General features: G+C 56.3%; 51 protein-coding genes and 1 pseudogene (1 of these 52 running past the window's edge). 26 read left to right on the top strand and 26 right to left on the bottom strand.

Annotated features, from left to right (window positions below):
• The 4 genes from aroE to ACR0FG_RS14040 form a co-directional block, all read right to left on the bottom strand.
• Nucleotides 1-12, bottom strand: partial view of a shikimate dehydrogenase gene (aroE, locus tag ACR0FG_RS14025; protein WP_480893608.1) — the beginning only. Its footprint begins 852 nt before the window's first position; 12 of the gene's 864 nt are visible here — the first part of the coding sequence; its start codon is at nucleotides 10-12; its stop codon lies off the left edge, out of view.
• Nucleotides 13-39: 27 nt separating this feature from the next.
• On the bottom strand, nucleotides 40-1,092 hold the full coding sequence (locus ACR0FG_RS14030; RefSeq protein WP_480893609.1) for an ABC transporter permease: 1,053 nt from the start codon (nucleotides 1,090-1,092) through the stop codon (nucleotides 40-42).
• Nucleotides 1,089-2,660, bottom strand: a complete 1,572-nt coding sequence (locus ACR0FG_RS14035; RefSeq protein WP_480893610.1) for a sugar ABC transporter ATP-binding protein — start codon at nucleotides 2,658-2,660, stop codon at nucleotides 1,089-1,091. Before ACR0FG_RS14035 ends, ACR0FG_RS14030 begins: the two co-directional genes overlap by 4 nt.
• A gap of 62 nt (nucleotides 2,661-2,722) precedes the next feature.
• Nucleotides 2,723-3,676, bottom strand: coding sequence for a substrate-binding domain-containing protein (locus ACR0FG_RS14040; RefSeq protein WP_480893611.1), 954 nt, complete (start codon nucleotides 3,674-3,676; stop codon nucleotides 2,723-2,725).
• A 152-nt stretch (nucleotides 3,677-3,828) separates the two neighbouring features.
• Here ACR0FG_RS14040 and ACR0FG_RS14045 point away from each other — a divergent pair, with 152 nt between their 5' ends.
• The 9 genes from ACR0FG_RS14045 to ACR0FG_RS14085 all read left to right on the top strand — a co-directional run bounded on the left by ACR0FG_RS14045 (nucleotide 3,829) and on the right by ACR0FG_RS14085 (nucleotide 11,686).
• The gene (locus ACR0FG_RS14045) at nucleotides 3,829-4,806 is read left to right on the top strand and encodes a GntR family transcriptional regulator (protein WP_480893612.1); all 978 of its coding nucleotides are present in this window, start codon (nucleotides 3,829-3,831) and stop codon (nucleotides 4,804-4,806) included.
• Between the two features lie 262 nt (nucleotides 4,807-5,068).
• Nucleotides 5,069-6,106: an L-glyceraldehyde 3-phosphate reductase gene (gene mgrA / locus ACR0FG_RS14050; RefSeq protein WP_480893613.1), complete on the top strand. Its 1,038-nt coding sequence runs from the start codon at nucleotides 5,069-5,071 to the stop codon at nucleotides 6,104-6,106.
• A 24-nt stretch (nucleotides 6,107-6,130) separates the two neighbouring features.
• Nucleotides 6,131-7,030, top strand: a complete 900-nt coding sequence (locus tag ACR0FG_RS14055; RefSeq protein WP_480893614.1) for an NAD(P)-dependent oxidoreductase — start codon at nucleotides 6,131-6,133, stop codon at nucleotides 7,028-7,030.
• 499 nt (nucleotides 7,031-7,529) lie between these two features.
• Nucleotides 7,530-7,847, top strand: coding sequence for a hypothetical protein (locus ACR0FG_RS14060; RefSeq protein ID WP_480893615.1), 318 nt, complete (start codon nucleotides 7,530-7,532; stop codon nucleotides 7,845-7,847).
• Between the two features lie 83 nt (nucleotides 7,848-7,930).
• A complete protein-coding gene (locus ACR0FG_RS14065; protein WP_480893616.1) occupies nucleotides 7,931-8,449 on the top strand; it encodes a DUF4178 domain-containing protein in 519 nt (172 codons plus the stop codon).
• A complete protein-coding gene (locus ACR0FG_RS14070; protein ID WP_480893617.1) occupies nucleotides 8,446-9,747 on the top strand; it encodes a DUF4178 domain-containing protein in 1,302 nt (433 codons plus the stop codon). The genes ACR0FG_RS14065 and ACR0FG_RS14070 overlap by 4 nt, the downstream gene beginning before the upstream one ends.
• Before the next feature lies 1 nt (nucleotide 9,748).
• On the top strand, nucleotides 9,749-9,913 hold the full coding sequence (locus ACR0FG_RS14075) for a hypothetical protein (RefSeq protein ID WP_480893618.1): 165 nt from the start codon (nucleotides 9,749-9,751) through the stop codon (nucleotides 9,911-9,913).
• Nucleotides 9,914-9,923: 10 nt separating this feature from the next.
• Nucleotides 9,924-10,148, top strand: a complete 225-nt coding sequence (locus ACR0FG_RS14080; RefSeq protein ID WP_480893619.1) for a DUF350 domain-containing protein — start codon at nucleotides 9,924-9,926, stop codon at nucleotides 10,146-10,148.
• Nucleotides 10,145-11,686, top strand: coding sequence for a polyamine aminopropyltransferase (locus ACR0FG_RS14085; protein WP_480893620.1), 1,542 nt, complete (start codon nucleotides 10,145-10,147; stop codon nucleotides 11,684-11,686). Before ACR0FG_RS14080 ends, ACR0FG_RS14085 begins: the two co-directional genes overlap by 4 nt.
• On the opposite strand, the gene speD is transcribed toward ACR0FG_RS14085, so the two are convergent.
• A complete protein-coding gene (gene speD, locus ACR0FG_RS14090) occupies nucleotides 11,633-12,031 on the bottom strand; it encodes an adenosylmethionine decarboxylase (RefSeq protein ID WP_480893621.1) in 399 nt (132 codons plus the stop codon). The genes ACR0FG_RS14085 and speD overlap by 54 nt on opposite strands.
• 108 nt (nucleotides 12,032-12,139) lie before the next feature.
• Between speD and ACR0FG_RS14095 the strand changes: the two genes are divergently transcribed.
• On the top strand, nucleotides 12,140-12,778 hold the full coding sequence (locus ACR0FG_RS14095) for a DsbA family protein (RefSeq protein ID WP_480893622.1): 639 nt from the start codon (nucleotides 12,140-12,142) through the stop codon (nucleotides 12,776-12,778).
• A 49-nt stretch (nucleotides 12,779-12,827) separates the two neighbouring features.
• Here the strand turns inward: ACR0FG_RS14095 and ACR0FG_RS14100 are convergent, their stop codons facing one another.
• Together ACR0FG_RS14100 and ACR0FG_RS14105 are read right to left on the bottom strand one after the other, a co-directional pair.
• Complete coding sequence (locus ACR0FG_RS14100) at nucleotides 12,828-13,190, bottom strand: antibiotic biosynthesis monooxygenase family protein (RefSeq protein ID WP_480893623.1); 363 nt, start codon at nucleotides 13,188-13,190, stop codon at nucleotides 12,828-12,830.
• Complete coding sequence (locus ACR0FG_RS14105; RefSeq protein ID WP_480893624.1) at nucleotides 13,187-13,510, bottom strand: NIPSNAP family protein; 324 nt, start codon at nucleotides 13,508-13,510, stop codon at nucleotides 13,187-13,189. Before ACR0FG_RS14105 ends, ACR0FG_RS14100 begins: the two co-directional genes overlap by 4 nt.
• Before the next feature lie 73 nt (nucleotides 13,511-13,583).
• Here ACR0FG_RS14105 and ACR0FG_RS14110 point away from each other — a divergent pair, with 73 nt between their 5' ends.
• The 3 genes from ACR0FG_RS14110 (at nucleotide 13,584) to ACR0FG_RS14120 (ending at nucleotide 16,586) form a co-directional block, all read left to right on the top strand.
• Nucleotides 13,584-14,264, top strand: coding sequence for an ArsR/SmtB family transcription factor (locus ACR0FG_RS14110; protein WP_480893625.1), 681 nt, complete (start codon nucleotides 13,584-13,586; stop codon nucleotides 14,262-14,264).
• A 126-nt stretch (nucleotides 14,265-14,390) separates the two neighbouring features.
• Nucleotides 14,391-15,749 (top strand): MFS transporter, encoded by a 1,359-nt coding sequence (locus ACR0FG_RS14115; protein ID WP_480893626.1) that lies wholly within the window; start codon nucleotides 14,391-14,393, stop codon nucleotides 15,747-15,749.
• Between the two features lie 114 nt (nucleotides 15,750-15,863).
• A complete protein-coding gene (locus tag ACR0FG_RS14120; RefSeq protein WP_480893627.1) occupies nucleotides 15,864-16,586 on the top strand; it encodes a response regulator in 723 nt (240 codons plus the stop codon).
• A gap of 43 nt (nucleotides 16,587-16,629) precedes the next feature.
• Here the strand turns inward: ACR0FG_RS14120 and ACR0FG_RS14125 are convergent, their stop codons facing one another.
• The gene (locus ACR0FG_RS14125; protein WP_480893628.1) at nucleotides 16,630-17,988 is read right to left on the bottom strand and encodes a sensor histidine kinase; all 1,359 of its coding nucleotides are present in this window, start codon (nucleotides 17,986-17,988) and stop codon (nucleotides 16,630-16,632) included.
• A gap of 298 nt (nucleotides 17,989-18,286) precedes the next feature.
• Here ACR0FG_RS14125 and ACR0FG_RS14130 point away from each other — a divergent pair, with 298 nt between their 5' ends.
• The 6 genes from ACR0FG_RS14130 to ACR0FG_RS14155 all read left to right on the top strand — a co-directional run bounded on the left by ACR0FG_RS14130 (nucleotide 18,287) and on the right by ACR0FG_RS14155 (nucleotide 29,213).
• A complete protein-coding gene (locus tag ACR0FG_RS14130; protein WP_480893629.1) occupies nucleotides 18,287-20,065 on the top strand; it encodes a type I secretion system permease/ATPase in 1,779 nt (592 codons plus the stop codon).
• A gap of 39 nt (nucleotides 20,066-20,104) precedes the next feature.
• Nucleotides 20,105-21,436 (top strand): HlyD family type I secretion periplasmic adaptor subunit, encoded by a 1,332-nt coding sequence (locus ACR0FG_RS14135; RefSeq protein WP_480893630.1) that lies wholly within the window; start codon nucleotides 20,105-20,107, stop codon nucleotides 21,434-21,436.
• Between the two features lie 335 nt (nucleotides 21,437-21,771).
• Complete coding sequence (locus ACR0FG_RS14140) at nucleotides 21,772-22,389, top strand: hypothetical protein (RefSeq protein WP_480893631.1); 618 nt, start codon at nucleotides 21,772-21,774, stop codon at nucleotides 22,387-22,389.
• A 309-nt stretch (nucleotides 22,390-22,698) separates the two neighbouring features.
• A complete protein-coding gene (locus tag ACR0FG_RS14145; protein WP_480893632.1) occupies nucleotides 22,699-25,590 on the top strand; it encodes a calcium-binding protein in 2,892 nt (963 codons plus the stop codon).
• 352 nt (nucleotides 25,591-25,942) lie between these two features.
• Nucleotides 25,943-28,543 carry a hypothetical protein gene (locus tag ACR0FG_RS14150; RefSeq protein ID WP_480893633.1) on the top strand — a complete coding sequence of 867 codons (2,601 nt, stop codon included), beginning with the start codon at nucleotides 25,943-25,945 and terminating at the stop codon, nucleotides 28,541-28,543.
• Between the two features lie 301 nt (nucleotides 28,544-28,844).
• Nucleotides 28,845-29,213 (top strand): response regulator, encoded by a 369-nt coding sequence (locus ACR0FG_RS14155; RefSeq protein WP_480893634.1) that lies wholly within the window; start codon nucleotides 28,845-28,847, stop codon nucleotides 29,211-29,213.
• 11 nt (nucleotides 29,214-29,224) lie between these two features.
• On the opposite strand, the gene ACR0FG_RS14160 is transcribed toward ACR0FG_RS14155, so the two are convergent.
• From ACR0FG_RS14160 to ACR0FG_RS14205, 10 genes are all read right to left on the bottom strand, one after another.
• Nucleotides 29,225-30,838 carry an adenylate/guanylate cyclase domain-containing protein gene (locus ACR0FG_RS14160; RefSeq protein WP_480893635.1) on the bottom strand — a complete coding sequence of 538 codons (1,614 nt, stop codon included), beginning with the start codon at nucleotides 30,836-30,838 and terminating at the stop codon, nucleotides 29,225-29,227.
• 3 nt (nucleotides 30,839-30,841) lie between these two features.
• Nucleotides 30,842-33,325 (bottom strand): response regulator, encoded by a 2,484-nt coding sequence (locus ACR0FG_RS14165; RefSeq protein ID WP_480893636.1) that lies wholly within the window; start codon nucleotides 33,323-33,325, stop codon nucleotides 30,842-30,844.
• A gap of 403 nt (nucleotides 33,326-33,728) precedes the next feature.
• A complete protein-coding gene (locus tag ACR0FG_RS14170) occupies nucleotides 33,729-35,234 on the bottom strand; it encodes a M81 family metallopeptidase (RefSeq protein WP_480893637.1) in 1,506 nt (501 codons plus the stop codon).
• Nucleotides 35,235-35,429: 195 nt separating this feature from the next.
• Nucleotides 35,430-36,425, bottom strand: coding sequence for an ABC transporter ATP-binding protein (locus ACR0FG_RS14175; protein WP_480893638.1), 996 nt, complete (start codon nucleotides 36,423-36,425; stop codon nucleotides 35,430-35,432).
• Nucleotides 36,422-37,417: an ABC transporter ATP-binding protein gene (locus ACR0FG_RS14180; protein ID WP_480893639.1), complete on the bottom strand. Its 996-nt coding sequence runs from the start codon at nucleotides 37,415-37,417 to the stop codon at nucleotides 36,422-36,424. The genes ACR0FG_RS14175 and ACR0FG_RS14180 overlap by 4 nt, the downstream gene beginning before the upstream one ends.
• The gene (locus tag ACR0FG_RS14185) at nucleotides 37,414-38,541 is read right to left on the bottom strand and encodes an ABC transporter permease (protein WP_480893640.1); all 1,128 of its coding nucleotides are present in this window, start codon (nucleotides 38,539-38,541) and stop codon (nucleotides 37,414-37,416) included. Before ACR0FG_RS14185 ends, ACR0FG_RS14180 begins: the two co-directional genes overlap by 4 nt.
• Before the next feature lie 4 nt (nucleotides 38,542-38,545).
• Nucleotides 38,546-39,550 (bottom strand): ABC transporter permease, encoded by a 1,005-nt coding sequence (locus ACR0FG_RS14190; protein WP_170715086.1) that lies wholly within the window; start codon nucleotides 39,548-39,550, stop codon nucleotides 38,546-38,548.
• A gap of 67 nt (nucleotides 39,551-39,617) precedes the next feature.
• Nucleotides 39,618-41,657, bottom strand: a complete 2,040-nt coding sequence (locus tag ACR0FG_RS14195; protein ID WP_480893641.1) for an ABC transporter substrate-binding protein — start codon at nucleotides 41,655-41,657, stop codon at nucleotides 39,618-39,620.
• Between the two features lie 389 nt (nucleotides 41,658-42,046).
• On the bottom strand, nucleotides 42,047-43,576 hold the full coding sequence (locus tag ACR0FG_RS14200) for an alkaline phosphatase family protein (RefSeq protein ID WP_480893642.1): 1,530 nt from the start codon (nucleotides 43,574-43,576) through the stop codon (nucleotides 42,047-42,049).
• A gap of 199 nt (nucleotides 43,577-43,775) precedes the next feature.
• The gene (locus ACR0FG_RS14205; RefSeq protein WP_480893643.1) at nucleotides 43,776-44,459 is read right to left on the bottom strand and encodes an IS6 family transposase; all 684 of its coding nucleotides are present in this window, start codon (nucleotides 44,457-44,459) and stop codon (nucleotides 43,776-43,778) included.
• A gap of 205 nt (nucleotides 44,460-44,664) precedes the next feature.
• Here ACR0FG_RS14205 and cuyA point away from each other — a divergent pair, with 205 nt between their 5' ends.
• From cuyA to ACR0FG_RS14235, 6 genes are all read left to right on the top strand, one after another.
• Nucleotides 44,665-45,687, top strand: coding sequence for a D-cysteate sulfo-lyase (cuyA, locus tag ACR0FG_RS14210; RefSeq protein WP_480893644.1), 1,023 nt, complete (start codon nucleotides 44,665-44,667; stop codon nucleotides 45,685-45,687).
• A 1-nt stretch (nucleotide 45,688) separates the two neighbouring features.
• A complete protein-coding gene (locus tag ACR0FG_RS14215) occupies nucleotides 45,689-46,897 on the top strand; it encodes a DegT/DnrJ/EryC1/StrS family aminotransferase (protein ID WP_480893645.1) in 1,209 nt (402 codons plus the stop codon).
• On the top strand, nucleotides 46,894-47,616 hold the full coding sequence (gene cuyB / locus ACR0FG_RS14220; protein ID WP_480893646.1) for a cysteate racemase: 723 nt from the start codon (nucleotides 46,894-46,896) through the stop codon (nucleotides 47,614-47,616). Before ACR0FG_RS14215 ends, cuyB begins: the two co-directional genes overlap by 4 nt.
• Nucleotides 47,617-47,701: 85 nt before the next feature.
• On the top strand, nucleotides 47,702-49,000 hold the full coding sequence (gene hisD / locus ACR0FG_RS14225) for a histidinol dehydrogenase (protein ID WP_480893647.1): 1,299 nt from the start codon (nucleotides 47,702-47,704) through the stop codon (nucleotides 48,998-49,000).
• A gap of 79 nt (nucleotides 49,001-49,079) precedes the next feature.
• On the top strand, nucleotides 49,080-50,009 hold the full coding sequence (locus ACR0FG_RS14230; RefSeq protein WP_480893648.1) for a YeiH family protein: 930 nt from the start codon (nucleotides 49,080-49,082) through the stop codon (nucleotides 50,007-50,009).
• A gap of 10 nt (nucleotides 50,010-50,019) precedes the next feature.
• A complete protein-coding gene (locus ACR0FG_RS14235; protein ID WP_480893649.1) occupies nucleotides 50,020-50,376 on the top strand; it encodes a RidA family protein in 357 nt (118 codons plus the stop codon).
• 58 nt (nucleotides 50,377-50,434) lie between these two features.
• On the opposite strand, the gene ACR0FG_RS14240 is transcribed toward ACR0FG_RS14235, so the two are convergent.
• From ACR0FG_RS14240 to ACR0FG_RS14255, 4 genes are all read right to left on the bottom strand, one after another.
• The gene (locus tag ACR0FG_RS14240; protein ID WP_480893650.1) at nucleotides 50,435-50,923 is read right to left on the bottom strand and encodes a universal stress protein; all 489 of its coding nucleotides are present in this window, start codon (nucleotides 50,921-50,923) and stop codon (nucleotides 50,435-50,437) included.
• A 19-nt stretch (nucleotides 50,924-50,942) separates the two neighbouring features.
• The gene (locus ACR0FG_RS14245; protein ID WP_480893651.1) at nucleotides 50,943-52,283 is read right to left on the bottom strand and encodes a TRAP transporter large permease; all 1,341 of its coding nucleotides are present in this window, start codon (nucleotides 52,281-52,283) and stop codon (nucleotides 50,943-50,945) included.
• A complete protein-coding gene (locus ACR0FG_RS14250; RefSeq protein ID WP_480893652.1) occupies nucleotides 52,283-52,846 on the bottom strand; it encodes a TRAP transporter small permease in 564 nt (187 codons plus the stop codon). The genes ACR0FG_RS14245 and ACR0FG_RS14250 overlap by 1 nt, the downstream gene beginning before the upstream one ends.
• Nucleotides 52,847-52,911: 65 nt before the next feature.
• Nucleotides 52,912-53,931: a TRAP transporter substrate-binding protein gene (locus ACR0FG_RS14255; RefSeq protein ID WP_480893653.1), complete on the bottom strand. Its 1,020-nt coding sequence runs from the start codon at nucleotides 53,929-53,931 to the stop codon at nucleotides 52,912-52,914.
• Between the two features lie 204 nt (nucleotides 53,932-54,135).
• Between ACR0FG_RS14255 and ACR0FG_RS14260 the strand changes: the two genes are divergently transcribed.
• Nucleotides 54,136-55,047 (top strand): LysR family transcriptional regulator, encoded by a 912-nt coding sequence (locus ACR0FG_RS14260; RefSeq protein WP_480893654.1) that lies wholly within the window; start codon nucleotides 54,136-54,138, stop codon nucleotides 55,045-55,047.
• A 126-nt stretch (nucleotides 55,048-55,173) separates the two neighbouring features.
• Here the strand turns inward: ACR0FG_RS14260 and ACR0FG_RS14265 are convergent.
• The 4 genes and pseudogenes from ACR0FG_RS14265 to ACR0FG_RS14280 form a co-directional block, all read right to left on the bottom strand.
• Nucleotides 55,174-55,461: pseudogene (locus tag ACR0FG_RS14265) on the bottom strand (transposase); the annotation flags it as partial.
• Between the two features lie 1,048 nt (nucleotides 55,462-56,509).
• Entirely contained in the window at nucleotides 56,510-56,902 is a 393-nt protein-coding gene (locus ACR0FG_RS14270; RefSeq protein ID WP_480893673.1) for a hypothetical protein, read from the bottom strand.
• Between the two features lie 146 nt (nucleotides 56,903-57,048).
• On the bottom strand, nucleotides 57,049-57,384 hold the full coding sequence (locus ACR0FG_RS14275) for an RNA ligase (RefSeq protein WP_480893655.1): 336 nt from the start codon (nucleotides 57,382-57,384) through the stop codon (nucleotides 57,049-57,051).
• The gene (locus ACR0FG_RS14280) at nucleotides 57,372-57,530 is read right to left on the bottom strand and encodes a hypothetical protein (protein WP_480893656.1); all 159 of its coding nucleotides are present in this window, start codon (nucleotides 57,528-57,530) and stop codon (nucleotides 57,372-57,374) included. The genes ACR0FG_RS14275 and ACR0FG_RS14280 overlap by 13 nt, the downstream gene beginning before the upstream one ends.
• Nucleotides 57,531-57,671 lie beyond the last annotated feature (141 nt).

Here is a 57,671-nt window from a genome sequence, read left to right on the forward strand (position 1 = left end):
CTTGTATTTCATGTCAGCCTCCGATCCGGGCAGAGCAGATCAAGTGCTGCGGCTGCGGGATTTGATGTAAGTGTCAAAGGCCACTGCCGCGACGATAATGATGCCAATCACGATCTGCTGCCAGAACGGCTTTACGTTCAGCATGACCAGACCGTTCAGCAGCACCCCGATCAGCAAAGCCCCCGCAGCGGTGCCCAGAACCGAGCCAATGCCGCCGAACAGGCTGGTGCCGCCGATGACTACGGATGCGATCACACGCAGCTCGAACCCGACCCCGGCCACCGCCTCGGCCGAGTTCAACCGCGCCGACAGGACAAAGCCCGCCAGACCTGCGCAGAAGCCGGTGATCGTATAGACGCTGGCAACGACAAAGCCGACATTGATCCCCGACAGGCGCGCAGCCTCGGGGTTGGCTCCAACGGCATAGATGCTGCGTCCATAGCGGGTGTAGTTCAGCACATACCACGCCAGCGCAGTGCCCATGACGAACAGGAAGACCGGAACCGGAATGCCGGCGATATCGCCCCTGCCCCACCAGCGATAGCCCGCGTCAAAGCCGCTTATCGGGCCGCCATCGCCGACCAGCAGGGTGATGCCGCGAAACAGCGACATGCCGCCCAGCGTCACCACAAAGGGCGGCACCTTGAACACCGTTGTGGTCACGCCCTGCAAGGCTCCGGCAAGCGTACCGACCGTAATCGAGGCCGCCAGCGCCCAGAACCACCAGACGGTTTCCTTGTCACCGCCACCCAGCGAGAAGGATTCAGTCTGCCCTCCGGTCACAATCGCCGCCCCCACAATGCCCGCCGCCGCAAGGGTCGAGCCCACAGACAGGTCGATCCCGGCGGTCAGGATCACGAAGGTCATTCCGATAGCCAGCAGACCAAAGATCGACACCTCGGTGAGGATATTGAAGATGTTGCGGGTCGACAGAAACCGTTCGTTATACGAGGTGAAGACTACCACCAGCAGGACCAAAAATATCAACGGGGCCAGTTTGGCCATCATTCCGGCCCAGTCAAAGCTTTGGCTTGCGGAGCTGTCCTTACCTTGGGATCCTGCGCTGACCGGGCTTTTTCCATCACTGCTCATATCTGTTCCTCTGCAAGGCCACGTGCGGGGCTTGCCTGTATCTGGGCGGGTGTCATGCTTTGCATCAAAACTTCCTCGGACGCGGTTTGCCGTGTAAATTCGCCGGTGATCCGGCCTTCGGACATGGTCAGGATACGGTCCGATACGGTCAGAATTTCGGGCAGTTCAGATGAAATCACGATGATCGCTGTGCCCTGATCAGCAAGGCCGAACAGGATGTCATGGACCTGCGCCTTGGATCGAACATCGATCCCGCGCGTCGGTTCATCGACGATCAGAATTTTCGGCGCTTTCGCCAGCCAGCGTGCAATCAGCGCCTTTTGCTGATTACCGCCCGACAGTTTGCCAATGGCCTGCCGCGCACCGGCCACCTTGATATCCAGCTTGTCACGGCTGTCTTCGAACAGGCGGGCCTCGGCCCCCAGATCCAATATACCAAACCGACCAGATAAGTGTTCCAAAGAGGCCATCGAAATGTTCTGGTTGACGGCCAAATCCAGAAAGCACCCCTGTTTTTTGCGATCTTCCGTCACCAGACCGATTCCCGCATTGATCGCCTGCCTGGGCGAGGTGATCTGCGCGGGCCTGCCTTCGACCAAAATCTCTCCGCTCAACCTGTCATCGGCTCCGAAGATCATGCGCACGGTTTCCGTCCGCCCTGCCCCGACCAGACCGGCAATGCCCAAAACCTCTCCGAAACGGGCTTTGAAAGACACGTTGTGGACGGTTGTGGCATTCGGATCGCGCAGGTTGGGAACACTGCAAAAATCGCGGACCTCCAGCGCGACTTCACCCGTTTGGGCGGTGTCCCGCCGGGCAAAGATATGGGAAAACTCACGCCCGACCATCGCATGTATCAAGCCATCTTCGTCAGTATTCACAACCGCGCCCGACCCCACCATGCAACCATCGCGCAGCACCGAATAGCGGTCGCAGACGCGGAACACCTCTTGCAGGCGATGGGTGACATAGACAACGCTGAGACCCTGCCGTTTTAATTCGTGCACAATCTCAAGCAGGCGGTCTACCTCGGACCCGCTGAGCGCGGCGGTGGGTTCGTCCATGATGATCAGCTTGGAATCAATCGACAGCGCCCGAGCGATTTCGACCATTTGCTGTTCAGCGACGCTCAGGCTGCTGACCAGCCGGGCGGGCGAGATGTCCAGTCCGATCCGGTCCAGCGCCTCACGAGCTTCGCGATGCATCTGCTTGTGACGGATCCCCAGAATGCCGCGCGGTTCGCGGCCCAGAAAAATGTTCTCGGCCACGGAAAGCGGCGGGATCAGACTGAATTCCTGATAAATTGTGACAACGCCCGCCTCGCGCGCCTCAAGCGGCGTGCCGACATTCAGCGGCGTTCCGTTCAGGGACATCGTGCCCCGATCTGCAGGCTGCGCACCGCTGAGGATTTTCAGAAGCGTTGATTTTCCCGCCCCGTTCTCACCAAGCAGGGCGTGGACTTCCGCCTGTCCGACCTCAAAATCGACCGTGTCCAGAGCGACCACGCCGGGGAAGGTCTTGGTCAACCCCGCGACCTTCAGAAGTGGCTGTGAATCGGTAGTTTGCACGGTGCGGCCCCTGGATGGCGGTCAGGACGATGCGGGCGAAACGCCCGCATCCCGGCGCGATCTTACTTGATTTCACCGAACCGTTCCGCCTCTTCAAGATTGTCGGCGCTGATCATGCGCGGGATGATCAGGTTCACAACCTCTTCGGGCCGTTCGCCACTGGTGACAAAGGCGTTCACGATCTGCACCGCAGTGCGCGATTGCAGGCCCGGGAACTGATCGACTGCGCCTGCCAGACCACCTTCGCGCACGGCCAACAGCGCCTCGGGGCCCGCGTCAAAGGCGATGATCTTGACCTGATCCTCTGCCCCCAAAGACCGCAATGCCTCAAGCGCGCCCAGACCCATTTCATCATTGGCGGCGACGATCACATCGGGCATCTCGGAGAGGCCGGTCAGGATGGCATTGGTCACGCTCAACCCTTGCTCGCGGCTCCAGTTTGCGGTCTGCTCGGCAACTATCTCGTACTTGTCGCTCAGCGGATCGAGCACATTGTGCAGGCCCTGATTGCGGTCAATGGCAGGGCTCGCACCAGGCTGGCCCTGAAGATTCACCACCCGTGCGCCGTCCGGGAATTGTTCGACCACCCATTGCCCCTGTGCCTCGCCCCCGGCGACGTTATCGGCGCCGACATGCGCCAGCAAGCCATCCACACCATCGACACGGCGGTCGATCGTCACGACCGGGATCCCTTCGTTCACCGCATCCTCGATCGCACCGGCAAGTGCGTTCACATCATTTGGGCTAATGATGATTCCATCTACCCCTTGCACGATCGCGTTTTCGACATCGGCCACCTGTTTAGGAGATTCATTGCGGCCATCGGCTTCGATGACCGAAATGTTTCCGATCTTCTGCGCTTCGTCGTTGATGCTGCTTTGCATGTGGACAAAGAACGGAAATTGCAGCGACGGCATCGAAGACATGATCGTCATGTCTTCGGCGAATGCAGGACTGGCAATTCCAATGCTCAGTGCGGCAGCGGCTATCATTCGCTTCATATCGGTGTATTTCATCTTTTACCTCCTGGGTCTGCCTCGGCTCTGACAACCGATGTGCAATGCTTTTTTGACTTTTGCACACAAAAGTAGTTTCTTCAAGTTTGACGTGAAGTGTGATTGAACAACGGGGCTCGATACGGCAACTGGTCGGAAAAGGAGGCAGCGGAGTGACCGACGGACGCACCTATCCAATGTATGCGCAAATCAGCGATCGGCTTGACGATGCAATCCGCACCGGACTTGTGCCGGGCAGCACTGTATTGACGGAATCCATCATTGCCGATCACTTCGAGGTCAGCCGTCAAACAGCGCGAAATGCGCTGCAAGCGTTGCAGGCAACCGGTCAAATCCATGCCCGCGAGGGCAAGCGCGGCTTCACCGTTGCGACACAGAAACCGGCGCTGCCCCGATCTCCCGACCAGGTTGGCAACCCGCTGGCCGATATTGAAAAACTGGCCCCCACGATCAAATGGATCGAACGGTATGACGCCATCAAATTCGAGTTGCTGGCACTTGCCAGTGCTGGCGAATGCCGCATCGTGCCGTCAAAGCTGGCCGAATGCCACGACATCAGCCGAACCGTATTGCGGGACATTCAGGTGCGGCTGATCGAGGATAACATCATGCGGCTGGACGGGCAGAAATGGGTGCTGAACCGCTTTGACGCGCGTGCCGTCGCAGAACAGTTTCAGGTCCGCATACTGCTTGAGCCACACGCCCTGCACGAAGGCTTTGACCGGATCGATCTGGGGTTTGTCAAAGACTGCCTTAATCGCCTTGAGGCAGCACGCCAGCGGAGCGCCTTGCTAAATTCTCAACGGCTGGAACAGCTTGAAGTCGACCTTCATGACCGCTTGCTGTCGCGTTGTGAAAACGAGTTCTTGATGACCATCCTGCGCCGCAGCCGGCTGGTGCATGTCTTCAACAGCCTTTACTTTCCCCGCTACAGTTCTCGGCACCTGTTCGCGGACGAACACGCCGAAGTTTTCGGCGCAGTGCTTGCGGGAGATCGGCAAGGTGCCTGCTTGGCACTGGTGCGGCATCTGGAAAACTCCTCGCAAAAAACACAGGAACGCCTGCAACGTTTCAAAGAGAAAAACGCGGATCTCGACTACCCCTATGTGCGGCTTAGCAGAGAGAGGTAGGCCCGGTGAACCGACTACATGATTTCAACGATCGGCGAGGGAACGCAGCTGTGAACACTCAACCCCCACACCCCGGATTCCCGAGGCTGACCCGAGGCACCATTGACAGGGCGCCGATTGCTGTTCAACACCTCGTTATCTAACCAGCAACAAACGTTTATATGACCCTTCTGCGCGCTATAAATCACCGACAACGTAGGTAGGTCCCATCCTTCGCGATGTCATGAATACCTTGTCAATTCATCTTAAAGGACAGCTCACTATGGCTAGAAGCTCCTATGCGCCCTACGCGGGCCGATATGAAGACATGATCTATTCCTATTGCGGGACCAGCGGGCTGAAGCTGCCCGCAATCTCATTGGGGCTCTGGCATAACTTCGGCGCGGACAGGCCCCATAGCCTCAAGCAAGACCTGTGCCGGACAGCCTTTGACCTTGGAATTACGCATTTTGATCTGGCCAATAATTATGGCCCCCCTCCGGGCAGTGCCGAAGAGGCCTTTGGGAAAATCCTGAAAACAGATTTTGCGGGGTATCGGGATGAGCTGATTATCTCATCCAAGGCGGGTTATGACATGTGGCCGGGACCCTACGGAGAATGGGGTAGTCGCAAATATCTGATTGCGTCATGTGATCAAAGTCTGAAACGGATGGGCGTGGACTATGTCGACATCTTCTATTCGCATCGGTTTGACCCCAATACGCCGCTGGAAGAAACCATGGGCGCGCTGGATCAGATCGTGCGGTCCGGCAAGGCGCTTTATGTCGGGATTTCGTCCTACAATTCGCGACGCACGCGTGAGGCGGCTACCATCCTCAAGGAGCTGGGGACACCCTGTATCATTCATCAGCCCAGCTACAACATGATCAACCGCTGGATTGAGACGGACGGGCTGAAAGATACGCTGAAAGAGCTTGGCATCGGCTCCATTGCATTCACCCCGCTGGCACAGGGAATGTTAACCCGGAAGTATCTGAACGGCATCCCTCAGGATAGTCGGGCGGCAGATGACAAGTCGCTGAATCCGGGCTTGCTGACCGACAAAACCATCAAAAACCTGCGCAGTCTGGATGCCATCGCGCAACGCCGAGGGCAAACTTTGGCCCAGATGGCGTTAGCGTGGGTGCTGCGCGACGGCGGAATCACCACGGCACTGATCGGAGCTTCCAGGTCAGAACAGATCATCGAGTGCGTGGGGGCCCTAAAGAACACTGAGTTTACTCCCGACGAATTGGCTGAGATCGACCTCTATTCCGCCAATGGAGACGTCAATCTGTGGTCGCAATCCTCTAACGCGTGATCCGATTTGAACAAGGAACTGAGCATGACCAAACCTGTTATCGGTTTTATCGGTGTCGGCCTGATGGGGCACGGCATGGCAAAGAATATCGTACAGAAGAGTTATCCGCTGGTTGTGATGGGTCACCGCAACCGTGCGCCGGTCGATGATTTGCTGCAGCGTGGTGCGACCGAAGCCAACACAGCCAGGGACCTGGCTGCCAAGTGCGACATCATCCACCTTTGCGTCTCGGGTAGTCCTCAGGTGGAACAGATTGTGCGCGGCCCCCAGGGGATTCTGGCCTCGGGCAAGAAGGGCGTGATCGTTATTGATTGCTCGACTTCTGATCCGGTCTCAACCCTGCAACTGGCTGCCGAACTGCGTGCGGCGGGTATGGATCTGGCCGACGCACCGCTGGCAAAAACTCCGGTCGAGGCCGAGGCGGGCACACTGGACACAATGGTCGGTGCAACGCCAGAGACCTTCGAAAAGATCAAACCGGTTCTGGATTGCTGGTCCGAACTGGCCGTACATCTGGGCGAGGTCGGTTTGGGGCACAAGATGAAGCTGATCAACAACTTCATCTCACTGGGATATGCGGCGCTCTATTCCGAGGCGCTGGCGATTGCCGAAAAAACGGGCCTGACTGTCGATCAGGTAGATTCCATCATCCGCCCCGGTCGTCTGTCCAACGGGTTCTACGAGACCTTCATGAAATGGACGCTGGAGAGGGACGAAAATGCTCACAGGTTCAGCATAACGAATGCCCACAAGGACATGCGATATCTGACCAACCTTGCCAACAGTGTCGGGGCCCTCAACCCGGTGCAGGCGGATGTGCGAAACGCATTCGCAGCGATGGATGCTGCAGGCCAAGGAGAGCGTTACCTGCCAATGCTGGCGGATTTCATCGCGCAAATGAACGGGCTGGACAGAGGCGGATAGCCCCCGCATCTGTATTACTATCAGGGGTTTGCGCCCGACAGTTTTTACTGAAATTTGAGGAGCGCTTCGTCGATTATCACGAGCTTTCGAGCGAATGTTTTACTGATGACATTGTGTGGCTTTTCCAACCGGGTTGGCACACAGGGCATTCAGGCGGTGATCGCCGAATTGCTGCGACAGGGCGGCGTCTTCGCCCGCCCGGTATGATTTCTATTTCAGCTTTCGGCCTCAGCGCTCTTGGCCATGTCTCTCATCCATCTCTGCGATCAATTTGCGAAAATATCATGCGAAAAACAAAATCCGCACGCCGTTCCCGCCGCTATTCGAAACTGACGAATAGAGAGAGAGCTTTGCGACTATTACTTTACCTGTCTGTTTCTTGCGGACCACTTCAATTGGGGGAGGATCGCACCTCCCGCGTCATGAAATTTTCAATTCTAAAGTCGAAACGGCGAGCGTTGAGAGATCTAATTAGATGGGTATTGATAGCTGAATAATCTTGGCTGGCTCGACATCTGAAATCGCAACCTTCAATCTGGGCCGATCCAAGGCCTGCCTCCTCGGTCCCGATGTTATTGCGCAGATCGGCAAGCTTAAATTTGCCATCGCCCGGTTACCGGAGGATTTTGCCGCGCCCGAGCCCGTCATCCGGGTGTTGATCGCGAAATCGGCCCATCGGGCGATCTCTCCAAGTCCAAGGGTGATGGATTTGCCGGGCGGCATAAATCAACAATCTATCCAGGTCGACAGTTGCCGACATCAATCCTGTCTTGCACTTTTCGACCCGTTGGGCGACTTGAGGATATGGAAGATTTGAACTGTCCGAATTGCGGGGCAAACTGCCCAATATTAATGAAGCATATTAAAGTAGCGACCTGCCCCTCCTGCGGGACAACGTTGATGCTGCGGGGCGCGCAGATTACCTCGGCGGGCGAACAGGGTGAGATGCATGATGCGCCGCTTTTGTTCGGCTTGGGGGATCGTGTCGATTTGGGAAGGACATCCACAACCATTCTGGGTCATGCGCGCTACTCCTATGGGCGCGGATTCTGGGATGAGTTCTGCGGCATCGATGCGATGGGTGAAACCTGCTGGATTTCCGTTGACGAGGGCGACGTCGTGCGGCAGATGCGTTTGCGGGGCGACGCGGCACCAAGGTTCACACCTCCGTTCAAACCCGGCGAAACACTGCAATTCGATGCGTCCGAATTTACCGTCACCGAGGTTGAAATGGCGGAATGCATCGCTCTGCGCGGTCAGTTCGATGAGATCCTTCAGGTCGGCGAAACCCATACCTTCGTCAATGCCTCTGCCGGGGATGAGGCGTTGCTGTCCGGTGAATTCTGGGGCGAAAACGTGCTGTGGTTCTTTGGCCGCTGGTACGACCCGTTCACCGTGAAGGTCGAGCGCCAGTCATGACCCGGAATTCCGACCTGCTAGCAATCAATTGTACCAGCTGCGGGGCCGGGCTTGATGTCTTGGGCGGCGGCAGGGTGGTTGTGCAAATCTGCCCCTATTGCGGAGCAGAGCTTGACGCGCAGGACAATTACCGCACGCTGCGCCGGTTCAAGGATCAAACGCGCCCGTATACGCCTTTTTCGCTCGGGATGCGCGGCACCCTGTTTGGGGCCGAGTTCACCATCATTGGCCTGATCGAGCATACCGAACGTTGGGGCGGACGGCTTTACACCTGGATCGATCATCAGCTCTATTCTGCGACCCATGGCTATGCCTGGCTGACCCTTGAGTCCGGGCATCTGACGTTTTCCCGTCGCTATCGCGGACCGGGCTGGATATCCGAGCGATGGGTCGAGAAAGCGGAACACCCCCCATCCGTCACCACCAATGACGGCAGATATCAGTATTATGAGACAACCACCAGCTCGATCACTTATGTCGAGGGCGAGTTCACCTGGCATCCGGAGCGAGGTGCGCAAACCACAACGGTTTCGGCCATGTCCGATACAGCAATGCTTGGATTTTCGACCACCGGATCCGAGCGTGAGACCTATCGCTCAGTCTATGTCCCGAAAGAACAGGCCGAGGCCGCCTTTGGCATTTCGCTGGACCTGAAACCTTACCGCGTGCATCCGCTGCAGCCATTTGTGGCCGGTCCCAATTTCAACTTCCTGCTGAATGCATCGCTGGTATTTGCGCTGATTTGTTTGCTGATGGCATTTGGGCTGAGCCAGCGCTCCGGCCAGGCTGTCCTGCAAAAACAGACCTTCAGACCGGACGAGCTACCGGTTGAAATCATCATTCCGCTGACCGCCGACAGTCAGCTCACGCAAATCGCATTTGAGGGAAATGTCAGAAACAGTTGGGCCTATCTGGACCTTGAACTGCTTGACCCGGATAGGGAACCTGTTTTTCTTGCGGGCCGCACGGTCGAGGCTTACTCGGGCCGCGATGCCGATGGGGCATGGCGCGAAGGAAACGGAAGGGCAAGCCTGCGCTTTCGGCCAGCGAAAACCGGGGACTACACACTGTCGCTTGATGTTCCGGAACAGGGCATCTGGAGAGGGCTGGGTGCCCGCAACATCCCGGACCGCCCCTTCACGCGAATGATGGTTGAGGTGCGCTCGCATCTGTCCAGCGGGTTTTGGGCGCTTGTTCTGGCTGGGGTATTCGGGCTGTTGTTCCTGTATCAATTCGGGCGTAAGTGGCTGCATCAAAAGGCCCGATGGTCGGGCACGGACTGGGTGGACGAGGACTGACATGACACTGTTCAGGATTGTTTTCATTGTCATCTCGGTCACGGCGGTTGCGGCAACGGGCTATGTTGCCTGGCAGGGATACGGTGCTGAAAGCCGCGATCTGGACACCTCGGTTCGGGTGGGCAGCGGCGGCGGCGGATACTATCGGTCAGATCGAGTTAAATAGAGAGGAATCAATGGATTACATAGCGGCAATTCAAATTGCAGAGATTATTAGCACCATCTTTTACACCTTTCTGGGCGTCACGTTGATGTGGGTGGTCTGGAAGGTGATCGACTGGATGACACCGTTTTCCGTCGTGCATGAGATTGAAAAGGATCAGAACGTTGCTCTGGCGATCCTGATCGGGCTGTTGTTTGTGGCTGTGGCCATCATCATCGCCGCTGTCATCCTGTCATGACCCAGACCCGTGCGGTCGAGGCACGCGCTGCGTGGCTGCTGACCGCGACGTTTCTGGTGGCGGTTGCTGGTCTGATCTACGAGCTGATCGCGGCCACACTGTCCAGCTACCTGTTGGGGGATTCCGTGCGCCAATTCTCGCTGGTGATCGGAATCTTTCTGTCGGCAATGGGGGTCGGGGCGTGGCTGTCGCGCTTTGTTGGTGACGCGTTTTCAGGCTTTGTCTGGGCGCAGATTCTGCTGGGGATTGTTGGCGGATTTATGGCCCCGGTGCTGTTTCTGAACTACGCCTGGATGGGGCAAGTAGCCTTGCCGCTATATGCTGCGCTGATCGCAATCGGTATCCTCTCGGGGATGGAGATTCCGTTGATTGCACGCGTGCTGGAACAGATCGGGGCGCTGAAATTCCGGTTCGAAAACGTGCTGAGCGTCGACTATGTCGGCGCTCTGGTCGCTTCACTGGCCTTTCCGTTACTGGTGATCCCGTATCTGGGCCTGATGTCGGCCAGCCTTGCCTTCGGTGCATTGAACCTTGCGGTGGCCGGATTCTCGCTGGTGGTGTTTCGCGAATGGGCGACCAGAATGCAGGTGGCGGTTTGGGCGCTGGCCTTTATTCTGACCCTCGGCGCGCTATGGCAGTCCGAACGTCTGGTCTCGGTCGCCGAGGCCGAGCTGTTCGAAGACGATATCGTTCTGGCCGAGGCGACGCCTTATCAGCAGATCACCGTGACCCGCTATCGCGACAGGGTTCGCCTGTTTCTGGATCACTCCATCCAGTTCGACACACTGGATGAACATCGCTATCACGAGCCTTTGGTGCATCCGGCGATGGCGCTGGCCCCGCGCCGCGCCAACATTCTGATCCTTGGCGGGGGCGATGGCATGGCCGCGCGCGAGGTGCTGAAATATCCTCAGGTCGAAGCCGTAACGCTCGTTGATCTGGACCCGCGTGTGACCCAGCTGTTTCGTGATCATGCCGACCTGTCTGCACTGAATAACAATGCGCTGCGCGATCCGCGCGTGATGATTGTCAATGAAGATGCATGGAAATTCCTTGAACGAGACCGACAGGTTTATGACGTCGCAATCATCGACCTGCCCGATCCCAAATCGGTGGTGCTGTCGCGGCTTTATACTCGGCAGTTCTACGGTTTGCTGGCCGAACGTCTGACCGGGCAAGGGCTCTTCGTGACCCAGGCAGGGTCACCGTTCTTTGCTCGGGAGGCTTTCTGGTCAGTGGTCGAGACCATTGAGGCAAGCCGCAATCCGCAGCGTCCGGCACAGGGGCTTTCGGCGCGACCCTATCACAGCTATGTGCCCAGCTTTGGGGAATGGGGGTTCGTATTGGCCTCGTTGGAGCCTCTGTCGGATCGGGATATCGTGCTACCCGATGGTTTGCGTTATCTGAACCCCGAGGTCTGGCGCGCCGCACAAACGTTTGGCACGGATACAGATCGGGTCGATGCGCAGCCCAACACGCTGCAATCACACGCGTTGATCGGGTACTATTTGGACGGCTGGGACTATTGGTTCCGCTAAACCGCGTTTGACCTGGGTCACTTTGATCCGTGCGGGATTCAGGCTGCCCTTCAGACTGGCTGCGGCGCGCTCGGGGCGCGCGTTGCCGCACATGAAGATGTCGATAGCGGCATAGCCCTGTTCAGGCCATGTGTGGATCGAAATGTGAGACTCGGCCAGCAACAGCACGCCGGTCACTCCGCCGTGCCCACCGAATGTGTGAAAGCTGCCCGATAAAATAGTCGCGCCCGCCGCCTGCGCAGCGTCTCGCAATGCGCGTTCGATCCGCGGCGTGTCAGTAAGACCTTCGCCGCCGTAATGGTCGATCAGAATATGTGTGCCTGTAGTAAAGGGGCCAGCGATCATACATGGGATGTATCGGTAAGGGGCGCGATTTGAAAGGCCGCTTTTGCGCGAAATAAGAGCGCTCTGGCAAGGCTATACTTTACCTGCCGCATTGCGCATAACAACGGTATGTCGGTTATCGAATATGTCTACTCGGCCCATTCCGCTTTTGCCTATCTCGGATCGGCAGAGCTGCAGCGGATTTGCGCTGAGCATGATGTGAAATTGGTGCATAGACCGATCTTGCTGTCACCGGTGGTCGAGGCGCAGGGAAGCCAGCCCTTTCATGCGCGGACCCAGGCGCATGTCGACTATTTCTTCGGGCGCGAGATTGAACGATGGGCTCAATATCGCGGCGTTCCGGTTATCCGGCACCGGCCTACATTTCATGATGCGGATTATAGCCTGGCTTCGGGTCTGATCGTTGCACTCGGCGAGACCGGTCCCGACCCGAACGCCATGGCGCATCGACTGCTTGAGGCGCATTGGCGCGAAGACGCGGATTTGTCCGACAGGGAAACACTGGCGGCAATCACAGCCGAACTGGGCCACGACGCGAATACACTGCTAGAGCAGGCCGGGTCAGATATGGTTCAGCGACAGCTGTCCGCGAATTCGGACTGGGCCCGCGCCCAGAACGTATTCGGGTCCCCCACCTATATCGTGAATGGAGATCCGTTCTACGGTCAGGATCATCTGGAACTGGTGAAACACGCCCTTGTACAGCCGTTCACACCATCGACCTGGGTGAATCCTCGGGTACATTGACACAACGGACAAACACCCTCGGCACCTGAGGCACCGGAGACGGATGATACTAATCTAACCCGCCCTTAGACATGTGGTGTTGGACGGAATCCACAGGCGCTCGGCCGCGCTCGAACATGCCATAGTCCCGCACGACTTCAGCGACCCGCAACCGATAGGTCTGAAAAATCCCCGAACGTCCCCGGGATTGCGCAACACGGTGCTGTTCCAGCTTTCGCCATTCGGCAATCGCTGCTTCATCGCGCCAGAAAGAAAGCGATAGAATGTTCCCTTCATGGCTCAGAGATTGAAACCTCTCGATTGAGATAAACCCGTCGATCCCCTCCAAAAGAGGTCGCAACTGGTCCGCGATATCAAGATACCTTTGTTTCTGACCGCACACCGGCTGCAGTTCGAAAATGACCGCAATCATTCCGCTGGACCGTGCGGCGCTGAGACGCGTTTGAGAAAGGTTCTGTCTTCGCGCAGCAGAAACTTCTCTTTCTGCGCAAATTCATAGTTCTCCTTGCCCAGCGGGTCGTTTGTCAGCCTTTCACGATAGGCCTCGTACCCGGCCAGCGAAGGGATATTGTAGATTCCGTAGGCCAATGTGCTCGATCCTTCATGCGGCGCGTAATAGCCAAGCAGGTCGGCGCCACAGCGCGGAATGGCCTGGCCCCAGTTGCGGGCATATTGTGCAAACTGTTCTTTTTTCGTTGGATCGATGTGATATCGGATGACACAGGTCAGCATGGCGTTCCTCTTTCGTGAATTACCAATGCTCTAGCGCATTGTCAGTCGGCAATGCTTCGATTAACATCGAACTATGAAAGATGGCCCTGACATAGCCCGCATCGCTGCATTGATCGGAGATCCCGCCCGCGCCAACATGCTGGCTGCATTGATGAGCGGCAAAGCCCTGACTGCGACCGAACTATCCCACGAGGCAGGCATAACCCTGCAAACTGCAAGTTCGCATTTGTCGAAGCTGGACGAAGGCGGCTTGCTGATGCCGCGCAAGCAAGGGCGACACAAATACTTTTCTCTTTCAAATGATGACGTGGCCCATGTTCTTGAGGCGTTGATGGGGCTTGCTGCCGGCTCGGGGCATTTGCGAACCCGAACCGGACCTCGTGACGAGGCGCTTCGAAAGGCGCGCGTGTGCTATAACCACCTTGCCGGTGACATGGGCATTCGGATGTATGACAGCTTTCTGCGTCAGGGTTTTCTTGAGGTCAGGAGCGAAGGCCTTGCGTTAACGAAAACGGGGGCGAAGTTTGTTGGCGACTTCGGAATTGACCTGGAAGTACTGCAGGCAAAAAGGTCTCCTCTCTGCCGCGAGTGTCTGGATTGGAGCGAGCGTCGGTCACATCTTGCAGGTAGCCTTGGGCGGGCTTTGCTGACGCGGATGGAGCACCTGGGATGGGCAAAACGTGTTCCAAAGGGCCGGATTGTGCGTTTTACCAAGGCCGGACAGTCAGAATTCGACGCTGCATTTCAGCTTTAGAATCCAGAGCCAATCAATAAGTGTTACGAGCGCGACGAGCCTGGAAACAGGGGTTAAAGCCAGTTCCAGCCCGATGTTTGCGACCCAGCCATGTTTGGGGCAGACTAAGGCATGGGGGGTGATGTTTTGAGTGCAGACAGTAATGATCGCTGGTGGCTATTGGGGGCGATGGGCGCAATCCTTGGCGTCATATTGCTGGATGAGACAGCCGTGGGCGTTGCCCTTCCAACCATACGCACCGAGCTTGGACTGTCCGAGATTGCCGCACATTGGGTAGTTAATGTTTACCTTCTGACGCTGGCTTGCCTGGCGGGTGCCGCAGGCCGGGTTGGCGACATCATCGGCATTCGGGTTCTGCTGATGACCGGGCTTGCAATATTCGGGATATCCTCGATTGTTGCGGGTTTTTCGCCAAATGGGCTGGCCCTGTTGCTCGCGAGGGGTGTTCAGGGCGTCGGAGCCGCCGCCATTTTTCCGTTGTCCCTGACGCTTATCGCGTTGTCTTTCGGAGAAGCCGAGCGCGGCAAGGCGTTGGGCATCTATGGTGCGATTGGTACCTGTTTTCTGGCAGCAGGTCCGTTGGTCGGTGGAGCGCTGACCGCTGGTTTATCGTGGCGGTGGATATTCTGGATCAATCCGCTTGTTGTCATCTGCGTCGGCTACGCCGTCTGGAAACTCTGGCGTGATCCGCCGCGGCAAACTGAAACGCGTTTTGATCTGACAGGGATGATGCTTTTGGTCTGCGGACTCTCGTTGTCGGTCTACGGCATTATGCAGGGGCCCGAGATCGGTTGGCTAAGCGGAAACGTTCTTGCTGCGCTGGTCCTTGGGATTTCTGCGCTGGTCGTGTTTGTCTATTTCGAAGATCGGCGTGAGAATGCCCTTCTGGCCGTCGCGCTGTTTCGGGATTCGACTTTCACGGCCTCGAATCTGATTGTCGGTACGGCCCAGTATGCCAAGATCGCGACCTTTGTATTCGGTTCAATGTACTTGCAAACGGTCAAGGGCTGGGGTCCGTTCTGGGCAGGGTTGTCCCTGCTTCCGGCGGTTGTGCCCACAACTCTGGCCGCGCCGATTGCAGGCAAGTTGTCGGACCAAAGGGGAACCCGATGGCCTGCCTTGTTGGGCCTTATGCTGATCACCGGGGGACTGAGCCTAATCGCGGTCGGGATGATGGTCCAGATCACAGCCGTGATATTGATCGGATTTATGTCATTCGGCGCGGCCGTATCGTTGATGTTTGTGCCGTCCCAGCGCGCCGTCACCATGTCAGTTCCCCCTCATATGCAGGGGCAGGCAGGCGGGATCGTGCTATCGACCCAGCTGATAGGGGGCACTTTGGGCATGGCGGTTTGCAGCACGATGCTGTCAGTAACCTCGTCTCATGCGGCAGTATTCTGGGTTGCGGCGGCTGTTTCCCTGCTGGTTCTATGCTATTCATACCGAGCCATCGAACGTGTACCGGGAACCTCTTTCCGGACCTGATGCGGTGCAACCGCGCAGGCGGTGGATCCGTTCGTCTATTCGCTGCAACATTGACAGGTTCCAGCAAGCTGATGCTGTTATCATGACAACAGGCACCACCCCGGGGAGAAGACAATGCAGGACGTCGCGGATCAGTCCGCAGGCTATGATGGTCGCATTCTGATATGTGACGACGACATCGAGTTTGCCCAACATATCTGCGCTTTTCTGACCGACAAGGGATACCATATCGACCATGCGCCGGATGTCCCGGCGGCGCGGCTGATGATGGCGGATGAGACCTATAGCCTGTTTCTGCTGGACCTCGTGATGCCGGGAACAAGCGGGAAGGTCTTGTGCCACGAGATCGCCTCGCGCATCGATGCAGGCATTATAATGATCAGTTCCATCGACGACGATGCCGAGCGAATTTCGCTGCTTGAGCTGGGCGCGGACGACTACATCGTCAAGCCATTCAACGAGTTCGAGCTGTTGGCCCGCGTCCGTGCAGTGCTGCGGCGACGCAACAGCGGAACGCAGGGCAGTTCCCGCGTCACCCGGTTCGGTGGGTGGGAGCTTGTCGAAAATGAGAGGCATCTCAAAGGGGATGACGGACGGCTCATTACGCTCACCTCAAGCGAAGTGCGCGTCATGCGGTTCTTTGCGGAAAACCCCGATGTGCTGTGCACGCGCGAGGACCTTTTGGCCGTCGCCCGGACCCGGCAACATGCAGGTGCAGGGGACCGCAGCGTTGATGCCCTGATCAAGCGCCTGCGGTCGAAGGTCGAGAGCGACCCATCAAACCCGGCCTTTATTCGCACCGTCTGGGGGCAGGGTTACATCTTTCGTCCGGGCTAGATTGCTTTGCGTCTGATTTGAATCAGATAAATCGCAAAACGCTTTAGGCCCCCGTATCGAGCGGCAGAAATACGGTGGCGCGCAAACCTCCGCCCTGACGATTTTCAAGGCTGACGGTGCCGCCCTGATCAAGAACAATCGCCCGCACAATGGCAAGGCCGAGACCGGTACCGGGCTTGGTGGCCCCGAGCCTTTGAAAGGGCTCGAAGGCGGTCTCAAGCTGCTCGGCAGGGATGCCCGGCCCTTCATCGTCGATGTGAATGGCGGCCATATGGTCTGATCTGCCCAAGATCACATTTGTCCGTCCACCAAACTTGACCGCGTTCTCCAGAAGATTCCGAAGCACGCGGGTCAACGCATTGTGACGACCCTTGACCACGGCAGGCTGTTCGATGGTGCAAGTCACATCACGACCAGCCTCAACCTGTTCCTCGACCAACGCTTCGATCAGCGAAGGCAAATCCAGCCGCGCAAGCTCTCCGTCGTGATGGGTTTCACGGTTGAGGTTGGTGACGGAATTCACGATCCCGCTAATGGTCTCCAGCCGCGCAAGCAGTTGTTCTTTGGCGTCCGAGGCGTCGAGTTTATCGATGGCATCCTGCATCCGGGCAATCGGCCCGTTCAGATCATGGCCCAGACTGCGCAGCAAAGTGGTCTTGTATTCCAGCGCCAGAACGATCCTGGCCTCCATACGATTGAACGCAACGATCGTTTGGCGGATATCAATCGCCCCCGTCTCAACTAGCGGTCCAACCTCCTCACCCCGTCCAATCAGTTCGGCATTGACGGCCATGGCGCTCAGGGGGCGCATCACTTTCTGGATCAGAAACGCAAGCGCGCACAGCAGGATCAGGGCAACCAGACTGTCAATCGAGCCGACAACGACCAACGGCGCGATACTTTTGGTTTTCAGCAGCATATAGCAGTTCAGCCATTCCGGATCATCCTTGAGCCGGACCGAGAAAACGCTGATCAAAAATGCATCAACACTTTCAGCCTCCAGCGGCGCGCCCGAATGGCTTTTGAACAGTTGCAATAGCGCACTTTGATCGTGTCTGGCGTCAACGACCACGTCCGCTACGGACAGGTCTTCAACGGCAATCCCCCGGTGCTCCAACCGCGCCGTCAGCCAGTCCGCCAGGTTCGGGCGGTGGCGGCCCCCTGTCAGTGAAGCCGCCGCATCCTGCGTGCCGATCCTGACGCTCCATTCTGCGGGAAAGAAGCCAAGCGCGGCCTCTTCGCGACTGTCTGGCGGCACACTGGCCAGGGTTGAAACGACCTGAGCCAGAAAGGCATCGCCACGGTTTCGGATCTCTTCAGCGCGAGAATTGCGGATCTGAACTACGTCCGTGACGACCGAAAATACGCCAACAATCGTCCAGCTGACCAGCACTATACTCATAACCTGAGTTCGAAGTGTCAGATCATCCCAACGCATCGCGATTATGCTCCGTGTCCCATCCCGTTACCTTAAACGCTAGTTCAATTGTGGCCGCTTTCCCAAGCGGAAATTGCGCCTGCAATGTCGCCACTGATGCGACGGAGTTTCGCCTCTCGGCGCTGCGCCGCCCGGCACACGATTCCACCGACGTAACGAACCATCGGCCGAATTGGTCAATTGAATCAAAGTGTGACAGAGCCTTGGGGCATCGCTGGCGGGCCTCCAAGTATCACCCACAGAGTTTTATCAGGAGCCAGTTATGACGACGCATTCATCCGTTCATCCACACCTCGCCGAAGCCCGGCGCGCACTGCGGGGTAATTTGATTGCCATCGGTGTCTTCAGCGGTGTCGTGAACCTTTTGATGCTGACAGGACCAATTTTCATGCTTCAGATCTATGATCGCGTCATGTCCAGCCAGAGCGTGAATACGCTTATCGCGCTTAGCGCACTTGTTGCCGGTCTCTACCTCTTTATGGCGCTGATTGACGGTGCGCGGACTCGTGTGCTTGTTGCCATGGGGCACCGGTTTGAACAAAAGCTCACGCGAACGGCGTTTGATTGCACGTTGTCGGAACCATCGCGCAACCGACCGATTGGCAACCCCGCAGCGGCAATTCAGGATGTCGAGAAAATCCGCGGTTTCCTGTCGGGACAAGGGGCCGGAGCCCTTTTCGATCTGCCGTGGATACCGGTCTATCTGGGGCTGGTTTTTGCCATGCATATGTGGCTGGGCATGGTGGGCGTTGTGGGTGCACTGGCGCTGATCGCCATTGCCATCGTGACTGACATCAAAGTGCGCGCTGCGGCCTGTGTTCAATCCAAACACGCGGGCAAACGCACCCGTCTGGCCGAAGCAAGCCGTCGCAACGCCGAGATGATCCGCGCCATGGGTATGCAGTCCAATCTGGGCAGGACCTGGCAGGATGTAAACGACCTGCATCTTGGTGCCAGCGCAAAGGCGGCGACCACGGTTGGTGTCTCGGGCAGCTTCACCAAGGTGTTCCGTCTGGCGTTGCAATCTGCGGTTCTCGCAGTCGCGGCCTATCTTGCCATTCACGGGCACATCTCGGCAGGCTCAATTGTTGCGGCCTCGGTCATCATGTCCCGTGGCTTGCAACCCATTGAGACCCTCGTTGGCAGCTGGCGCAGTCTGGTGGCGGCCCGGCAGGCCTGGGCTCAGCTGAAACAAACCCTGTCCGACGATGAAACGGATCACCGTATCTCCATGCCCAAGGCCAGCAAGTCGCTGACCGTCGACGGGCTGATCGCCGCGCCGCCCATGGCAACCACCGCCGTTCTCAAAGGTGTCGGTTTCGACATCAACGCGGGCGAAGCGCTGGCCGTGATCGGCTCGACCGGCAGTGGTAAATCGACACTCGCGCGCACTCTGGCCGGCGCGTGGTCGGCGGCCAAGGGCAGCATCAGCCTCGATGGTGTTCCCATAGATCAATACTTGCCGCAAGAACTGGGCCCCCAGATCGGGTTCCTGCCGCAGGATGTCGAACTTTTCGACGGCACCATTGCCCAGAACATCGCTCGCTTCGACCCCGAGGCGCACGACGAGATGGTGATTGCCGCCGCCAAGGCTGCCGGTGTCCATGAACTGATCGCCAGTTTCAAGGACGGGTATGCCACCGATGTCGGTGAACGCGGCGCGGCGCTGTCCGGCGGTCAGCGTCAGCGCATCGCCCTTGCCCGTGCGCTCTACGGCGATCCGTTTCTGGTGGTTCTGGACGAGCCGAACTCGAACCTGGATGCCGTTGGCGAGGCGGCGCTGAACCATGCTATTCTTGCCGCCAAGGCGCGCGGAGCGATTGTGATTGTCATCGCCCATCGCGCGAGTGTGCTGGGCTCGGTCGACAAGATCCTGATCATGGAAGACGGTCGCGCCGCAGATTTCGGCCCCCGCGCAGATGTGATGGAGCGGTTGCGCCAACGCAATCAGGCCGCCGCTGCAACGTCGACCAATCCAAGGCCCGTCGAACAAACCCAGCAAATCAATACCGCAGAGGCCGCGCCTGCCGCCGCAGGCTGATCACGGCCTGTACTACAAATCGAATGATTGGAGGAAGTCATGCTTACTCAAGAGAATTCCAACAAACCGACCGAAGGCTTTACCGACCGGTCAGCCCGATCCATCGGCTTTGGTCTGGCCGCTATCGCGGCGCTTACCATTGGCTTTGGTGGCTGGGCCATGAATGCCCGCATGTCCGGGGCAGTGGTGACAGCCGGTAACGTGGTGGTCTCGTCCGACCTGAGAACCGTGCAACACCCTGACGGAGGCATCGTCGGTGATATTCACGTCAAAAACGGCGACCGGGTTCAGGCCGGCGATGTGGTGTTGAAGCTTGATGATCAGCTTTTGTCGGGCAGTCAGGTCCTGATCGATGACAGGTTGGTGGCGCTTGAGGCGCAACTGGCCCGTCTGACAGCCGAGCGCGACGGATTGGATGATCTAATATTGTCCGATGAACTTGCGTCACGCCAAGACGAAGGCAAGGTCAAGCGTGCCCTCGCGACGCAACGAGCGGTGAAGGAGGCGCGTCATTTGTCGCAGGTTGGCGAGGTAGCCGCGCTTAAAGAGCAGATTCAACAAGCCAAGCAGGAAATCTCGGGTCTTGAAGCGCAGCACGCGGCATCCGAAGAAGAGATCGCTTTGATCGACAGCGAGTTGGAGGCTCTGACGCAACTTTATGAAAAAGGGCTGGTGCCTGCTTCCCGGGTGACAACTCTGCAGCGTCAAAGAAGCAATCTTGTCGGCAACAGCGGCGGTCTGACCGCGCGCATCGCTGTTGTCAGGGGCCGTATCAGCGAAACCCGGATCCACATTCTGCAACTCGAAAAAACCTTCCGCGAGAAGGTGATGCATGAAATCTCGGCGCTTGAGGTCGAACTGGACGACTTGAAAGAACGCCGAAGCGCTGCGGCGCTGCAACTGGCCCGGGTCGATCTTAGGGCCCCGGTGGATGGCATCGTACATGAACTGGGAGTTCATACCGTGGGCGGGGTGGCGTCTCCGGGAGAGACACTGATGCAGATTGTCCCCGAAGACGAAGGGCTGGTGATGACCGCAAGCGTCATGCCGCAGGATATCAACAACGTTGCCGTGGGTCAGACCGCCAGTGTGATCATCGGAGCATTTGATCAACATGTGGTCCCACGGCTGAACGGGCGCGTCGAGTTTGTATCGGCGGACCTCAGTACCGATCAGATGACGGGTCTGCCCTTTTATGAAGCGCGGATTGCACTGGACGCAGAAGCCATCGGGCTTTTGGCAGATCGACAGCTGACCCTGCTGCCCGGTATGCCAGCCGAAATCTACATCGAAACCCAAGAGCGGACCTTGTTCCAGTACCTGCTCGATCCGCTCAGCAAACAGATCCGGACCACCTTTCGCGAGGTCTGATCAATCCCGAAGCATCCACAATTCCAAGGTCGGAACAAATGAAAACAGCGCCGGAAATGGCGCTGTTTTTTTTGATGTCCTGACGCTGGTGACCGGCTTTTGCGGCACATGGCGCAAAGCCGCGTCAAGGCACAGATGCCACAAGGTCCACACCGACCTGACTCATTGGTGGTTCTTTTGTTCAGCGAAAGGTTTTTTGTCATACTTTGTAACAGTTTAACTCCGATTTCCGCGTTGTAACATCGGACCCGGATCACCACCTTGTTGTTATGCCCGAGGAGGAAGTTTCGAACATTTTTTGGGTACCAATATCGTGAGTAACAAGGAGAAATATCATGAAACATGTAACCGCCACGAACCATGAGACAGCCAACGACGATGTCATCGCTGTCCCCCCAATTCAGCCTTTTCCCAAGTGCGGCACCGAGGTGCCCGAGGATGGCGAAGATCTGGTGGCTGTAAATCCACTGCCGTTTGATCCGCTGGTCATCGATCCCGCCAAGAACACGGGCGACGACGTTACGGCTGTCTCGCCGATCATGCCTGACCCAAGGTGCGGTACCGAGGTTCCGCAGGATGGCGAAGACCTGGTCGCAGTCGCCCCGCTGCCCTTTGGTGCGGTTCCTGCCGGTGAAGGCGAAGACCTGACCGCCGTTGCCCCGATCATGCCCGACCCGAGATGCGGCACCGAGGTTCCGCAGGATGGCGAAGACCTGGTCGCAGTTGCCCCCCTGCCCTTTGGTGCGGTTCCCGCCAGCGAAGGCGATGACGTTATCGCCGTGCCCCCAATCCTGCCGCTGCCCAAATGCGGTACCGAGGTGCCGGAGGATGAGTTTGACCTGACGGATATGGCTCCGCCGCCGCTGTGCGAGATCGTTCCGACCGCTAACGGCGAAGACATCTGCGGAACCCCTGTTCCGACCGACAGCTTCTTTGTCGATCTGGTCGCCTGAGTGGGGCGAAACCACAGCGATCATCCATCGCTGCACACACAAAATCCGGGCGTCTTTGGTCCTTCTGGAACAGTCGCCCGGACGACCAGAACGAAGAACAAATTGCACCGGCTCGGGCCTGAAACGGCCCCAGCCGGATTGCCGGTTTCCAAAGATCGTATTTTTATATTTTTGTCATACTTTATAACAACTTAACTCAAATTCTCCTGTTGCGATCACAGGCCTGAAAAACCACATCTTTCCCATGATCTGTGATGCGTATGGGCCCGAAACCCGGGCACCGGCCATCGAAGAAATAGGAGGAAAGACATGAAACATGTTAGCAAAACCAAAATCCAACCCGACGCTACGGGCATGGTCAACATAACCATCGGCCTCGGAGAGACCGAGAGCGATCCGACCGTGATCCCACCGGTCAGCCTGTTGCAGGAAGACAGCAGCGAACCGCAATATTATCTGGCTGAGGTCGCCTCGGCAGAGGAGGACCTGGCCAGTAACATGCCCGACATTCCGATCTGGACCGGCGGCGGATCGCCCGGGGATGGCCACACCGGCTGGTGGGCCAGATACGGTACCCATCTGCTTGACACCACCGGCACCTATGTCGGCCGCGATGTCAAAGCCCGCGGCGAGTACAAAATGGCCGATGGCGAGGTGGGCTTTGAAAATTTGATGCACCGCATCTCAAGCGGGCCAAGCAAGGGCACCTATATCTACACCCGCATCGAAGGCAATGACGGCGATAACGTCATCCACGGCTGGAACCCCGAAAACTGGGACAACTATGATGGTGGTACCTCGATCAAGAACTACTATGCCAACTATCACCACCGCGACAATATCTCGGGCGGGGACGGTGATGACATCATCATCGCCTATCGCGGCAATGATCAGCTGTTCGGTGATGGCGGAAATGACGTGATCTATGGCGGCGATGGCCACGACTACATCGATGGCGGCGAAGGCAACGATCAGTTGTTCGGCGAATCCGGCAATGACAAAATCATTGGCGGCGGCGGCAAGAACATCCTTGTTGGCGGCTCGGGCGATGACGTCCTGATTGCCGGTGATCAGGGTGACAAGCTGTATGGCGGTACGGGCAGCGACTTGCTTATCGGCGGCGACGGGAATGATGTACTGTTCACCGGCTATATCGACGAAACCTCTGCTGACACGCTCTATGGCGGTGCCGGCGCAGACACCTTTGTTATCGGCGCAGTGCCTGAGCCAACCTCTCATGTTCCCCATGATGGTGGTTCGTCGAATGGACTTGGTGAAAGCTGGCTTGAGGATGCTGGAAGCCTGGCGCTCGCGAAAATGGTGCCCGGTGCCAAGCTGATGATGATGCTTGGCAAAGGCATTGTCGAAGGCTTGGTCAATATGTTCAAAACCAATGAACAGGTCGTTACCACTGAGGACCCGCCGAAGCTGTCTCTGGTCACGATCACAGACTTCAATCCGCTGGAAGACAAGATAACGGTACCGGTCAGTGCAGACGGACCCGTTGTGATCGACATTCAGGAGTCGATTGTTCATGGGGCAGCATTTGATTTGGTCACACTTAATCCGGGCGGTAGTCCAACTGTTATTGCGACCTTCTATTGGGATGAAGCGTCCAACATCATGGAAGGCACAGATTTCATCTCACGCGATAATACACTCGCATTCATCGACCGCCTCAAGGAAACCGCGCTGATCACCGGTCCAGATGGTGTGCAGTACGGGTTGGGTCAACAATTCGACCTTGGGCTGAGCAGTTCGGATATGGCAGAGCTTGGAACGTCCAAGTTTGTGACCTTCGGCGCTTATGGCGGCATTACGATGACGGGTAACGATAAGGGCAACCTTCAGATGGGTACCAATCATGGCGATTTCCTTCAGTCCTATGTTTCGGAACGCGATATCGCCGGTGGTGACGCGCCGGAAATCCGCAGCGATGGCAATGACAAGCTTCGCGGCTTTGGCGGAGACGATGTCATGGCTGGCGGTGGCGGCTTTAACAAGCTCTATGGCGGCGAAGGCAACGACACAGCCTGGTATGGAGACAGCCTGAGCGGAATCTATGTGGATATGAACAATACCGACAGCGACACCGGCGGTGAATACTTCTGGGCCTGGCATGGCAACAGCGCCAATGCGTTCGACATCAACGATGATATCCGCGACAAGGACGGATATGACTTTCTGTGGAGCGTCGAGAATATCTTCGGAAGCGCTCATAATGATGTCATTATAGGTGACGATCAGAACAACGTGTTTACCTCTGGGGGTGGCGACGATGTGCTGACTGGGAACGGAGGAGCCGACACCTTCATCCTGACCGGTGGCGAGAACACGATCACCGATTTCGACGCCAGCGAAGGCGACCGGATCGAGATCGACCTCGACGCCTATGGGATGACCGGCTGGTTTGATCTGCATCACCGCATCGAAAACGGCCAGATCGTGCTGTTCAACAAGCACACCGATGAAATCATCGCGCGCTATGACGATGACGGCAACGGCTTTGATCCGGCCTATATCGACCTGCGCAGCCTGATCGGCAATGACGATGACGGCTATCAGGTTGTCTATGAACCGCCCTATGGCGCAAACACGCTGGAGTGGTTTGAGAAATACGGCAACCGGATTGATGCCGAAGTGGGAGATGAGGTCACCACCGTAGATGGCACCGACAGCTGGGACTATATGGTCGGCGATACCGGCAGCGGTGGAGTGACCCTGAATGGCGGCGGCGGTGACGACTACATCGTTGGTGGCGCGCACAATCAGTTCGCCACGTTGAATGGCGGCGATGGCAATGACACCATCCTGATCCGCAAAGGCGCGATGATCACCAATGTGGATGGCGGCGCGGGCGATGACGTCATCATCCTCAACGCGGACCAGTCGAACGAGGCCGGATTTGCCAACATGTTCGGCAGCGAAGGCAGCGATACCTTTGTCATCACCGGTCCGGGTAGCCAGTATGGCGGTCAGGTGATCCGGGACTTCGAGGCTGCCGACTCGATTGTCATCGATCTGGACGGGTTCGGGATTTCGTCGCTGGACCAGCTTCATGTCGAATGGCGCTCCAATACGCACTGGGTCACGGCAAATGGCCAAAAGGTCATCAGCGTTCAGGGTGTCGATGAGCATTTCGACGTCATGCAGCACATCAGCGAATTGACCACGCAACAGTCGCAGGACTGGGGGCTGTGATGATCGCCTGACACACCAAAAGCCTCAGCCGGTGGGGATCGGCTGAGGCGCTTTGACGAAATCGGTCTGGCCGCGCTGCAAAGTTAATAATTGCTCCATTTCAAACTTGGCGAAGACCCGCCCAGTGGCACCGGTCTCTTGCTCACTCTTGGCGTAACCCGCTGACCTGTGGCGCTTTTCTGCGCATCAAAGGCGTCGATCTTGGCCCGCATCCGCGCAAACCGATTCGTTAATGAACTCTTAACCTGACCTGAAGAACCGAATTGTTAGGCACGTTGGGTCCGAGTTTCTCGGGCCGAGCACGTCGCAATACCTGAACCGAAACCAAGACAAGATGGGAGTCTGTTTCAAAATGAGCAATGGAAGTTATCAAGAGTTTCGCGACGCGTTACGCGCGTTTGAATCCGGATGGGACCGGGACCGCTATGACACAGGGGTCATTCAGGACTGGCAGCTGAACCAATGGGCCGGAGGGACGGTTACGGATTTCTATCCGGATTACTCCAGCTGGTCTGACCTCAGCAGCGAAGAATGGGATGCGATGTCCTATCGCTCGATGAATTCGCTGGGTTTTGTCGGCTATCAGTTCGGCGAGGCGCTGTTGATCGATCTGGGATATTACACCGATGATGTCTACTATGGGAACGGCGCGGCGTCGAACACCTGGGACGGCACATGGACCGGCAAGAACGGGGTCACCTCGCTGGCCGAGTTCACAACCGCCCAGGCACAGGAACGCGCCATTCAAGAAGCGTTTGGCTATAACCTTCAGGTTATCGAAACCGGGTTGGGTTATCAGGGCGAAAGCCTTTCCGATTATCTGGGCACAACCCGAACCTACACCGATAACGGCCAGCAGGTTGAGGTCACGCTGACCCTGACCGGCATCATGGCCGCCGCGCATTTGCGGGGCGCATGGGGCACCCTGTCCCTGCTACAGGGCGGCAATGTGTCTGCGGATGAATACGGCACCTCGATCCTGCGCTATATCTCGCAATTCGGCGGCTATGACGCGCCCAGTGTCGAAGACGCCATCAAGGTCTATACCGATGGCGTTCTGCCCACCGAGACTGACAGCGGCACAGGCACAGGCACAGGCGAGACATCGCCCCCCGTGACCCCGCCGCCCACACCCCCGGCACCGGCCGAGCCGACCGGCAACGGAACGGCCGATACCACCCAGAATACGGCAGATGTGGTGATCAACTGGGCCTGGGAGACCAACGCCACGATCCGCAATTTCGACCCCGCGACCGGAACGATCTTTGTCGCCTGGATTGGTGCCGACGCGCTTGAGGTGACCGAGGTTGACGGATCGGTGGTATTCTCGATCCCCTCCAATAACCAGACTACAACCCTTGATGGTGTAACGCTTGCCGATCTGAGTCCGGCAAACTTCACCATTCAGGACAACACCGCAGCATTCGAAATCCTTGGCCTGATCGGTCCAAACGACGCAGGGCAGGGCGGCGGTGGCCATGGTGGCGGTCAGGGCGGCGGCCATACCCACCAGCACATGCATGTTACCCTCAGTCTTGCCAGCGACGCCGGGATTGTCGAAGGTTTCATGCCCGCCATGGGCGATGTCATCGAAATCGGCCCTGACATCACCGCCGGAACCTTTACGATCTTCGAAGAAAGCGGCGATGCGCTGGGGCAGACCGTCCGGATTGAACTGACCGACGGCAATGTCACCAAGCAGATCGTCTTTACCGGCTTTGGCCTGTCCGATCTGTCGGTCGGCAACTTTTCGATCGCCGATCAGGCGGTGCTGAACGAAGTGTCCGCCGCTTTGGGCCAGATCATCATCACACCGGGCGCGGGCGAAGGGTACGACCTCAGCTATGACACTGACAGCTCAAACCCGCCTGCGGTGACCGGGAATACCGATGCAGGCGGCGTAAGATACCGCGCCGACAGCAATGCCGACGACATAACCGGCTTTCGCCCCGGCGTGGATGCGCTGGATTTCGGCGGCACCTCGGTACACGGCATGATCGTCACCAAATCCCCCGCCGGTGAGATCGTCATCGACAGCCCCTGGTCCGACGCGGCGCAGATCGTGCAGGGCGTGGGTTTTCAGGACGTCACGGTTGGCGACTTTGGCATCGTTGGGAACGAACATTTCCGTCAGGACATGGGCGGCGTCATCAGTTGGGAACAAGGCATCGGCCCGCGTAATGCGGATACGGTCTATGTGCGCAGCCACGAATACGGCGTGCACGAAGTCATCGACGGCTTTGACCCCTCAACCATGAAGCTCAGCTTTCTCTACTTCGGCACGCGTGAGCGGTTGAGCGTCGAGGACAGCGCCGAGGGCCTTGTCATCTCGTCCCTGCCAACGGGACAGAGCTTCACTCTGACGGGCATTGCCAAGGCCGACCTTGTCCCGGGGCTGGTCGAGTTTCATTTCGACCAAGTGATGGAGGATAACCTTGAGGTGCCTTTTGGCTTTGACCAAAACGACGTAACGCTGGTCGACCGCACAATGCTGCTGACGCCCGAGGCCCCGGCAGGGGCGACGACGGATGGGCATCAGACCAGACCCGGTGACATGACCGGAACATCGCCGGGCGACGGCGATGGCACGGATGGCGGTTCGACCGGTCAGCAGGATGATCAGTCTGCCGGAGCGGAGAATTTTGGTACAGGCGTCAACGTGGCTCAGCTTACGTGGAACTGGGGCGTGAAAACCGAAATCTCCGGCTTTGATGCTAGCGAGGATATCATCAACTTCAATGCCTTGGGCGAAGCAGATGTATCCGTAACGGAAAGCGACGGTGACCTGATTTTCGAAGTCATCGGAAACGGAGGTCATACTCTGACGCTTCGCGATGTGCAGGCCGAGGATCTATCCCTTAGTAACCTCACAGCGGATGACTGGAACGCGATTTCCGAAGCCGAAAGCGCCCTTGTAGACCACCTTGAAGCACTTGGAATGTCCATCGTCTGAGATCAGGTCCTGAAAGCACCCGACCACTCGATTGGTCGGGTGCAACGCTGCAACCAGACAGTGTCGGTTTCAGCAAACACGGTGAGCGCCATGAGAAAAACGTTCGATCCGGGTTTCAAAAAAGTGAACCCTTGACGACTCTTGGCAACAAAATACTCATTGCGTGAAATTGAATTGATGAAAGAATGCCCCAATCGAAACGGATTGCGCAGTCTCGCAAGATTGCCGACGTTTTGAATGTGGATCTTGAATGGATCCGTCTTGTGGACAGTCAAAAGGCGTGGATACGCAGGGGGGGATTTTGACTAAAGTTCTGTTGGTAGAAGACAACGAAATGAACCGGGATATGCTGTCGCGCCGGTTGGAACGCAAAGGATTTCAGGTTGTCGTCGCGAAGGATGGGCTTGAAGGCGTATCCATGGCCGGTGAAGCCGGACCCGACATCATCTTGATGGATATGAGCCTGCCCGAGATTGATGGATGGGAGGCGACGCGACGTATCAAGGCAGCGCCCGAGACCACCTCGATCCCGGTCGTCGCCCTGACAGCTCATGCGATGGCCAGCGACAGGGAAAAGGCGCTCGACGCAGGCTGCGATGATTTCGATACCAAACCCGTCGAACTTGGCCGTTTGCTTGAGAAAATGGAAAGGCTGCTGTCGGCGCCCTGACCAAAATCCATCTACTCGGGTTCAGATTTACGCCCTGTCACATAAAAGGTTCTGGTCTGACCTTTGCCCTTTATCCTGACGTTCATGGGATCAGACAGTTCAAAGCGATGCCTGACCCGCTTTGCGGTGTCGTCCGAGACCTGAATTCGGCCCGGTGCGCCCGTTGTTTCAAGACGGCTGGCGACATTCACCGTATTACCCCAGACATCATAGAGAAATCGGTGCGATCCGATTATTCCTGCAACCACGGGTCCAGTGTGGACGCCAATTCTGATGTGTATGGAATACCCCATCTCGTGGTTCAGCGCCTCGACCCGTGACAGCATCCGATGCGCCATTTCAACAATCACTTCGGCGTGGTCGTTCCGGGGATCGGGCACTCCGGCGGCGACCATATAGGCGTCTCCGATTGTCTTGATCTTTTCCACGCCAAGTTCTGACGTGATCTGATCAAAGCCGGAAAAAACCCGATTAAGATAGCGCACAACATGCGCAGCGGGCAGCTTCGCCGACATCTCGGTAAAGCCGACAAGGTCGGAAAACAGAACCGTGACATCGTCGTGACGATCGGCAATCGTCGCCTCTCCGTCGTTCAACCGGGTCACGATCTTTTGCGGCAGAATGCTGTGCAACAAGCCTTTGTATTTCTGCTTCTCCGCCTCCATCTGCGAAAGATAGAGCCGTTCTCGCTCTCGCCACTGCCTTTTCTCAAGCGCGGCGTTGATCCGTGCCTGCAACAATATCGGATTGAACGGTTTGGAAAGGTAATCCTCTGCGCCAACCTCGATACAGCGCGCGACGCTCTCGATCTCATCAAGGGCCGAAATCATGATGACCGGAATATCGCGCAGATCATCAGTGTCTTTCAATCGCACCAAGACATCATAACCGTTGATATCAGGCATCATGAGATCAAGCAGAACCAGATCGAACGGATGCTGGGTAATCATGTTCAGAGCCGAATGACCCCCGTCCGCGGTTCTGACTCGATGACCGTCCCGCTCCAATCGACGGGCCAGCAGGCCGCGATTGGCTTCGACATCGTCAACGACCAGAATGGTTCCCGTTAGCGCAACATTATCAGCCAACGCATCAATCGAGCGCATACTTTGCGCAAGGTTCGCGAACATCGCAGCAGCACCCTGTCCCGCGTCGGGTAATTGAAACGCATCGCCGGTTGGATTGTCAGACAATGATGCAAGCGTATCGATTTGTTTCAACAGGGCATCCGTATGCCCCAACAGACCCAACAAATCCGCCTCAAGATGTTGGGCTTTCAGATCGCCCAGATCCTCAAGCAGCATTTCGCCATAACCCTTGATGGCATTCATCGGCGTGCGCAAGTCGTGACGAAGCCGCTTTGTGCCTTCGTCACCGCTGACGGTCAGTTTCACAGCCATATCGGGGTGCAAAAGCTCATCGACAAACGCACTCAACTCGGTCGCCGCCCGTGATATGCGTTTCAGGTCGGCCGCCGCCTCATTCAGCTGCGAGCGCCCGGCCTCGGTTTCAAGCAAGTCGCAAAGCCCCACTATGGCACTGACCGGTGAGAGCAGGTTTTGGCGCAGATTTGCTAGCCACATTGCCTGAGCCTGCCGGGCTTCGATAGCAGGTAGGTCGCTCACGATCTATGTCCCCCCGGACCGCGAGGTTGACAGGATTTCGTTCAACTGGCCCAGAATGGTTTCGATTTCATCCCCATCTTTGCGGATTAATGTCTGGACCGAGCCATTCAGCCGCGCGCGATCCTCGTCGGACAGAGTTTTGGCGGTCACGATGATGACGGGTATGTCTTTCCAGTCCGGGTTTTTCCTCATCCCCGCCAGGAACTCAAACCCGTCCATCTCTGGCATCATGAGATCCAGCAAAATCACATCCGGTACGGATTCAGACAGCCTCTGAAGCGCATCCAGCCCATTGACCGCCTCATCCATCTGCCAGCCTTCTTTACCCAGAACACGGCAAATCAATTCGCGCGTCGCGGCTTCGTCCTCGACGACCAGAACGCGCGGGGTCGACACGGCGGGGCAATGCTCTTTAAGGGCCTTCAGCAGCTCGGCGGTATCAATTGGCTTGCCCAGATATTCACTGGCCCCCAGCGACAATCCCCTTTTTCGATCCTCTGCAAAAGTTAGCATGATGACAGGGATCTCAGCCAATTCGGGATCATCCTTGAGCTTGGACAAAACCGCCCAGCCGTCGATTTGGGGCATGAAAACATCCAGCGTAATGGCATCAGGCCGGGCTGTGCGGGCCAGTTCCAACGCCTCTTCACCTTTGACCGAGCTCAGAACCCGATACCCCTCGCGTCGTAGTCGCCGGCCCAGCAGATCGTGGACGGTCGGGTCGTCATCCACCAAAAGAACCAGCGGCGCATTTTGATCGCTGCTATGATCATTTTCGGAATCACTGGTGCGCGGGGGCATATCATGCGATGGATCGCGACAGACCCGCGGAAGACGAATGGTGAAAGTCGATCCTTCGCCCAGAGTGCTGGCGCAACTAATATCGCCACCCAACTGTTCGCAAAAAACCTTGGTGATCGACAACCCCAATCCGGTCCCCCCATAGTTGCGGGTGGTCGAGGAATCTGCCTGGGTGAAGGCTTCGAATACCCTGCCCGCCTGTTCCGGTGACATGCCGATACCGCGATCGGTGACCGCAAACTCCAGCTGATCCGCGTCATCCGACTGAACAACCGATAGAGTTATCTTTTCATTTTCAGTGAACTTGCACGCGTTGGACAACAGATTCAGCAGCGCCTGCCGCACTTTGGTCAGATCACAGTGCATCTCACCGATATTCTCAGCGCAAAGGATTTCCAGCGTGTTTTGGTTTTTTTCAGCCAATGGATGGACCGTCGCACTGACATCCTTGATCATCTGGAAAACGTCGAAAGTTTCCAAATCGAATTCCATCTTTCCGGCTTCGATCTTGGAAAGATCCAAGATGTCATTGATCAGCGCCAGCAGATGTTTCCCGGCCGATTGAATCTTTTTCAGGTCGCTCAGGTTTGCTCCGTCATTTTGATCGATGGCTTCTTCCAACATCAATTCGCTGTATCCGATGATCGCATTCAAAGGCGTGCGAAGCTCGTGGCTCATATTGGCCAGGAAAGTGCTTTTGGTCTTGTTGGCCGTCTCGGCGATATCGCGGGCCACGCGCAGCTCGCTCTCAACGCGCTTTTGTCGTGTAATGTCCCGGCCATAGATGTTTGCGTAGCCTCCTTCCGGAACCGGCCACAGCAAAAGAGAATAGATCTGGCCACCAGCCTTATACTGGAAATCTGCTCGCTGATCTTCCTGCAAACCCTTGGCGACACGCTTACGCCAACCCGTTCCCACTCGGTCACCAACCTTTAGCTGTAGCGCTTCGATCAACTGTGCGCTTGCCTTGTTGGCGTAAATCAGCTCGCCTTGATCGGTGATCCGCAGCACCGGGTTCGGGTTCTCTTCCGGAATGCGCGCCAGTTCACGCATCTGGCTTTCAGCTTTAAGCCGTTCGTTCAATGCTTTCGTGTTCGCAAGCGTCAACTTGATACCGTTGATCGCACTTCTTCTGGTCAAAAACGTGAGCTGAGTAATGACCAGGACCGTGCCCAGCATCGTTATGGTATTAAAATACCACTCAAGCGGCCCCCATAGAAGCATGGACAGCCAAGTCAGAAAAAGAACCGGGCTTGAAAAGCCCCAAGACACCCTGAGAGAAAATGTTGTAGAGCCGCCAAACGCGCCGATAAATGCGAACAGGTACAATACCATCTGCTCGTGCGGTGCCAAATGTGGCATCATGAAAAAGTTGAAGCTGCCCCATCCTGTTCCCAGGATCAATGAGGTGATGAGGATAACTTTCAAACGCCGCTTTGAGATTGATTTGGGTCTTGGCTTGTTACGCAACGCATAATAGCTTCTCATCCCCATCACATTCATGATCAGCAACATGACCAAAGATGCGATCGCAGCAGGCGTCAAATTCGAGGGACCGAACTGCAATATCATCACAGCAAAGGCCATCAAAAAAGACAGTGCAAATACAGGCGTCGTCGATGATACGTCCAGTGCTTCGTGAATGCGTAGCTCGCGTTCGTAATCCTGTTCTTGTGAGTCCTGCACGCGCTTCTCCCCAAAAGCCGTTCGATGTCAGATCAGCAAATCAGGTGCGCCCTCAATCTTGCAAGGATTATCTGCGGCGCACATTTGATTATGTTCATTGCGCCCGGTCGACTTTTCCGGCAGCGCAGGTACCCTCTCATCCAAATCCTGTTTCTAACCCATCCGAATGATCTTCGGCATCGCTCAAAACAAATTTTGCGTGGCTTTTCACGATCACAAGGTTTCATCCGCACTGCGATCGTCGGCAATGCAGTGTGCGGTCGCGGCATTTCTGAGTTTGGCGCAGTGAACATTTAGCGCCGAAGCAAGGTTGGCTGTCGTGCAAGATCTTACTTGCGCACCGATGACGACGAAAACCCGGGTTCGGATCATGCACAAGCATAAACCCCACGGATATGGGGCGCTAGGCAGCCTCCCACAGATTACGCGAGGAGTCGAAAGTCACATCGTCGTCCAGTGGCACAATCGGTCTGGGCGTGTGCGACAGATCGAGGCGTGACAGGACCGGCGTGGTCAGGCCGGGGCCGTCAACCTCGATCACACGTTCGGGGGGAAAGAACTCGTCAAAGCCCGCGCGGAAATGGCCGCGCGATTTTACCACGATGGTGCTAAAGGTGTCGATATCCAGTCCGAACCGCTCAACAAAGGCAGGCTCGCACAATTGCCGGCGGATGGTCGAGACGATCACCCGAACCCCTCCGCAGTCCAACAACACGCATGGCCCCAGATTTTGCTGCCCGCCCGCGTATAGCCCACGGCGGCAAGCGATGGGGCCGTCAATGGTTTTCAGAACTCGCGCACGGGTGGTCAAGTGGCCCGAACTGGGCTCCGTCTCGGACCGGTTGAACCGGGCCTCGAATTCGGCCCCTTCGCCCAGTTCTGTGGCCTCGGCGGCCAGTTCCGGGTCGTAGACCATGCCGACCAACGCATTTGGAACCTGCGCGTCCAGCATCGCCTGCAACAGCGCCAGCGTGTTGCCACGCCCACCACCGCCGGGATTGTCGGCCACATCGCCATAGATCAGCGGTTCGGGGCTGTCTGCCATCAGCGCCACTGCATCTTCGATTGAGGTCAGCGCTGTCCGGAATTCATCCCGTGCCGCCCAGAACTGCGCGGCGATGTCCTGAGCGGTCGCCCGCGCGCTGTCGGGATCCGAGGCGGTGACTGTGACATTGACACCCGCCTTGGTGGAATCACCCACCGAAAAGCCGGAACAGAGCGACACGTTCCAGACCGGCCCGGTCGCCGCCGCTACCGCCCGGTCCATCAGCCGTCCGTATGGGCCGCGATCAGTCCCCAGCGTGGTCGAGGGCGGGATGAACGGCAAACGGACCAGGGCGCGATGGGTTTTCTCACCCGCCATCAGGCGTTTCAGCGCGCGCGCGGCCTCTTGCCCGCGTTCATATTGATCGACATGGGGGTTGGTGCGGTAGGCGGCCAGAAAATCCGCGCCTTCGATCATCGCGGGGCTGACATGTCCGTGCAGGTCCAGCGTGGTAACGATGGGCACATCCGGTCCCACCACAGCGCGAATACAGGCGATCAGGGTACCGTCAGGGTCTTCGTCATCGGTGGAAATACAGGCCCCGTGCGCATCCAGATAAACGCCATCCACATCCGAAGGCAGATGGATGCGGACCGCGTCAAGCAGCGATTGAAAGAACGGTCCGTCGATCATGCCCCCTGCGCCCGCCGAGGCGGCAAAGACCGGCACCGGGGTCATCTCACCGAACTCAGCAATGAACCCGCGCGTTCCGCCCGAAGCGCGGGACAGGGTCTGGCCGATCGCTGCGGCATAATCCGGCCCGATCATCAAACGCTGCGCGGCAAATTCCTCGCGCGTTGTCACGGGCGCGGCGCGGTTGCTTTCTAGGTGAAAGTGAATAAGGGCAATTCGGGGTATGGTCATCCGCTCAGCTCCAGTTTGGGCATCGCATCCAGCAGGCTGCGGGCATAGTCGTGCTACGGGGCCGAAACGATCTGATCGGATCCCCCGATCTTGCAGATCGCACCGTCTCGCACCACAATTATGCGGTCGCACATTTGCCGCCCGACCGCAACCGGTATGGTTTGAGACCGCCCAATCTAAGAGTTGCCTGACCCGTTACAACTCCATCAACTCGCGCCAGCGGTGGCACAGGACCAGATGGGTGTCATCTTCGTGCTCAAGTTCCGGTTCTTCCTGACGGCAGAGATCGACCGCGTGGGGGCAGCGCGTGTTGAACTTGCACCCGGACGGAGGGTTGGTGGGCGAAGGTATCTCACCTTCCAGCTTCTGCGCGCCATTCTGATCATCCGGGTCAAGCGACGGGATCGCCGAAAACAGCGCCTTAGTATAGGGGTGGCGCGGGGCGTTGAACAATTGCCGCGTTGGGGCACTTTCGACGATACGGCCCAGATACATGACGGCCACATGATCGCAGGTATGGGCGACCACGCTCAGATCGTGGCTAATGAACATGAAGGTCAGGCCCAGCTCGTCCTGAAGGCTTTTGAGCAGGTTCAGAATGTCGGCCTGGATCGAGACATCCAGGGCGGCAACGGATTCGTCGGCCACGACGAATTTTGGACCCGATACCAGCGCGCGCGCGATCGAGATGCGTTGGCGCTGTCCGCCCGAAAACGCGTGGGGGAACCGGCGAAGGTGTTCAAGGTTCAACCGGCATTTCGCCGCGATCTCGCGTACGCGGGCATCGGTTTCTTCGCGGGTTTTGGTCAGGCCCATCACCTCAAGCGGTTCTGCGATGATATCCCGCACGGTCATACGCGGGCTCAGCGCGGCGTAAGGGTCCTGAAAGATCAGCTGCGCGCGGCGGCGGTATTCTTTCAGGTCGGCAGGCTTCATCTCGGCCAGATCATACTGCACATCACCATCGTCATAGGCCGCATGACCACCGGTGATGGGGACTGCATTAAGCAGCGCGCGGCCCAGCGTCGTCTTGCCAGAACCGGATTCACCTACGATGCCAAAGAACGTGCCTTTGGGGATATCCAGTGTGATATGGTCAACGGCTTTCAGAATCTGCTTGTTGAAGATCTTGCCGCCAACCTGAAACCCGACCGAGAGGTCCTGAGTGCTGATCAGGGGTTTCTCACTCATGCTGTGGTTCCTTCGGTGCAAAGATGGCAGGCGGCGCGGTGATCTGGGCCAACATCGCTCCAATCGGGGACTTGGGTTTTGCAGATATCCCCGATGATTTTCTCACAGCGTGTGTGGAACACGCAGCCCTCGGGCCGTTCAAGGGGCGAGGGAATGTCGCCGGGCACCGGTTTGAGAGGCTTATCCAGATCATCCAGCTGCGGCAGCGCGTCAATCAGCCCCTGCGTGTATGGATGGGTCGGGGCATGGATTACCTCGCGTACCGGACCTTGTTCGATGATGCGGCCCAGATACATCACAGCAACTTTGTCAGCCGTCTGGGCCACCACGCCAAGGTCATGGGTGATGAAGATGATGCCCATGCCAAACTCGGCCACCAGATCTTTCATCAGATCGATAACCTGCGCCTGAATTGTAACGTCCAGCGCGGTGGTCGGTTCATCGGCGATCAGCAGCTTCGGCTTGGTTGACAGGGCCATTGCAATCATCGCCCGCTGGCGCATCCCGCCTGACAGTTCAAAAGCGAATTGTCCGAACCGCGTGGCCGCGTCCGAGATACCGACACGGTCCAGCATTTCTATCGACAGCTCTTTGGCCTGCCGCTTGCTCATATCCGTATGGATCAGCAATTGCTCGACCATCTGGCTGCCGATGGTCATGGCAGGCGCAAAGCTGGCCATGGGTTCCTGAAATATCATGCTGACGGCACCGCCGCGCACGACCTCCATGTCGCGGGCGCGTTTAAGCGACATGACATCGACCGGGCCGGTCTCAAGATGCAGGTTGATCCGGGTCTCGGGCGCATAAACGGTGTTGTTGGCATTCAGCTTCATCAGCGATTTCGCCGTCACCGACTTACCCGAGCCGCTTTCGCCCACCAGCCCCATCACCTCACCGGGGGCGAGCGAAAAGGACACGTTGTCGACAGCGGTGATCAGCCCCTCGTCCGTCTTGAACTGGACGGTTAGATTTTCAACGTCGAGCAGGCTCATTTCTTGGACTCCGAATAGGGGTCTGCCGCATCGCGTAACCCGTCGCCGACAAATACAAACGCCATCACCAGTGCGATGAAGAACAGCACGGGGATGAAATACCACTGATAATTCAGCAAAACATCGGCCTTGGTCACGTTCTGCAGCATCACACCCAGACTGTTGACCGGATCCTTTAACCCCAGCCCGATAAAGCTGAGCGCCGTCTCGCTCAGCACCACATAAGGAAAGGTAATCACCAGATCGACGATGATATAACTGGTAAAACTGGGCAGCAGGTGTTTGCGGATGATGTGGCTGGGCGAGGCGCCGCAAAGCTGGGCCGCCAGCACATATTCCTGATTGCGCTCGGTCAGCAGATGAGTCCTCACGCGGCGGGCCAGCGTGGGCCAGCCTACAAGGCCCAGTATGGCCGTGATCACAAAGAACCGGGTCTCGGCCGACCATTCCGGGGGGATAAAGGCGGCAATGGCCATGAATAACGGGATCGACGGTATGGTCCGCACTGCATCCGTGATCATCTGGATCACGCTGTCGATCATGCCGCCATAATATCCGGCGACCCCTCCGATCGCGAGTGCCAGAACGAACGAGATCAAAACCCCCAACGTCCCCACCTGAAGCGAGGTCCACACCGCATGCAGGGTACGGCTGAAGATATCCTTGCCCGCCGCATCGGTGCCAAACAGGTGGATGTAGCCGGTTTCAGTGCCAAACAGATGGATATCGCCGGGGACAAAGCCAAACAGCTTATACTTGTCGCCCTTCACGAAGAACTGCACATAGCGGCGTTCATCTTCGTTCACCGTCTCGACCCAGCGGAAATTGGTCGCAAGCGACCTTTCACGGGTTACGCCGTGCAGGAAAGGCCGCAGCGAGCAGCCGTTCTTATCGCAAAATTGCGGGATCTGCGGTGCGCCGTTCAGATAGTCCTTGTCGCGCCCTGCGGCAGTGGGGTCATAGGGTGACAAGAACGGGGCAAAGATGCCCGACAGGATCAGCACCGCCAGCACCGTAGCAGCGATCATCGCGGACCTTTGTTTCTTGAACCGCGCCCAGATCAGTTGCCGTTGGGACGCGGTGAAATAGGCCTCTTTTGCCTGTTGTTTTGTCATCGCTGTCATCGGCTTACCTCAGAATGCTCTTGCGGACGCGCGGATCGAGAACCGCAAGCAGGATATCGGTGGCGAAGTTCAAGGTGACGATCGATGCTGTCAGCAGAAAGATAATCGCCCCAGCAAGCTGCTGATCGTTTGACCGCGCCAGCGCGTCCAGCAGCAGCGACCCCGCCTCGGTCAGGGTCAGGATCAGCGCCACAATCGGCAGTTCGTTGAAAATGCGATTCAGGTCGAACCCCAGCGAGTTCACAATAGGCCCCAAGGCATGACGCGCCGGATAGCGCCACAGCAGACGGCGGCCATAAATGCCACGTGCAGCCGCAGCGGTCACATACAGCTTGCCAATCTCGTCAGACATCAGCGCACGTACGGTTTGCAGCGCAAAAGCGGTCGCTGACCAGCCCAGAATAAACACCGGCAGCCAGGCATGTTTCAGCAAATCGACAAACTTTGCCCAGGACCAGGGTGCATTTTTGTATTCAGGCGAAAACAGCCCGGTCAGCGTTTCGCCGAAATAGACGGTCGAAAATAGCATCACCATCAACGCCAGCAAGAAGTTCGGCATCGCCAGACCCAGATAGCTGACGATCCGAAGGGTGTTGTTCAGTACCGCATTACGCGAGGCAGCCGAGATGATCCCAACAGGAATCGCAATCGCATAGGCCAGCGTGAGCGCGCCCAGACAAATCCACAGCGAGACCCAGAACTTGTCACCCAGCAACTGCGCGATATTGACCCGAAGGATACAGCTGTCGCCAAAATCACCGCGAAAGGCCCCGGCCAACCAACTGGCCCAGCGTTCCAGAAACGGTCGATCCAGACCCAGCCGGATACGTTCGCTTTGAATGTCGGCCAGCGTGATCGCCTGACCTTGCGTATTTTTATAGGCGAGATAGCGCTCGGCGCAGTCGCCCGGCACTAGTTCCATCAACGAGAACACGATCAGGGAAACGATCACCAATGTGATCAGCGCCATGACCGCCCGGGTCGCGGCAAATCGGGCGAATTGTAGCATGAGGGTCCTTCAGAAACAGCATGAAGACGGGCGTCACCGCCCGCCTTCTGATAGCATTATACCGCGATTATTCGCTCAGCGACCACTGATAGGCGCGGTAAGGATAGGTGCGGTAGAATTCATAAGACGCAGTCTTGAATTCCGGCACATTGCTCAGCTTGGTGCTGAAATAGATCGGCGACGGAGCCGAGATGATGCCGATGAACAACAGATTGCTGGCCAGCGTCTCGACCATGCGCGCACCGATCTCGGCATGTTCGTCCGTGCCAGGGATCGACGCCTGGAAGGCCGCGATGTCATCGATCATGCTCATCGCGTATTCCGGGGGCTCGATACCGGCCGATCCCTCTGATGCAAGCCATTCAGCCCAACCCATTGCCGGACGCAGACCAAAATAGTCGGAATAGGGCGGAACCCACAGGGTGTTGTCACCCAGTGTCGTGCCCGCAGGCCTGCCCACGGTCCAGGTAAGCACATCCAGTGCGTTGGCTGACTGGGCCGAACGGTATTCGTCGGGCGTAACTTCTTTGATGGTGGTGTTGATACCCGCATCAATCCAGTTCTGAGCAATCAGTTCGATCAGAGGTGATGAGACTTCCTGGGTCGAGAATTGCCAATCCAAAACCAGAGGATCACCGTTCGGCATGTCACGGAACCCGTCACCATCGGCATCGACCAGACCCATTTCGTCCAACAACGATTTGGCACGTTCGGGATCGAAGGCAGTCTCATGAGTAATCCATTTCGGGTCGACGAATGCCGGAACAGGCGAGAAGCCGATATGTTGTTGTGGCGTACCGAGTCCGAAGAATACGGTTTCGTTGATCTCATCGCGGTTGATCGCGTTGGACATCGCAGTCCGGAACCGCAGGTCATTGAAGACATCGCGAACCGCTTCGTCTTCATGGGTCAGGTTGAAGGCAACGGCCGGCATCGCAACGGTTGGTTTGACTTCGATGCGATATCCGCCGGCTTCTTGCCCCTCAAGAAGAACCGGGGCCGACGGAAGGCCAACCGATTGCGCCTTGTACGTGACCTCGCCATTCAGCAGCTTCAGCACTCGAACTTCTTCGTCGCTGATATACACCTCGTCCTGCTCGTTGATATAGGGCAGCTGGTTGCCTGCCGTATCAACTGCAAAGAAATAGGGGTTCGCAACCAGATGGCGGCCTTCGGCAGTTTCCTCGACGATGATATGGCTTTCCAGCGTCGGAACTGTGTGCTTGGGCAGATTGGCAAGCTTATCACCAGCCGTCAGCATCGGCGACGGTGTATCGGTCCAGTCCGAGTTACCATAGTATGCCTTGATCAGATCATAGCCGTTTTCATATCCCAACGCCTGGGCTTTGGCATCGGCATCATCGCTGATTTCGGGGTGGAACTGTCCCAGGAAATGCACCGGCTGATAGGGCTGCACATACTGAACCGCAAAGGTCTCAATCAATCCCGGCTTTGGGGCTTTCATGTTGAACTGAACGGTCTTTTCGTCCAGCGCAACAACCTCCATTGGCTGCTCACCCGCCAGAGCATAGCCTTTTGGCTCTGCAATGACCTTCGGATCCATCATCAGATTGTTGTACCAAAACACAACATCTGCAGACGTGAACGGTGCGCCATCCGACCATTTGTGACCTTCACGAAGCGTGACAGTCAGCTGGTCAAACGTGTCGTTCCATTCATAGGATTTTGCGACATGCGGCACGATGGTCTGCAAATCGTCAACATAGCGGACGAGACCGGTGTGGCGGGTCGAAAGGAAGTCCGAGGTGCCCGATTCAGTGGCATTCGACAGCGCATTGAATTGCCCCCCATACTGGCCGATCGCCTCATAGGGGACCACAACCAGCGGTTCATTGGGCAGACGGTCTGCGACAGGACGCAGGTCTCCGTTGCCCGCAATGCGTGCATTCAAGTCAGAGATAGCAGGGTTCTCGGAAAAGCCCAGCTCGCAGCCCGCGGCGGACTGAAACTCTGCAAGCTCGTACTGCTGGGGATGCGCGCCTGCAGCAACGCCTTGCGATTCAGCCACGGTCACCGCCGGACATGCCGCAAACGCGGCGCCGGGCAGCACGATCGCTGCGACGCCGGATAGAAGAAGTCTTTTCATCTTGGAACCCTCTTGGTTTTTCTAAGTCTTCGAAACGCCGATGCCGGCCGGGCGGCAGGCATCGGGCGCGATTCTTGGCTGAATCGTCGTGCGGATCGTGCAATCGATGTTGGGGACGCAAAAGCAGTTGTACTCCGCCGTAAAGGCAGATCGATACTGGTCAATCGTCTTTCCCCATCCAGTACCAAAGTGTTGGCAACACTGTCATTCACTTTGGTCGTCGTCATAGTGCCCGCAAGTTCAGGTCTTTCTTCAATTCAGCAAAAGACCAAAAAGATGTGACAGTTTTTTGATGGTTTTGTCACCAAAAATCTTTTTTGGATAAAAACTAAGCCGTGACACACGTGCACATTGCCTTTCTTACCGACCCGCCGCCTGATCCACCCGCACTAGAAATAGCGCGGCCGCGACTTCGGGCCTTCGGCTGTGATCGAATCAAGCGACAGGGTGTGGTCGGCATTGCGCATCCGATGGCGCAGCATCTGGCGGCACAATCGGGCCAGATCAGCAGCAAACTCTGGTTTGTCGGCGACGTTCTCGTACTCGCCCTGCCCCTCGCGATCAAACAGTAATGGCGGCAGATCGGCGGCGAACTCGACCAGCGTGAAACGCGCGTCGCGCAGGATACAAAGGCACGAGTCGCTATTGCCCGTCCCCAGCCTTTCCTGCCAAAGCGAGGGCTTTTCGGGTTCCGAGAAGTCCAGCTCACTGAACGTATAGCTGCGCCAATCCCCGGGCGCCTCACCGCGGATCAGTGGCAGCAACGAGCGGCCATCCATCGAGTTCGGCGCGGTCTGGCCGACCCAGTCGAGGATCGTGGGCGCAATGTCGATGGATTCGGTCGGAACCGAGATCGCCCTACCCTGCCCGTCCCCCGGCACGCGGATCATCAGTGGCGTTTGGTAAGCGGCGTCATAGACCGACATCTTGCCCCAGGAGTGTCGGTCGCCCAGCATTTCACCATGATCGGCGGTGATCACTACAAGAGTTTTGTCATAAAGCCCGCTGTCCTTGAGGTATTGGATAACCCGCCCGATGTGATGATCCACCTCGGTCGCCAATCCAAGATAGATCGCACGCAGGGTCTGGATGGTTTCCGTGGTGGGCGCGATCTCATCGAACCCGACCACGGTGCCGCGCAGCGCGTTCTTGTCGATCAGAGGGCCAAAGAACGGGTGCACCGTGCGTTCATCCTCTGCCGATTGCAGCGTGCTTGGCAGCGGCAACTGCGCGGGGTCATACATCCGGTTATAGGGTGCGGGTGCGACAAGCGGCGGGTGCGGTCGAATATAGGTCAGATGCGCAAACCAGTCGCTGTCGGTATAGGCGGCGATGCTGTGCAGGAATCTGTCGGTCAGAAACGCAGTATCGCTGTCCTCGGCCCGATACAGCGCCGGATCATCCAACCGCGGTGCACCGCCATCGGGCGACATGGGCTTGTAGACGTCCATGTATGCATCGAACGCATAGCCCTTTTGTAGCAAATGCGACCGCCAGGGATAGGATTCCTCCAGCCGCATCTCGACCACTTCATGAAATCCGGTCATCGGCTGCTCATAGCTCTTGACGCTGGGATCGTCAGGGTGGTGTACGCGCGGGTCGGCTGAGGTATCGGTATAGCCGTAAAGCATTGGCAGGTACCCAGCCTTTCGCATTTCGGTGGCGATGTTGGGCGTATCATGGCGCAGCGGGGTGCCATTGCGGACAGACCGATGGTTCATGGCATAGCGCCCGGTCAGCATCGAAGCTCTTGACGGACCGCAAGGGTTGGTGACTGAGAAATGGTTTTGAAAACTGGTCGCCTCACCCATGAAGGCGCGCAGGTTGGGCATGTCGACATGGGCCGCCAGCGCCCCGCTCAGACAATCCGCACGCAATTGATCAATGGTAATAAACAGAACGTTGCCGGATCGCCCCACAGTGCTAACCCCCTTGTCATTTGGCCTTTGACGGACTGTGTCCAGCTTTGCGTTTCCGTGCAACCGGTTTCGAGCCAACCGTTCTCGATGCGCGACCGTCAAGACATGAGCATTCTCGCCCAAATTCCCAACGCCGTGACTTTGAGGGTTGTGTCGCAAACAATTGGGACGGCCAAGGTCGGCAGCTTACTGGATACACCTATCCTGCGATCTCGGCGAATAGCTGGAAGCCAGACGTCGTATTGCTAGGGAATTGCCGCTTCCGGATCATGTTGGCGACTTCAATGCCGCCCAAAGTAGCTGACGCGGATCTGAACGATTTGAACCCACACATGTGCCGTACTCGACGCTTTATAAATCGATGATCCTTTTCGATCAGGCTATTCAGATACTTGAACCTGACCGTTTGGATTTTGGCTGGGCAGCCAAACCGATTGAGGATTTTGTTCACCTCTCGATTGCCCGCCGCGTTGGCGCCGCTTTTGTCTATGACAATCTTGCTCGGGATGCCATTTGAAGACAGCGCTTTGCCAAAGAACCGTGCTGCTGCTGGACGGTTCCTACGCTCAGTCAGCATGAAATCAAGAGTATTCCCAGCTTTATCGACGGCCCGATAGAGGTACATCCATTTGCCACGAACACGAATATAGGTCTCGTCCATGCGCCAGGGGCTTAGCGTTGGGTGTTTCTTCGATTGCGCACGCGCTGCGGCGATCGGTGAGTATTTCACGACCCACCTATTCAATGTGGCATGGTCAACTCGCGCACCGCGCTCAGCCATGATTTCCTTCAAGTCACGATAGGACACCATGTTCCGTAAATAGAAGTAAACAGCGTACAAAACTGCATCCCTGAGGAAATGACAGTCCTTTAACGAGATCATGCTCAAACAACCTGTTCGAAATTTTTCGACCAGTACAAACCTCAGATCACGCAGGCTCGTAAACTAGATCCCATAGTTTGCGACACATCCCTAGAACGTACTGGCACGGATCGAATTGCAATACTGTCAACTTACAGCAATTATTTCGAATTTGACCACGCAACTGAAGGCTCGATAATTACATTTATGCAATTTGGAGATCATCATGCACCTAGCCCGCTACCCTCGTCGTTTCATCGCACATCTCCCGACGCCACTTGAAAAGTTGGAGCGCCTTTCTGCGGAACTTGGCGGGCCCGAAATTTGGATTAAGCGTGATGACTGCACCGGCCTTTCGACAGGAGGCAATAAGACACGCAAGCTAGAATTTTTGATGGCCGAGGCCGAGCTGGCCAATGCAGACGTCGTCATGACGCAAGGCGCCACTCAATCGAACCACGCCCGCCAGACGGCTGCATTTGCAGCAAAAATGGGCATGGATTGCCACATCCTTCTGGAAGACCGAACCGGCTCGAACAACAACAACTATAACAACAACGGCAATGTTCTCTTGGATCACCTACACGGTGCGACCACGGAAAAACTTCCGGGTGGTCTTGATATGAACGCTGAAATGGAGAAGTCCGCCGATCGCCTGCGCGCAACCGGCAAGAAGGTTTACACCATCCCTGGCGGTGGATCGAACGCAACCGGCGCTCTTGGATATGTAAACTGTGCCTACGAGATGCTGGGCCAGTTCAACGATCGCGGCCTGCGTGTCGATCACATTGTACACGCAACCGGCAGCGCCGGAACCCAAGCAGGTCTTATTGTTGGTCTGAAGGCCACCAATGCTCACATCCCGTTGCTGGGAGTTGGTGTGCGTGCGCCTAAAGCCAAGCAGGAAGAAAACGTCTTCAATCTGGCCTGCGCGACAGCAAAAAAACTAAACTGCGCAGGTCTGGTCAAGCGCGAGGACGTTGTTGCAAACACTGATTACGTTGGCGAGGGTTACGGCATCCCGACAGCAAGCGGGCTGGAGGCGATCGCAATGTTTGCTGAATTGGAGTCCATTCTCCTGGATCCGGTTTACTCAGCCAAAGGTGCCGCTGGCCTTATTGATCTTGTCCGCAAAGGGCATTTCAAGAAAGAAGAGCGCGTTGTTTTCTTACATACCGGTGGTTCGGTAGCGCTTTTTGGCTACGATTCGGCGTTCGATTTTCAGAGCCGGTGGAAAAAGGCCGCGTAAGATGCTGCAGCGCTTTGATCGATCATTTACCCAGCAGGCACAACTCCCCGTTAATTCTTTGCGTGCTGCAGATCGTGTCCTAAAGAGCGCTGCACTGCATCGGTATCAATCCGATGCAAACGGTCTCAGTGAAGTCTCCCTTGCTGAGGCCGAATTCGCCGCTTGGCAAGGTTCTCGGTATTGTATTGCCTTAGCTTCAGGAGGGCAGGCAATTCAGCTTGCATTGCGTGCTGCAGGCGTACAGCCCGGCGCACCTGTGCTGACCAATGCATTCACGCTTGCGCCCGTGCCCGGTGCCATCCGAGCAGTGGGTGGGACACCTGTACTTGTCGAGATTACCGAGGATTTGACCATTGACCTGGTTGATCTTGAGGTGAAGACGAGAAACTCTGGCGCTCAGATCCTGCTCTTGTCACACATGCGCGGCCACTTGCCCGATATGGATGCCGTTCAGACGATCGCAGCCGAGACGGGTTTGACCTTGGTCGAGGATTGTGCCCACACGATGGGTGCAACTTGGAGAGGTCAAAAAAGCGGCAACTTTGGAGCCGCTGGGTGTTTTTCAACACAAACTTATAAGCACATGAACTCGGGCGAGGGCGGGTTCATGACCACAGATGATCCGACTCTGGCAGCGCGCGCAGTGATAATGTCGGGATCGTATATGAACTATGAACGGCACGGCGCCGCGCCTGATCCCAGTCATTTCGAAGAGGTTAGATACGATTGGCCTAATATGTCGGCCCGAATGGACAATCTGCGTGCCGCTATTCTTCGGCCCCAGATTGAAGAGCTGGATCAAGCGATTGATGGGTGGTTGAAGCGCTATTCGATCTTGGCAGATGCGCTTGTTGCGATTTCGCCAGATGTCTCATTGCCTGTGTGCCCACCTGCCGCAGTACGTGTTGGCAGTTCGATCCAGTTTCTTGCCCCGTCTCTGACACCTAATGCGTGTCGTAGTCTGGTGATTGATCTGCAGCTGCGCGGTGTCGAAGTGCAGTGGTTTGGTGACGAGGAACCAAAAGGGTTCACCTCGCAGCACAGCCACTGGCACTACCTCGCGCGGCAAGAGCTTCCGAAGACAGACAGAATTCTCAAAACCCTTTTTGATATGCGTGTCCCTCTGAGTTTTTCCGCCGAAGATTGTCAGAAAATCGGCGCGATTTTGTCTGACGTCCTTCAGACATACGTGCGAGGGCAAGCGGCATGACTGAGTGCAAAATTGGCGTTCTGGGCGGAATGGGGCCTGAGGCGACGATCCTTCTTCAATGTCGTCTTGTTCAGTCCGTAGAAGCCCGGGATGACGCCGATCATATTCGGTTGCTGATTGACATGAACCCGCAGGTTCCATCGCGGATTTCCTGGCTGCTTGATGGGGAGGGCGCAGATCCGGCGCCGGTACTGGCTGGCATGGCACGTTCACTTGAAACTGCAGGAGCCGTAGCTCTGGTGATGCCTTGCAACACGGCACACACCTTTGCGCCGGACATTCAGGGCACCACAAACATTCCGTTCATACATATGCCAGAACTGGCCGCAGCGCGTTTTGGAAAACTATTGCCTGTCGGCGCAGCAGTTGGAGTATTGGCTTCGCCCGCGACTCAGAAGATCGGTTTGTTCGACAAAGCCCTAGCGAAGCACGGGTTAAAGACAGTCTTTCCCGATGATGATGCAACCCTATTGAATGCAATCAAACTTATTAAGGCACGCGGTCCTGATCTTGGGTCGATAGCAGCGCTTCAAAAAAGCGCAGACATGCTTGTCGCCGTGGGGGTCGATGCGATCCTTGTTGGTTGCTCTGAGTTTTCGTTGATCGCAGCGGATATCATGGTCGATGTGCCTGTTATCGACACCCTGGACGTATTGGTGGACAACATCGTTCAGTTTTCGGGCGCTCAACAGAAAATCTCGGAACCCTCTCCGCCGTAAACTGCGGTTTGGATGATCTTACGTTTAGTCCCTTTAGATTATGCAAATACCACTGCCCCTCCGGCAACACAGAAGGCAAATTGCAGTGTCACACACCTATCTTAAACGCGCCTCTCAGACAACCGAAGGCGGCTCTGACGACGTCACACCCATCGTCGAGGACTTATTGCAGCAGATAAGAGATGGAGGCGAGGATGCCGTTCGCAAATTGGCGCTGCAGTTCGACAAATGGGACGGCGATATAGTGGTGGCGCCTGAACAGTTCGATGCCGCCGAAGCGTTGGTTCCGGATCAGGTCAAGCGGGACATTCAGTTCGCTCACGCCAACATTCGAAAATTTGCCGAAGCGCAACTGTCCACCATAAGTGATTGCACTGTTGAGATTGTCCCGGGGTTTATCGCCGGGCAAAGGCAGATCCCGATCGAAGCGGCCGGCTGTTACGTTCCTGGCGGGCGCTATAGCCACTTAGCCAGCGCGATCATGACAGTTACAACCGCTAAAGTGGCTGGGGTAAGGCATATTACGGCTGTTTCGCCGCCTCGGCGTGGCGTCGGAATCCCTCCAGCAATTCTTTATGCGCTGAAGCTGTGCGGTGCTGACACGGTTCTAAATCTCGGTGGCGTTCAGGGCGTCGCGGCTATGGCCGAAGGTTTGTTCGACACACCAAAGGCCGCCATCCTCGTTGGTCCGGGCAATCAGTTTGTAGCGGAAGCCAAACGCATTTTGTTCGGTGAAGTCGGCATTGATATGTTTGCTGGCCCAACGGATAGTCTGATCATAGCCGACAGCTCGGCCGACCCTGCCCTGGTTGCATCGGACCTGGTTGGTCAGGCAGAGCATGGCTACAACTCGCCTGTTTGGCTGGTGACCGACGACGAAGCTCTGGCGAATTCCGCGGTCAGTCAGGTTCCGCGCCTCATTGCTAAACTGCCTGAGCTGAACCGTGTGAATGCCGAGGCCGCATGGCGTGACTATGCAGAGGTTATCCTGTGTAGTGATCGCGATGAAATGGTCCGTGTGTCAGACCAGTATGCTCCTGAGCATCTGCACGTGCAGGCCCGGGACCTGGATTGGTGGCTGGACAACCTGACCAACTATGGGTCGTTGTTTCTAGGCGAACACACCACTGTGGCGTTCGGCGACAAAACGGCTGGTCCGAACCACGTGCTTCCGACCAGCGGCGCAGCGCGGTATACAGGCGGGCTTTCGGTGCACAAGTTTATCAAAACTGTGACTTGGCAGCGCGCAACAGCTGATGGCATGCGCCCGGTTGCAGAAGCAACAGCGCGAATTTCGCGTCATGAGGGTATGGAAGGCCATGCCCGCACGGCTGATGACCGTCTGCGCAAATACTTCCCGGGTGTGGAGTTCGACCTTGGATGATCGCCATGCGTGGTCGAGGGCCGATCAACTGTTCGGTTGGGCTAGTACCAATCTCCAAATAAGCTACTGGCGCGGCCTGATGGTCGCGTTATTAATTGCCGCCACGGCGACATTCCTGTCTGAGCATTACGGTGCTCCGACCATGTTAATTGCTTTGCTGATCGGCCTTTCCCTTGGGTTTCTTGCAGAAGTGCCCAAGCTAGAAGGAGGACTGAACTTTACCGCTAAGACGGTGCTTCGGCTGGGTGTGGGACTTCTGGGCATCCGACTTGGGTTCGAAGATGTCCAGGCCATAGGCGCAACCTCGATTGTGGCTGTGTTCGGAATGGTTCTGGCAACGCTGGGCTGTGGTGCATTGCTTTCTTTCGCAATTGGCAGGCGGTTTGCCTTTGGCATCTTGTCCGGGGGGGCCGTGGCCGTCTGTGGCGCCTCTGCTGCCCTTGCGTTTTCGTCAGTGCTGCCTGCGCGACCTGACCGGGAAAAAGACACCGTCCTGGTGGTGATCGCGGTCACTGTACTGTCGACCATAGCTATGATTGTCTATCCCATCCTGTTTCAGGGGCTGGGGTTTGATGACACCCAAACCGGTTTTTTGATTGGCGCGACCATCCATGATGTCGCGCAGGTTGTTGGAGCAGGATATTCAGTCAGCGACGAGGCCGGGCTTACGGCAACGCTGACAAAGATGCTGCGTGTGGCTGCGCTTCCGGTGTTAGTCATAACGATACATCTGTGTTTTCACGACAGCCGTGCGGGCCGGTCTCAGTTTCCGTGGTTCCTGATTTTGTTTGCAGCGCTGGCGGTCACGCGGACCGTTGTCGAAATCCCGCAGATCGTGATTTATACTGTCTCTGAATTCGCCCGCTGGATGATGATCGCTGCAATTGGCCTGCGCACCGATCTTGCTGCGGTACTGAGCGTTCGTCCCGTGTTGTTAATTATCCTGCTGGTCGAGACCCTCTTTCTGCTGGGCATGGCACTGGTATTCACAATGAAATTTCTCAACTGAGGTACATGAAATGGTCAGCCAAATCGTGAGGCATCAGGGCACAGGCCGTTTGAGCCGTATCGTCGAGCACAATGGCGTGATTTACCTGTGTGGGCAGGTGGGAAACCGAGGGGAGAGCGTTGCGGATCAAACTCGTACGACCCTTCAAAAGATCGAAGATCTTCTGGGCTCGGTCGGCAGCTGCAAGAGCCGCATTCTGTCGGCGACTATCTGGCTGTCCGACATGCAGGATTTCAATGAAATGAATGCTGTGTGGGATGCCTGGGTCGAGAACGGGCATGAGCCCGCGCGGGCCTGCGGCGAAGCCAAGCTGGCCAGCCCAGAGCTTAAGGTGGAAATTCTGATCGTCGTCGCCGCCGGATCCTGATCCAAACGGCGGAGTACCAAACTGAAATGGGCAGGGTCAGGTGTCTTGCCCAGCCTTCTTAAGCCTGCTGCGGTATAACGAGTGTTGGTATGGTCGAGCGGCGCAGGACGCGTTTCGCCACTGTCCCAAGGAAGGTGTGACCGGTTCTATGTTCGTGTGTGGCCATGACGATCAGGCCGCAATTCAGCGACTTCGCGCGGCTCAGGATCATTTCTGCCGCGTGACCATCCACCAATTCGGCGCTGGCAACCAGCTGATAGGCTGATTTCTCTTCGCCTGAAAGCCCTTCGGCAAATGCCTTCTGGTTCTGCTTCAACAGCTCTTTAAAGGACGCATGGCGCTCATTCAGGGCTTTTTGCCGCGCGTGCTGGTCCTGCATGAACATGTTCAGCGTCACGACTGCGTCTGGCGACAGCGGTTCAGCTACATGCAGGACATGCACCTTGGCATCTAGCTTTTGCGCCAAACCAAGCGCGTGTCGCAGCGCGTTATCTGCACTTTCCGAAAGGTCCGTAGCGACCAAAATGTCATCTGTTTGCGGCAACATTTCTTGATCCTTTGTGCTTTTAGTAACCCATCAACCTGGGGAGCCAGAGCGATATTTCCGGGAAAAACGCGATGATAAAGATCGCGATTGTGTTGATCGCAGCGAAAGGAAGGGCTGCAACTGAAATCCGCTCGATCGATATGTTCGAGATCCCGGAGGCGATAAACAGATTTTCCCCCAGCGGTGGCGTTTGAAAGCCAATACCCAATGTACAGACCATGACAACGCCAAAGTGAATGGGGTCGATGCCCATACTGTAGGCCACCGGCAGCATCACAGGAACAAGGATTAGGATCGTGGCCAAGGTTTCCATGAACATGCCGACAAACAGCAGGAACAAAATTACCAGAGTCCAGATGACGTAGAGGTTGCTTGTTACAGAAAGCATGCCGTCTGCGATGATTGCCGGGATCTGGTTTTCGACCAACAAACGCCCGAATACCGTCGCCGTGAACATGATTAGCAACACACGACCCGTCAGCCATGTGGTTGTTTCAAGCGAGGTGAACAGGCTCGACCAGGTCAGTTCGCGATAGATGAACGCACCGACAACCAAGGTGTAAAAGATTGCTACGATGGCCGCTTCTGTGGGTGTGAAGAACCCGGAATAGATTCCGCCCAGGATCACAATCGGTGCCATCAGCGCCCAAAAACCCCGATACACTTCGCACAGGATCTGACGCGCTGACCAACCCTCTGCCGAGCCTTTGTAGCCCTGCTTTTTTGACAGAATGAAGTTCATGATCAGCAAGCTGCCGGCGATCAGGAAGGCAGGCATAAAGCCAGCAATGAACAGCTTTGGGATCGAAACGGTTTGAAACTGACCATGTTCAGCAACGGCTTCGGGTGGGGCGGGCATGCCAAGTGCCGCGATGCCGAAGATGATTAGGGGAATGGACGGAGGGATCACGATCCCCAGCCCGCCCGAGGACGCAGTGATGGCCGAGGCGAACGGTTTTCCATATCCGCGCTCAATCATTGCAGGGATCATTAACATCCCAACCGCAGCTGTCGTGGCCGGGCCCGAACCCGAGATGGCGCCGAAAAACAGGCAGGCAAAGACCGTTGCGGCGGACATGCCCCCGGTAAATGGCCCGGCAAAACTTTCGGCGACATTGATAAGCCTCCGGGATAGCCCGGAAGCCTCCATTAATGCCCCTGCCAGAATAAAGGCCGGGAGGGCCATTAGAGGAAACGATCCAACTGAAGTATATGCAATCTGCACAAACTTAATTGGGTTTTCGCCCAGATACAGAAACGACAATAGGGTAGATACACCCAATGCCACCGTAATTGGCGCACCAATTACCAGGAGGAATAGAAACCCCCCAAAAAGAATGAAAACAATTTCGCTACCCATCACTTGCTCCCATTCTCGCTAGAGGATTCTTGGTGTTCGGATACGTCCGCGCGCAACTCTTCAAGGTCAATTGCATCGGGATCCCGAAGGTCCTGTTTCAGGACGATTTTCTTGTAATTCACTTGCAGCACTCTGAATGTCATCAGAGAAAACGCAATGGGTAGAACGATGTAGACCCAACTCAGATGGAAACCCAAGGTCTGAGAGGACTGAAACCGATTCATTTTATTGAATATGAAATCAATCGCCAGATAGACGAAGTAGACATTAAAGAAAATCCAAAAGAGATCTGCGATTGCCTCAATATACTTTATGGCAGAGGCAGGAAGGAATTTGAATTGAAAGGTCACCCTGTTATGCGCACCCATTTTGGCGGCATAGCTTGCTCCGAAAAAAACGAACCAAACAAACATGTAAACGGACAATTCTTCAACCCATGAAAATGAGAAGTTAAAGAGCGTCCGTACGATGATCTGAATGAACAATAGACAAACGAAGGCAATCAGCAATGCCCGGCAGATATAGCTTTCAATATTGTCTACGACCTCCCAAAAGCCTTTCATGACACGTCCCCTTTGTTAGCAAAGAGGCACCCGAAGGTGCCTCTCGATATTTTGTGAGCTTGGTCTTATTGGGAAACCGGCTCGCGGCCGATGGCTTCAAGCATGGCGTTCACCTTCTCGATGCCGCCTACGCTGTCGTAGAATTTCGGCCATACAGCCTGTGTTGCCAGTTCGATGAACTCTACTTCGTCATTGGCAGGGTCTACGATTTCCATTCCGTGCTGGTCGACCAGCTGCTGCTGGATCTCTGCTTCCTTGTCGCGCAGGAATTGCGCTGAGGCGGCAGTTGCAGCTTTGGCAGCTTCCAGAACGACTTCCTGATCTTCTGCTGACAGTTCTTGGAAGACTTGCTCGGACACGATCAGCGGCTCGATCAGGAACAGGTAACGCAGGTTGGTCGCATATTTCTGGATTTCGTAGAATTTCATCGCGTTGATCGTGATGTAGGGCGTGTCCTGGCCATCGACGACCTGTGTCTGAAGCCCAGCGAACGTCTCGGACCATGCCATCGGTGTCGGGCTGATGCCCCAGGATTTGTAGGTGTCGATCATGATTTCGTTCTTGGGAACGCGAATGACCAGACCTTGCAGATCTTCAACAGTCCGCACCGGCTTCTGAGAGTTCGTCAGGCGGCGGAATCCGGCGTAAGTCCAGCCGATAATGCGCACACCTGCGTCTTCGATGGTTGCTTGTACCAGCTCTTCACCGATTGGACCCTGAGTCAGGGTTTCTGCGTCTTCCAGGCTGAGCATTGCGTAGGGCAACGACAGAATGCCAACGCGCGGTGAGAAGGGCGTGATGTTGTTGATCGCCAGGATCGACATGTCCAGGGTTCCAATTGCGGCGTCATTTACGGTGTCCTGCTCTGAACCCAGTTGACCATTGAGAAAGAGGGTTGCGGTATGCTTTCCGCCCGAAAGCTCTTCAAGTGCGGCTTTGAAAGCAAGCCCACCGACTTCTTGGGTGCTACCGCCACTGTCGCCAACGGCTACCTTGAAGTTTTTTGCCTGTGCCGGAAGCGCCAACAGCAAGGCGGTCATGCTGGCAGCAGCCGTCATCGAAATCGTTGATTTTAAGTTGCGCATTTTTTTCTCCCTGTGAGGTTTTCTTTTCGGTGCAACAGGCCTGAACTCTGCGTTTTACTGTTGATGCCCGCAGGTGGTTGATCGCGATGACTGAAGTTCAATAAATCGGCAAGTTGCTTAAACCTCAAACTCTCAGGAAATGAATTGAAATCAAGTTCGAAATATGAGCATTAAATTGACAGAATTGCAATTTATGGAGATCCCATGCGCTTAGAATGGATAGAAGACATACTTGCAGTAAACGACACAGGGTCTTTTAATTCTGCGGCGGAAACGCGATTTCTCACGCCATCTGCCTTCACACGTCGCATTCGTGCGATCGAAGGCGCATTAGGATGCGAGCTCTTTGATAGAAGTACCAGACCGATCACTCTCAGAAATCACGTTGTAGATTGTATCCCAGAACTGCGCGATGCGGCTGCAGCCATTAAACGGGCAAAATCGCTGTTATCAGACCCGGATCTAAGCCATCGACTTCGCGTAACCCTGATCTGTCAACATGCTTTGGCCGCGTCGATTGCACCAAAGCTGTTGTCTAATTTTGCCGCGGGTAACAGGACGCACGTCCGCGTGAAGTCAGGCAGAATGAGCCAGTGCATTTTAAGCCTGGTCCAGCGAGACGCCGAGTTCGCCCTCGTGTACCAACCGGTCGAAGAAGAACTGAGCATTGTTCCAGACAATTGTGAGCAAGTATCTTTAGGCCAAGAGATCTTTTTGCCAGTCGGAAAACCAGGTGTTTTTTCCGCTTCCGAAGAGGACGAGATTCCGATTGTTGGGTACCCGAAAAATATCTTTCTGGGAGAGATCCAACAAAGAATGTTTAGGGACAGCTTCCAGTCTACAAGGCCTTTGACTACGGTCGCTGAAACGGGGTTGAGTCTAGCGGTTGTGGAGTTTGTTAGACGTGGTCTCGGTGTCGGTTGGTTGCCGAAATCGATCGTTACACAAGATATTGTCAATGGGAACCTGATCGATCTTAGCGAGCGGCTTCCGAGTTTTACACTCAGCATTGTTTTGCTGAGGCTAGAAGGACCAATGTCTTCTTCCAGCGAAGACTTTTGGAATAATGCAAAAGTGGGAACGGACAACAGTTACAGACACGAAGGCTATACATGAAGCCAAGCTTTCGGTAAAAATTCGCATTTCTCGCTCTTTGAAAACGAATTGGGATCAGCCGTGAAATATGACACTTTAACTTTGCAGTATGAACTCACGTCGAAGCACAATTTCTGATTTGTTATTTTATGTCAGCCTGTTCTGAATTTCCATCAGCTTGCTTTCGAAGACTTCGGCCGGCGTTCGATAGTCGAGGCACTTGCGCGGGGTAGAGTTGAGGCGGTGGCAAATCGACTTCAAAAATCGATTTGTCAGCGCCGTTGGTTCAGTTGATCTCGGCAGACACTTTCGCAGCCTGCTGTTTGTATTCTCGACGGTTCCTTTCTGGTACGGCGCTTGCGGGTCGTAGAACCGCGCGTCCGCACCGATCCCGGCCTTGAGATGTTTCCAAGCCGAGAACTCGGTGCCACAGTCACTCCTCTGACGAAAAGGTCGGTGAGGTTTAGCAATTGTTCGGCGATGGAAGGCTTACGGTCGTTGTGCCATAGATTGGCCTTTGGACACTTGAACCAGCCCCGCGGCGCAAAACGGCTCGTGGCCCATCGCACAAGCGAGCCAATTCTCCCTATGCGGGAGCTTGTTCAGCTTGCAGCGAAAAAGAACGGATGTTCCAACCAATCCAAGGGCACAGAGTCTTCCGGTGGATGAGTGGCCATCACAGGGTGTGCAATTGGGCAACTGCTGGTGTGTAAAACCCCGAACTTTCACCTGATCGAAGCAAAATTCCCAAGAATTGGCGGTGAATGCGTTCGAAACAGCGCCTTTGTTCTCCAGTTTCGGGGTTTTACACACCTGCGTTGATGGCTTCACACAACTGAAACCGATTTGAATTCGATCGCGGTCCAGATACCATGTCCTGATTGTATCTAGGCCACTCCCCACATATCGAAGCCACCGATCCAGTTCTGCAGGTGCAAACTTTATGTCTCGGGGTGTTCTTTGGTTCACCGCTCAGCAAACCGAGTTCCGTTTCGGGCTCCAAGGAAAATTCCTCTGCAAAACAGGCAGAACTATGGGTGACGGGTCACGTGCTTTGACGTGGGCCAGAAGTGGCCCAACGGCCGGGTTAGGCTGGCCCAAACTGGGCCAGGGCCATGTCGACAACATGAAAAAGCATAAAAAACAGGGCGTTAAGGTCGCCGACAGCGAAAAGCGGGCGCAAGCCCGTTTGAACCTTAAAAACAAGGGCTTTGCTCTTGTTTGCAGCTTGCTGCGTGGGGTGTGGAACTACTATGAGGCCCCCGGGCCGAAATGGCAGGACTCTGTCATTGCTCTCAAAGGTGCCGCAGACCGGGGCACGCGAACGAAAGAGCGCGAAGTGCCTCTCTAAAAGCATTTGATGTCTTGGAGTGGGCGGATTCAACCGCCCTCTCCCGCCTTAATCCGGCGTGTCAATCGGTTGCCATTGCATCCCGAACAGAGGCCGGATCGCATCGACCTTGTTCTCAGAGCTGGACTCTCACTACAGGATGTCGAGCAGGCTTTTGCTCGATGGTACCCCGTCCAGGGCCCGGAAAGCCACCAATTGCAATCTCGGATCAAGCTCTGCCTTGGCTCTCAATGCAAAATCTTTCCGAGCCAGCTCCCGGTGCTGCGAGACGAAGGCGTCGATCTCCCCTGCCCTGTCATGAACCACACCCATAACGTCGTCATAGTAGGATTGAACCTGCGCGGCATCGTCTAGTGCCAACAGCGGCAGAACATCGTCCAAGGCACCTTTGGCAATCCAGGCCATCAGGTTCTTTTCATGCGCGAGCCCAGCAAGTGCCTTGTGCCGCAGGACATAAGCATCCGCTTTAATCTTCAGCCTTAGGCCATCGTCAAACGCGATGACGTAGCCTTCGAGGCCTTCCAGTGCGCGCGCGTCATTCTAGAACCGGTGCACATCGTCAACGCTGTCGAACTGCGCGACGATCGGAACACTGTACTGGGTGGCAACAGCTTCCAGCTCTGCATGCGGCATGTAAGCCCCAGGCCGCTTATGTCTGATCGCCAGCAAGGTCAGCTGAGGGACAGAACCAACTGGCTCTGGGGCGACGTGAATTCGAAAATCGGCGTGAAGCCTGCCGCGATCATATCGGCGCAAAGTGCTTTCACCTCAGGCCCAGCAACGACCCACCCCGCTCGGGGCTGGGCAAAGATGCCCATCCGGATCATGAACACCATCTCACCCCAGACTATCGTCGGGTGGATCATCGAACCGTCCAGCTTATCCAGAACCGCATGGGATACATCCCGCGGCTCTTCCTGCACCGGGCGCTTTTCACCCAGGTTGAAGAACTTGTGGAACGGCCGTACGATCAGTTTGCTGGCGGGATCAATTTTCAACCCAGGCATTCCCGCGTCAGCGCACTGTAGAACGTGTTGTCCAGCGTGTAGAGGTAGTTGATCACCGAGTAGCCGCCGTTCACTGCAGGAGAAAAAGGCAGGGAGCCTCCAAACTCGCGGAATGCAAACTCTGCCATAATTGCTATTTGGGGCACTCGGTGACTATGCTTCCGCTGGATGCTGACCTACATTTTCACTGAAGCAGCATGCAGCTACCCCGCCAAAAAAACATGCGATGTATGTCAGTTCACAATGGCAAGACGAGTTCTGAGTGGGCTCAGGCATCTAAAGAAACA

The sequence above is a fragment of the Ruegeria sp. E1 genome (genome assembly GCF_056534225.1).

What these genes read in the sequence shown, in the direction of transcription:
- ACR0FG_RS14030 (WP_480893609.1), bottom strand. Translation starts at nt 1,092, where the DNA reads ATGAGCAGTGATGGAAAAAGCCCGGTCAGCGCAGGATCCCAAGGTAAG.
- ACR0FG_RS14040 (WP_480893611.1), bottom strand. Translation starts at nt 3,676, where the DNA reads ATGAAATACACCGATATGAAGCGAATGATAGCCGCTGCCGCACTGAGC.
- mgrA (WP_480893613.1), top strand. Translation starts at nt 5,069, where the DNA reads ATGGCTAGAAGCTCCTATGCGCCCTACGCGGGCCGATATGAAGACATG.
- ACR0FG_RS14055 (WP_480893614.1), top strand. Translation starts at nt 6,131, where the DNA reads ATGACCAAACCTGTTATCGGTTTTATCGGTGTCGGCCTGATGGGGCAC.
- ACR0FG_RS14065 (WP_480893616.1), top strand. Translation starts at nt 7,931, where the DNA reads ATGCTGCGGGGCGCGCAGATTACCTCGGCGGGCGAACAGGGTGAGATG.
- ACR0FG_RS14070 (WP_480893617.1), top strand. Translation starts at nt 8,446, where the DNA reads ATGACCCGGAATTCCGACCTGCTAGCAATCAATTGTACCAGCTGCGGG.
- ACR0FG_RS14075 (WP_480893618.1), top strand. Translation starts at nt 9,749, where the DNA reads ATGACACTGTTCAGGATTGTTTTCATTGTCATCTCGGTCACGGCGGTT.
- ACR0FG_RS14080 (WP_480893619.1), top strand. Translation starts at nt 9,924, where the DNA reads ATGGATTACATAGCGGCAATTCAAATTGCAGAGATTATTAGCACCATC.
- ACR0FG_RS14085 (WP_480893620.1), top strand. Translation starts at nt 10,145, where the DNA reads ATGACCCAGACCCGTGCGGTCGAGGCACGCGCTGCGTGGCTGCTGACC.
- speD (WP_480893621.1), bottom strand. Translation starts at nt 12,031, where the DNA reads ATGATCGCTGGCCCCTTTACTACAGGCACACATATTCTGATCGACCAT.
- ACR0FG_RS14095 (WP_480893622.1), top strand. Translation starts at nt 12,140, where the DNA reads ATGTCGGTTATCGAATATGTCTACTCGGCCCATTCCGCTTTTGCCTAT.
- ACR0FG_RS14100 (WP_480893623.1), bottom strand. Translation starts at nt 13,190, where the DNA reads ATGATTGCGGTCATTTTCGAACTGCAGCCGGTGTGCGGTCAGAAACAA.
- ACR0FG_RS14105 (WP_480893624.1), bottom strand. Translation starts at nt 13,510, where the DNA reads ATGCTGACCTGTGTCATCCGATATCACATCGATCCAACGAAAAAAGAA.
- ACR0FG_RS14110 (WP_480893625.1), top strand. Translation starts at nt 13,584, where the DNA reads ATGAAAGATGGCCCTGACATAGCCCGCATCGCTGCATTGATCGGAGAT.
- ACR0FG_RS14120 (WP_480893627.1), top strand. Translation starts at nt 15,864, where the DNA reads ATGCAGGACGTCGCGGATCAGTCCGCAGGCTATGATGGTCGCATTCTG.
- ACR0FG_RS14125 (WP_480893628.1), bottom strand. Translation starts at nt 17,988, where the DNA reads ATGAGTATAGTGCTGGTCAGCTGGACGATTGTTGGCGTATTTTCGGTC.
- ACR0FG_RS14130 (WP_480893629.1), top strand. Translation starts at nt 18,287, where the DNA reads ATGACGACGCATTCATCCGTTCATCCACACCTCGCCGAAGCCCGGCGC.
- ACR0FG_RS14135 (WP_480893630.1), top strand. Translation starts at nt 20,105, where the DNA reads ATGCTTACTCAAGAGAATTCCAACAAACCGACCGAAGGCTTTACCGAC.
- ACR0FG_RS14140 (WP_480893631.1), top strand. Translation starts at nt 21,772, where the DNA reads ATGAAACATGTAACCGCCACGAACCATGAGACAGCCAACGACGATGTC.
- ACR0FG_RS14145 (WP_480893632.1), top strand. Translation starts at nt 22,699, where the DNA reads ATGAAACATGTTAGCAAAACCAAAATCCAACCCGACGCTACGGGCATG.
- ACR0FG_RS14150 (WP_480893633.1), top strand. Translation starts at nt 25,943, where the DNA reads ATGAGCAATGGAAGTTATCAAGAGTTTCGCGACGCGTTACGCGCGTTT.
- ACR0FG_RS14170 (WP_480893637.1), bottom strand. Translation starts at nt 35,234, where the DNA reads ATGACCATACCCCGAATTGCCCTTATTCACTTTCACCTAGAAAGCAAC.
- ACR0FG_RS14175 (WP_480893638.1), bottom strand. Translation starts at nt 36,425, where the DNA reads ATGAGTGAGAAACCCCTGATCAGCACTCAGGACCTCTCGGTCGGGTTT.
- ACR0FG_RS14180 (WP_480893639.1), bottom strand. Translation starts at nt 37,417, where the DNA reads ATGAGCCTGCTCGACGTTGAAAATCTAACCGTCCAGTTCAAGACGGAC.
- ACR0FG_RS14185 (WP_480893640.1), bottom strand. Translation starts at nt 38,541, where the DNA reads ATGACAGCGATGACAAAACAACAGGCAAAAGAGGCCTATTTCACCGCG.
- ACR0FG_RS14190 (WP_170715086.1), bottom strand. Translation starts at nt 39,550, where the DNA reads ATGCTACAATTCGCCCGATTTGCCGCGACCCGGGCGGTCATGGCGCTG.
- ACR0FG_RS14195 (WP_480893641.1), bottom strand. Translation starts at nt 41,657, where the DNA reads ATGAAAAGACTTCTTCTATCCGGCGTCGCAGCGATCGTGCTGCCCGGC.
- ACR0FG_RS14205 (WP_480893643.1), bottom strand. Translation starts at nt 44,459, where the DNA reads ATGATCTCGTTAAAGGACTGTCATTTCCTCAGGGATGCAGTTTTGTAC.
- cuyA (WP_480893644.1), top strand. Translation starts at nt 44,665, where the DNA reads ATGCACCTAGCCCGCTACCCTCGTCGTTTCATCGCACATCTCCCGACG.
- ACR0FG_RS14215 (WP_480893645.1), top strand. Translation starts at nt 45,689, where the DNA reads ATGCTGCAGCGCTTTGATCGATCATTTACCCAGCAGGCACAACTCCCC.
- cuyB (WP_480893646.1), top strand. Translation starts at nt 46,894, where the DNA reads ATGACTGAGTGCAAAATTGGCGTTCTGGGCGGAATGGGGCCTGAGGCG.
- ACR0FG_RS14230 (WP_480893648.1), top strand. Translation starts at nt 49,080, where the DNA reads ATGGTCGCGTTATTAATTGCCGCCACGGCGACATTCCTGTCTGAGCAT.
- ACR0FG_RS14235 (WP_480893649.1), top strand. Translation starts at nt 50,020, where the DNA reads ATGGTCAGCCAAATCGTGAGGCATCAGGGCACAGGCCGTTTGAGCCGT.
- ACR0FG_RS14240 (WP_480893650.1), bottom strand. Translation starts at nt 50,923, where the DNA reads ATGTTGCCGCAAACAGATGACATTTTGGTCGCTACGGACCTTTCGGAA.
- ACR0FG_RS14245 (WP_480893651.1), bottom strand. Translation starts at nt 52,283, where the DNA reads ATGGGTAGCGAAATTGTTTTCATTCTTTTTGGGGGGTTTCTATTCCTC.
- ACR0FG_RS14250 (WP_480893652.1), bottom strand. Translation starts at nt 52,846, where the DNA reads ATGAAAGGCTTTTGGGAGGTCGTAGACAATATTGAAAGCTATATCTGC.
- ACR0FG_RS14255 (WP_480893653.1), bottom strand. Translation starts at nt 53,931, where the DNA reads ATGCGCAACTTAAAATCAACGATTTCGATGACGGCTGCTGCCAGCATG.
- ACR0FG_RS14260 (WP_480893654.1), top strand. Translation starts at nt 54,136, where the DNA reads ATGCGCTTAGAATGGATAGAAGACATACTTGCAGTAAACGACACAGGG.
- ACR0FG_RS14275 (WP_480893655.1), bottom strand. Translation starts at nt 57,384, where the DNA reads ATGCCTGGGTTGAAAATTGATCCCGCCAGCAAACTGATCGTACGGCCG.